This window comes from Sphaerospermopsis reniformis (assembly GCF_005402885.1).
Lineage (GTDB): Bacteria > Cyanobacteriota > Cyanobacteriia > Cyanobacteriales > Nostocaceae > Sphaerospermopsis > Sphaerospermopsis kisseleviana.
Window position 1 is genome coordinate 1 of the sequence record NZ_BJCE01000012.1, and the last position, 46,716, is coordinate 46,716.

A 46,716-nucleotide genomic window follows, 5' to 3' on the forward strand; every position below is an offset into this window, starting at 1 on the left:
TATTGAAGCAGAAATGCCAAATATTATTCTGGAATTTTTACCACCTTATAGTCCAGATTATAATTTAATTGAACTGGTATGGCATTCAGCGAAAGAATATATAGCCCACAGATTATTTGAATCAGTAGAATAGTTAGAAGAATTATTAAATAAATTGCTAAACGAAGGAGGTCTTATTATTAAATGGGAGCGCAAAGTTAAAAATAAAGGTAATGCTGTTTATTCGATTTAGCTGCACAACAGCTTATAAAAATAGCTACCGTTTTAGCTGAATCTAAATTATCTCCGACAGATTACATTAATGATATGGGCGATAACCCCAATAATTTACAACTTTGCCTACTTTGTAAAATTATTATAGAATTACAAAGTAAAAATGAGGCTGTATTAAATCAAATGTTAGTAGAAATTGAAAAATATTATCCAAGTTTAGCTAAAGAAGGATCTCAGGATGGATGGCATTTAACATATAACAATTATGTTCAGAAGATCAAGAACGAAAATATTACAAAATTATCGGAATTATTTGATATTTTCCTAAACGAAGCTGAATCATTTGGAAATTAATTTTTTGTTGATTTTGCTATTTTTTGTATTTTTAATGGTGCGTTATAATATCACTAACGCACCGTAATAATTTATGGGCAGATTATTCCAGGAAAATCTGCAATATTTCCATAAGTATCAAGCGCAGGATGTGGTTCTACTCCCAATTTGTTGTAAAACTTTTTAACAAATTTCACACTTGAATTAGCAGCCCATTGAGCGCAACCATATCCTAAACATCTGTCAGGAAAATAAGGATTGTATTCTTCAAATAGAGGATTTTGAGGAAATTTATTTTCTAATTCTAATTGATGAAAATTCAGACCATTAAACTTTTTTGTTGTTGGTATTGATTCAATGCTTGAGCCTATTACCATCATTTGAGGTTTATAGTGTATTAATACATTACGTATGGTAATCAGTTTTTCGACATCCTGATAATGAGAACTACCTTTATCTAACATTTCCTTTCCTGCTGCACTTAAAAATATTTGAAATTTTTCTAGTGTGCATTTACCCTGAATCAAATTATCTATTTTCCATAAGAGTTCTATTTTTGATTTAGTATCAGAATCGAGTTGCTTCGCATAGTGTCCATCAAGTAATTCTCCTATTTCTGAAAATAGCTCATTAATTGTTGCTTCCAAAAATGCAACAGCAGAAAAAATTGCAGATGTTACACAGGATCTATTCTGATTAACATACTGGTTTTTAATAGTAATTATGTCTTGTTGCTGTTGTGTTACGCAATCTTTTTGATATTTTTCCTCAATATATTTGCTCATTTTAGCAAAATAAAAGGCTGAATAAATGTGAACTGGAGAGTAACTACTCCATTGACTGACCAGAAGATGAGATTCATCAATACTCATATCTGAAATCAATGTTATAACGTGAGAGTTCTCATTATTATTGTCTGAACAGATGTTTTCATTAGTCATTAGTTTCTTGTACTCCAATTTTTTACTCTTAATATAAAGCTAGTAAGGTGCGTTACTAACACACCCTACAAAATATGATATTAATGCACCAACTCAATAGCCCGCTTAGTCAACGCTTCCGCAGTCAACCCATTAAACGCCATCAACTCTCCCGCACTTGCGGTAGTTTCCCCACGCTTCCAAGCGAAAATATCCCGCTTGCTGGTACTGCGTAACATAAAAGAATTAATTGTTATTTAAACTCAGATAGCAACGCAAAATATTTTGACCTTGTTCTAGTAATTCTGCTTCTAATTCTCCTAATTGTTGCGTTAAACGAACTTTATCAAAAGTCATTGGTTCAACACATATCAAAAGACTATCTACAGAAAGTCCGTTTTGTGCTGATGCAGGTACTTCTACTACTGCTGGTGAAATACGGGAGTTATTAAATTTTGCAGAAGTAAAAGGTAAAACTGTGACTTTGGTACGTTGGTTATTAAACAAAGTCCCAGAAATTATCAGTGCTGGCCGAGTTTTTTGAATTTCTGTACCTACGGATGGATCAAATGTTACGATCCAGATGCTTCCCATTCGGTAATCGCTATATTTTGCCATTCACTTTCCCAACCTAATTCTAATTCATCAATTACAGCGCAAGCAGCCGCTAGTGCTTCATCTTGTCTTTGTTTTTGCCATTGTTTCAATAGACTTTCAATTAATGCACTACGGTTATCAACTTTTTGGTCAATGTAATTGAGTAAGTCATCTGGCAATGAAATTGAGATTTTAGCCATATCTTACCTCTAGTCATACCATTGGTAGCATAACAGATTTTAATATTTTTAGTCTAGTAATTCTGTCAAAATTTTTCTATTAGGTAATTAATTGGATAACTTGGGAATTTGATTTATTATACTGTTGAGTTTTATAACAGATAAAAACAGCAAATGTACGCAACAAACGCCAAATCATTTGCGTTCATCTGCGTACATCTGCGTTCTAATTAATGCACCAACTCAATAGCCCGCTTCGTCAACGCTTCCGCAGTCAACCCATTAAACGCCATCAACTCACCAGCACTTGCGGTAGTTTCCCCACGCTTCCAAGCGAAAATATCCCGCTTGCTGGTACTGCGTAACATAATAGGTTCTAACATCGCACCAGCACAACCCACCAGTTAACCCATAACTTAAAAAGCTGTTATTCAGTTTAAAAAAATTCTTACCTTGGGGTCGGGAACTCTAAATTGTAAGCAAGCCTATTTATCGTTATTCACGTTTTGCAGACCGCATCCAATTTTATGCTCCAAGGAGTACCCAAGGCTCACACTATATATATTACACCAAATCAGTTTGTAGGATGGGTAGAGCGACAGCGAAACCCATCACAATTTTTAGTATGTTGGGTTAGTTTACGGCAAGTTGATCCACGTCTACATCCCTTAACCCAACCTTACTTACTACTTAATACTTATTTCTTCAAAATTTAAGATTATTTTAATTACAATATTTTCAAATTCTCTATTAATTTGTTCAAGTTTTGGTAAATCTTTCTCTGGTAAATTTCTAAATTTATGAACAATTAAACTTCTGACAGAGTATAAAGCTAAAGGCAAACTATTTTTGTTATCACTATTAAATGCTGTAAGTAATTGATTACAAAGCAGATGTAAATTTGTTTTACTAACTGCATCAAATTTTTTTTCTAAAGCAGCTATTAATTTAGATATTCTTTCTTTTTCACTAGAAATATTTGTAATTGATTCTTTAAGTTCATATATATTTTTATCTGCATTATTCTGGAAATTATTGATTATATCTGAAAAACTTTTTTCAAAAATTATCTCTATAACTAATTCAATTACTTGGTAAAGAAGGTAAAATCTAACTAAAGGATTTTCTTCAGTTTTCAATAAACTTTTGAAAAGTCTATCAAGATAAGCCTCTCCTTGTAAATACTGTGACTTTCTCTGAATTATCAGTCTAGTATTACCAAAAGATTGTAAATTAGCTCTATTTCTGATTTCTTTTAAATCCTCTGTTGGTTGACAATTATTAATCTGTTTTAAATTCTCTGTTGGTTGACAGTAATAATAACTATATGAATATAAGGAAGTCAAGTAGTTATCAATATGAAAATTATCAATATTTTGAATTTGGGAATTAGATAAAATTAATATGATTATATCATCTCCATAAAAATCTGTCAGCATATAATTGTCGGCATTTTGAAAAGATGGAATAAAATGATCATATTCTTCCTTATTGATTAATAGTTTGTAAAAGGCAACATAAGCATATTTTAAAAAATGCTTATTGTTTGCACATCCATGTTTATTAGATACAATAGCTTGAATAGGAAATACCCAACCAATTCTTAAATTAGCATCTTTATCATACACTTGAAAAATGTCATTTTCTCTATTTAGTTCCAATGATTTCATTACAAATAATGAATAATCTTCAGGAACATAATCAAGATATGGAGTTAAAATATAGTCAACGTCTATTTTAAAATCATTTGAATCAGAGAGTTCAAAGCAAGATTGACTATCATTAAATTTGGGTATAACTTCTGTCAAAGTATATGGTATGCTGGCAAGTTCATTTTTGATTTTGAGAGGCATAGACAAAAATTACTCATTTAATTTATATTTTTTGTAACCAGATTCTATTGACTTATCTATTGATAAAAATGAGTCACTAGCACTACTAAATAATTCTCTAAACAAGTAGTAAAAATACATTCTTTGAGAATTGCCAATTTTTCGAGCCGTTTTACTGATATCATCTAAATTTAAAACTAATTTATCAAGAAAATGCTCATTATTATTGGTAACTTGAATAGTGGCAATATACAGGTTTATATCATCAAATGAATTAATGAGTTCTTTATCTCTCAAAAATCCCACAGCAGCACCGAAACCTGTCATTACTTGCGATTTAGTAAATATTTTATATACGTTAGTTGTACCTACGCTAGAACCAAAAGGATTTCCTGATAAGCTGCTTTCTTCATTATTAAATTCCCAATCACCTGCCAATTCTTGGATTTTTTCAACAAACTTATTATAGGTTGTGATGTAATTTTGAAATAAATCCTTATCTTGATTTTCTAGTGCCAGTTTTTCTAAACTCTTGATACTTTCAAGTAAGTCTCTCCTATCTAAACTAGACTCATCTCTAAGAATATAGGAAGTAAAACCGTCTATTACATCATTAAATCTATACTCACCAATTTGATGAGGTGTTTCTTCATCAACTTCCCTTACAAGTCGTATTCCTTCAGGAATATTTTCATCAAGATAATTTGAATAAAGTATTTCTATTTGATGCCTCACAGACATGGGTGATTGACCCGTATTCAGGGTTAACATTCTGTATAGTATACCTATTTTGTTCAGACCTAAATAGATTTCAAATCTTAACTGGTGATCATAAAAGTTTCTCTTATTTTCATTATTTTTAGCATCTAATTCATTGGCTAAATCAAGTAATGTATATGTTCTTTGTAAACCATCAAGAATGATTAATTTGTCTCTATGGGTATTAATATAATCGATAGATTTATTCTCATCTATATCATTAATAGCTATATTTTCATTACTGAGAGCTAAAACTAAAGGAGGTATGGTACAACCTTGTTTTAAATCTTGTTTGAGCAAGCTATAAATTGATGAAGACAATCTTAATTTTCTCCTTTGAAAAGGATTATTGTCAATAATATTTCTAGCTATTTCTAAGTATTCAGAAATAGGCATTTCTGTTAAAATATTGTGTGCTTTTATTCTATTATCGAAGCTTTTAGAAAGTATTTGCATAATAGTTTATATGAATTTATTATAAGATTATAACATGATTTTCTTTTAATTATTGCTTAACAAAAAATGATCTACAAAAAATACTTTTAACTAAAAACCGCAAATGTACGCAACAAACGCCAAATCATCCGCGTTCATCTGCGTACATCTGCGTTTTAATTAATGCACCAACTCAATAGCCCGCTTCGTCAACGCTTCCGCAGTCAACCCATTAAACGCCATCAACTCACCCGCACTTGCGGTAGTTTCCCCACGCTTCCAAGCGAAAATATCTCGCTTACTGGTACTGCGTAACATAATAGGTTCTAACATCGCACCAGCACCACCTGTCACACCAATTAACGCATCACCAGCAAACAAACTATCAAATTCTGCATCACTCAAAAACCCACCATCAGCTTCAGAACAAGTATCCCAAGCTGTATCATTAGCACGATATAAACGCCGGGGGTTAATAACAGAAATTATCTTCACCCCAATACCTTCAGTCTCTAAAAATGCCGCCGCTTCAAACACGGGAATTAAGGTCATATCGCCAATTACAGCAAAAACAACTTGCTTTCCTCCCGCAACTTCATGTAATAAAATCGCGCCTTTTTCTAACCCTTCTTTTGTTTGTTCTAAAGTTGTTCTAATGGGTAAAGGTGACTTACTTGCAGTAATGACAATTCCCTTATTTTTTGTTCCCAAAGCCCAATCATAACAGACTTGAATACTGTTAGCATCGGGGGGAAAAACAGGAAATACATTGCCATTTCTCATCATCGAAGCAAAATAAGCTTCAATTTCTGGTCTTTGGTGTGTCCAACCGTTGCGACCTTGTTCTAATGCACCGGCAGTAAATAAGGTAATAGTTGACGGTGTTTTTCTTCTTAATTCTGCCATTGCTTGGGTGACAGTTTGCCAAATTGGTAAACCATTGATGGCAAAAGATTCATAGGAACACCACAAACTTCTCGCCCCCATTAAGGATAAACCCACTGCTAAACCTGCACAAGCATCTTCGCTCAAAGGTTCGTAAACTTGACCTCCTGGGGCTTGATGATAGGTTTCATCGGCTGTGGGGTGAATGATTTTTAAGGCTTCATTAATATTACCAATTCCTGAAGCGGCGTTACCATCGGCGTTAGTTACTAGGAAATTTTTATCTTTATTTCCGATTATTCCTACTAACCTTCCCATTGCGGTTGTGGAAACTTTTGGATCTCCGCCAACTGCATATTCTTCTAATGGTAATTCGCCGATGTCTGCTAAAGGTAATTCAAATTCTGTAACTACAGTTTTCGCTGCGGGTCCACCTCCGGCACGTTCGGCGTTTGTGCGGACTGTTTGCCATGCTTCTACAGGTAAAGCGCGTTTTTGTAAGGCTGTGACAATGTGAGGAGCGGTTAAGGTATCTTGAGGATAGAGGTTGTGAGATTTTGCCCCTAAAGCGTGAACACCCGCGCCTTTGAGTTGTTTAATGATAAATACCGTTAATGTGCCACTCAAAGCAGAACGGGCAGCTTTATCAACGCCTACTAATACCGCTTTGGTAAATTCTAACCGTTTTTGGAAGGAGAAAATGGTACTATCTACGTAATCTCCCGGTTGATGTTGGTCGTCAAATTCTTTGGCATCAACGATGATAACTTCGGCAAAACCGTTACCTTTCCAATAAGCGATCATTTCATCGGTAGTTTTTAAAGATACCATGCTATGATGTTCTTGGCTGTAACCGTTCCAAACTAGGATAGGTAGGAAGTTGGTTACATTGGGGTAAGCGGTGTGAAAATGCGCCATTGCACTCATGATGTAGGGTTCACCGAGTCCCCCATCTCCCACGGTGAAGGGGAAGAGTTTGTCACGGTGTAGCAGTGCAGCAGACATCGCAAAATGTTGTCCTTGTCCCAAAGGACCAGCAGGGGCGAGAATACCAGGAATATAACCGGATAAATGTCCTAATAAACCGTGTTTTTCCCGAAAGCGATCGCGCAATTGTTGTACTGTAGAAATGCCCATGTCTTCTAAAGAACGGTCGAGAAACATGGCACTATAAAAACCGGGGGCGTGGTGTCCAACTTCGGTGATAATGTTTTTATGTCCCAGCATGACCAAAGCTGCATAAGCTTCCGCTTGGCTGGCAAAACCGCCGGGATGTCCAGAAGCCTTACTACCAGTAATTTGTAGAGTCAGGTAGCGCAGGGCATCGGCAGCTAGTAGGGTTTGATAAACTGCTGTAGTATCATTGGGATTAGCGATCGCACCTTTGCCCGATTCTATCACCGGCGTTGCACCATAAGTTTCAAAATCTGGCAATGCTTCCCCAAAATATTGAATACCTTCACAAAAACTTGGAACTGCGGAAGATGCCTTTGTTGTAGTTGCTGTCATGCTGAGTACCTTAAATAAATTCGTCGGAAACTTTAAATGCTGGTTTACAGTGGTTTTCATGAATGACTTTTTTATCTCACGCAAAGACGCAAAGGCGCAAAGGGGAAATAAGAGAAGTCTGAAGACTTGAAAACTACTGTAATGTAACCAAAATTTTACATCTTCACGGTTGTAAAGGTTTATTGCAGTTTTAGAATGCAAAACATAAGCAGAGATTATGAAAGCAGCATGACAAACCAATAGCCCGCAAGGAAATGATAGCGAAGCGTGGCGTTAGCCATATTTCTTTGCTAATAGCCAAAGTCATCTAAAGATGACTCAATAACCAGAAAATTCTTCAGTAAACTTTAGTTTACTTGATTTATTAGCCATGAAATTCATTTCATGGCGGGTGTGGAAGCTGACGCAAAATATCTCTAAAACCTTCTTTCCTCCATGTCCTCTGTGCCTTCGTGGTTCGTTTTCTCATTCACTCCTGACTTCTGTACGGGCAAAGTAGGGGCGAAGTAGGGGCGAAGCATTCGGAAAATAGGCTTTTGATAAAATGATAATTTGTCGCCCGAATGCTTCGCCCTTACAGGAAAATAGGCTTTTGATAAAATGATAATTTGTCGCCCGAATGCTTCGCCCTTACAGGAAAATAGGCTTTTGATAAAATGATAATTTGTCGCCCAAATGCTTCGCCCTTACGACTCCTGACTTCTGAATTTTGCTATAAGATATTTAGTAAAAAACTAACATCTACCAAAAAACTTTTATGCCTCTACCCACAGGACCCAAAACTCCAGCTACCCTGCAAATGCTACGCTGGGTATTTAGCCCGATGTCCTACATGGAAGAATGCGCCAAAACCTACGGTGATATTTTTACTCTCAAGCTGGATTACAATTTACCTCCTATGGTCTTTATTCATAGCCCAGAAGCAATGCAGCAGGTTTTGAGCAATGATACCAAAGAATTAGAAGCACCAGGCGATTTAAATCAACTATTTGAAGGGTTACTAGGTAAAAATTCTCTGATTTCTCAAAGTGGTAAAGAACATCAGCGACAACGGCAGTTAATCATGCCTCCCTTACACGGGGAAAGAATGCGAACTTATGCTGATGTAATTAATAATATCACCGAAAAAGTCATCGGCAAACAGCAAATAAATCAACCTTTTAATGTGCGAACAGTTACCCAAGAAATTACTCTGGGGGTGATGATGCAAGCTGTCTTTGGACTTTATGAAGGTGAACGGGCTGAAAAATTACAACACTTACTATGTGAAATTCTGGAAGCAGGTAGTGAAGTTTGGAGAGTGGCTTTATTATATTTTCCAGCGTTACAAAAAGTGATTGGTCTTTCCACACTTTGGGAAATACAGGAACGTCGTCAAAATAAAGCTGACCAACTTCTGTATGCAGAAATTCAGGAACGCAGAGAAAATCCCGACCCATCACGTACAGATATCCTCAGTTTGCTAATGTCTGCAAGGGATGAAGACGGTCAACCAATGACTGATGTAGAATTACGGGATGAATTAATGACTTTGTTAGTAGCAGGTCATGAAACCACAGCTACAGCCATAGCCTGGGCTTTATATTGGGTTCATAAACTACCAGAAGTCCGCCAAAAATTATTAGCAGAACTTGATACTTTAGGCGAAAATCCTGATTCCAATACTATTTTTAAATTACCTTATCTCACCGCCGTTTGTAATGAAACTTTGCGGATTTATCCCGTGGGAATGTTGACTTTTCCCCGTCGGGTAAAAACCCCTATTTCTGTAGATGGTTATCAACTAGAACCAGGTACAGTTGTGATGGGTTCAATTTACCTCACTCACCATCGAGAAGATATTTATCCCAACTCTAAACAATTTAACCCAGAACGCTTTATAGAAAAACAATTTTCACCATATCAATTTATCCCTTTTGGCGCTGGTGCAAGACGTTGTATTGGTCTAGCATTTGCCCAATTTGAAATGAAATTAGCACTAGCTAAAATCCTCCAAGGTTGGGAAATGGAACTAGCAGATACTCGTGAAGTTAAACCAAAACGCCGTGGTTTGGTGACAGGTCAAGATAAACCTATTCAAATGATTTACCACGGTCGTCGTCAGCAACAATCTCGAACTTTAGAGACAATAGCCGTGTAATTTTTCAGGGGTTAAGAGTCGGTACAAACCAATTTTTAACCCCCGCAAATGATTAAACTACCAAATAGATATCTATTTCCGAAAAATCAACCGTAAAAAGCTTGTTGTCGTTAAAAATCGGAGGTATGTAATATTCACTGAATAAACTATTTAACTCATCACAAAACATATTGAGAGAGAAAGCCGCTAAACCACTACTCCATAAAGGAATAACAGTATTACCTCCTGACGTTGACTCCATTTCTTCTAAAGTCAGTTTCTGAAAAAGCCCATTGACTTGAACAGAATGTAATTCAGTATTCATGATTGCAGCCATTGTCTTAATTTACCAATCCAGAAATGAGCAGGTATGAAAATTTATGATTTATGAGGAGTAAAATCTGTAAAAACAAATGCCCTAAAAAAATGTTTTCCCCTGAACCAACTAAAAATTTCTTAATGTCAGTACCAGAATACAAATAATTAATCACCAAGAATTTATGACGACGTATATTGACCTGGAATAGTCTACAGTAGCGACCTTATTATCCCTGATGCCACTATCTACACCTTTAACGTCACCAGTCCCTGTATTCTCCACGTTTCCAGTATTACCCGATATAAAATAATTATTGACGCTCCCACCACTACCACCAGATACAGTCTTTGTTTCAACCACAGATAGCTCACGAAAAAGGCTTCCTGCATTATATTTTAAGTCCGCAATTACTATTTTCTTCATTGTTTTATCCTCTAAATTAGGAGTTAATTCCTTTTAAATGTTTTTGCATAACTAGATTTAAAATAATCCAAAGTCCCGATACATATAAAGCTTTATGCACATGATCATAGGACATAAATCCGATCATTTTGTCTAAAAATGTAATTCGTATATTTTAAAATTACTAAATTTTAAAATTACTAAGTTCCAATAATGGAAAATTCACATATTAAAAATATTTTTAGATATTATGTCAGAACCTAAACCACACAATTTTGTCTGAAATTTTTACCTTGATAGATTGAGATTACCAAATTACATGACAGCGATTTTCAGGTAAATGAACCACAAAACAATCTTTAAAACCCTTGTAGAGAATTTGCACGCAACCTCTCTACTGTGGTATAACTAGGTGAAAACTGCTGTAATACACAATTTCGATATCTTCTGGTTTGAAGCATACTCTTTTCAGACATAAATCCCAGGATTTTGTCTGGAAACTTAATGCTTTGATAATAATTCTGAGGATAGATTCCCTTGCTGACATCTTAATTTACAGCAAAATGTGGCTTACGCTACGCTATCAGGAGTCAGGAGTAATATCAAGTCCGTTTGAATAGTTATGTTATCTGTGAGGACAGGCAAGAGGCAAGAGTGAAAATGAAAATTCCTACACCCCACACCCAAAAATTCAATCCTCGTTTATCATCCCAATACCCAGTTGTCAATGAGTACATTTTTCATAAATTGCTATATAGTAAACATAAAGTTTTGTAAGGCGAGGGCTAGGAATGTACATAGTACAAATTGCCTCAGAATGCGCTCCTGTAATAAAAGCTGGGGGTTTGGGGGATGTTGTTTATGGACTTAGCAGGGAGTTAGAAGGACGGGGAAACACTGTTGAACTTATTCTCCCAATGTATGATTGTATGCGTTACGATCATATATGGGGTCTTCACGATGCCTACCTTAACCTGTGGGTACCCTGGTATGGTGGCGCAGTTCACTGTTCTGTATACTGCGGGTGGGTACATGGTCGGGTTTGTTTCTTCATTCAACCCCACAGTCAAGACAATTTCTTTAATAGAGGTTGTTACTATGGTTGCGATGATGACAACATGAGGTTTGCTTTCTTTAGCAAAGCGGCTTTAGAATTTTTACTGCAAAGTAATAAAAGACCGGATATCATTCATTGTCACGACTGGCAAACTGGGTTAATTCCTGTCATGTTGTATGAAATTTATAAATATCATGGCATGGAATATCAAAGAGTTTGTTACACCATTCACAACTTTAAACATCAAGGTATGGGTGGTGTAGAAACTCTCCAAGCTACCAATTTAAATCGCCCAGAATATTATTTTCAATACGACAAACTGCGGGATAATTTTAATCCTTTTGCGATCAATTTTATGAAAGCAGGAATTAATTATGCTAATGCAGTGACAACAGTATCACCAAATCATGCAATAGAAGCTCAAACCAGTGATGTGGGTTGTGGTTTAGGACATACATTATATTTGCAAAAAGACAAATTTAGTGGAGTTCTCAATGGCATTGATTACGATTTTTGGAATCCCGAAGTTGACCGTTACATCCCTAATAATTACAACTGGGATGAATTTGAACAAAAGGCATATAACAAAAAAGCATTAAGGGAAAGATTGATGTTAGCTCATGATGAGAAAAAACCCATCATTGCTTACATCGGTCGTTTAGATAATCAAAAAGGTGTCCATTTGGTTCACCATGCTATGTACTATGCTTTGAATAGAGGAGCGCAATTTGTATTGTTAGGTTCAGCTACAGAATCAGCAATTAACGCTCATTTTTACCATGAAAAACAATTTTTAAATAATAACCCAGATGTGCATTTAGAACTGGGATTCAATGAAGAATTATCTCACCTCATTTATGCTGGTGCAGATATGATAGTTGTACCCAGTAATTATGAACCCTGTGGTTTAACCCAAATGATCGGTTTAAAATACGGAACTGTACCCATTGTTCGGGGTGTTGGAGGTTTAGTAAATACTGTTTTTGACAGAGATTATGATCAAAATTTACCACCAGAAAAACGCAATGGTTATGTGTTTTATGACATGGATAACCTAGCATTAGAATCAGCAATGGGAAGGGCTATAGATTTATGGTATCAGCAACCCGAAGAGTTTAAAAAACTAGCTATTCAGGGTATGTTGTATGATAATTCTTGGAATATTCCCGGTGCGAAATATTTAGAGATTTACGAATGGATCAGACATAAATGGTAAATCTTTAATTTCCGATACAAAAAAGCTAACTCACCTCTCGTTCCCAGTCTCCAGACTGGGAATGCCATCATCAATTGATAATTGACAATTGATAATTGACAATTAATGTAGAAATAAAATTCAATTACAGATTTGGGCTTTTTTATTTTAATCAAACGCCACAACCCCAAAGCAGAAACCAGAGAAATTTATTGAGGATAATGTCAAGCACAAATAATCTTAATTTGTTATAATTAACAATGTCAATTAATAGAGGCTTAACTTATTATGGAAACAATTACCCTTCAAGTTGACCCAGAAATTGCCAAAGCATACCGAGAAGCAGAACCCGAAAAACAAAAAAATGCCCTGATTGTTTGTAATCTTATCCTTAAAGAACTTTTAAAAAATACAAGTTTTGAAGAAATTGTTCAACAGATTCGCCAAGAAGCAGAAGAAAACGGCTTAACTCCCGAAATTTTAGCAGAATTGTTAAAAGATGAGTAAACTACGAGTTATTTTAGATACTAACATTTTAATTAGTGGATTACTGCTATCTTCATCAACATCTCAACAAGTTTTTGATCAGGTTACGACGACAGAAACTCTATTGATTTCTGAAGATAGCTATCAAGAAATATCTCAAACTCTAATTCGCAAAAAATTTGATAAATACTTATCTTTAGAAACAAGATTACAATTTATATCTAGTCTAAGAAATAAAGCCATTCTCGTTAATATTATAGAAACGATTAATATTTGTCGAGATCCCAAAGATAACAAATTTTTAGAGTTAGCCGTTTCAGGAAATGCTACTCATATTATCACGGGAGATCAAGACTTATTAGAATTACATCCCTTTCGAGGAATTTCTATTATAACGCCAAGACAATTTTTACAATTTAACGATGAACAAATTTAAAAACTTGGGAGAGGTATAAATTACTTGTCCACCGAGAGACTTGACAAACTTAAAATGTCCAGTAGACAACCTGACAAAATTTTTGTCCACCGAATGACTGGACAAACTAAAATTGTCCAGTAGGAGAGTTGACAAACCCAGATGGACAGTCAAGACACAGAACTGATTAAAATATCCACCCTACAAGGAAGATACGGTTTAGAGTCAAGACAAGCCGTATATGACAGAATCAACGGACTGGACATAAAACCAGTAGCACGGGGTAAAATCACCCCACAACAGTTAGAGCTACTGGACAAACTAGACAAACATATTAGGGAAGGGGGAGCGATCGCAGATTTCCCCATCCAGCCAGAAGTAGAAGTTGCCCCACTTGAAAAACTGGACAACTCACTAGACATACTGGACAACCAACTAGACAACGCTGAAAACCTTAGCGCTATTAACGTTATGGCTGGTTTGGTTGAGAAAATGATGAGGTATATCGGGAATCAGCGATCGCATTTAGCAGAATATTATGAACTAGAAAAAGCAGTAGCTCACAAGTGGATACTGAGTAGAGCAAAGGTAAAAGAATTGATTGGTATAACCCCAAGGGTAGGAAAGGATGAAATGACCTTTGTCTGGGGTAGCTTCACTTTCACCAAAGCGTGGAAGCTGGGTAATCAGATGGGGTGGTTGGTTAGTAAGCTGTTACACAGCTAAATTGTATAACCCTAATGTTCTGAACTCTTGTTTAACAGGCAAGACGCCTGTTCCACTTATACAAATTAAATGCACAACAGCTTAAAACTTTAGATTGAATCGTCAGACTGTTTCTATATCATAACGATATTTTTTTTTCACACCAACCTAATTAATAAAATTAGCATTACACATCATCAGGTGTTGGTGCTAATTTGACATCTTCAGATAAAGGTAAAGCTTTTATATTCTGCCAATCATCTCTTTCTAGAATTGGTTTCAAATAAGATTTGACAATAAAACCATTGTGCTTTTCATATTTATGAAACCAAAAAGCAGGTAGATGTCCTTTGGGTGATTTATCAAGCTCAAAAACTAATTTATCATAGTCTTTCCAACTAAACGCACCCAGGACACCAATACCTAAAAATGCTTTTCCACGCCAACCTAATGCTTCTCCAAACTTACCAATTTTTTTATTGATATCAGATTGCTGAAAAATATCTCTTTGGACTTGGAAACCAAACTTACCTTGACTGTAATGATACCATAACTCATCAATTTGATTGATATCTTGTTTAAATATCTTGCTAGTGTCGTCTTTAATATTCCTATTTAATAGTTCGGAGATGATATATTCTGTTTCCATATCAGCTTCTCTCCATTTCTTTTCTGCTAGTAGAGACTCTAAAAGTTCATAGTTAATATCGGGGAAAGCAATGGAAATTTCTACTATTAATTTTTGTTTGACAGTTGCTTCTGATAAATCATCTGGGAAGTAATTATCTCTTTCTTGACGCAATTTCTTGAGTAAATCATGTGGAGGAATGAGACTAAATTCAAATTCAGCTTTATATTCATAATAGAAACAAGCTAAATGACCTAGCCCATAAATCATTAAGGCTTTACTGCCCACTTTTAGAAGTTTATTATTAATGTAACCCAACTTTAACCAATCTATTCCTAAATTGATTATTTTTTCTCCTAAGAAAATAAACCCGAACATATATAAAGCTTCTTCTTCTCTTTCACGATCATCTATATTAAATCCATAAATCTGTCCTATTTGATAAACCATCTCTGCGCCTAACTTGGCTATTTCTGGCAAGTCAATCCCCTCTGCTCCTAATCCATCTAAAATATTATTAACCGTTGCTACCACATCTCCAATTAATTCTAATCCTGCTGCTTGTAAGGATTTATGAATAATTAGTCTGTGTGCTATTTCACGGGGAGTTTTATGTCCGACTCTTGTGATTAATCTTGTAACAGATTTACTAGCTGCGGTAAAATTAATATCACAAATAGATTCAGCAATCCATTCTGTTAAATCTTCCCAAGTATCATCATTTGCTGCATTTTTTAGCTTAGATAATTCAGGAGTTCTATCTACTGTTCTATGCAGATAGTTAATATTTTCTGCCTTAATTCTTTTTCTTTCTTCCGGTGACAAAACTGGTGGTTGTTCATCATTCTCTTCATAAGCATCATCATCGTCGTCATCGACAACTATAATTTGTTGTTCCTCAATTTTCTCTATAACTTTCTTATCTATAACCTTGATGCTTCTTTTCTTTCTGGGTTTAGGTTGTATTATCCAATCATCTTGGTCAGATTTTAATTTAACAATTAAACAGCGAACAAATTCTTGATTAGCTTGTAATCCTTTGATGATTTCAGAAACTTCTTTACTATCAGCTAGATATTGTATTTGAATATATATACCAGCTACTTTACGACTGGATTTGAGAGAATTGGTCGTAATCAGAATTCCCTGACCTTTTTTAACAATAGGATAAGCTAGGAGTTTTTTACCCAATTTATTGGATTTAATTTCTGTTCCACCATGCTCTGCAATGAGATGAGAAGATTCTTGAATAACCCGTTCAACTTCTTGTTCTGAAAGAGCAGAGCTTATAATACAAACCATCCCATAATATCTATTCATATCTTTTCTGATATTAATATCGTTATACTCTTTTTATCACGGGTTAGCCATTGGTGACAAGTTATTGATAAAAAAGTGGACTTAACGTGGGTCTGACCAGTTTTTTTTCAGCGATTTTCTCAAAGCCTCTCGACACAAGACTTACAGGCTTAACTTGTCACCAATGGAAAATCTGGGGATAACAGATAGCTCAAACTATTCCCTATTCCCTATTCCCTATTCCCTGCCTCAACGAAGGGACTTTTTCAGCCAACCCTAATTATTCATTATTGAAACGCCCATAACGTGCTGTTTGCTGATTACACAACCAAGCCCACATTTGATCACCAAAGGAAAAATGCCACCATTCTCTAGGATTACGTTGAAAACCTGCCTTTAACATCACATTTAGTAACAATTCTCGATGGCGATGATATTCTTGATGACAATGGGCATCAGAATGGGCATAATAATCAGGGTGCGATCGCTCAGACATTTCATCAATCGGTGAACCCATATTTACAACTTCCCCATTTTCATCGACTAAAGTAATATCCACCGCAGCACCTGTACTATGGGGAGGAGGAGTATTCATATCTAAACTTGGGACCGCCCAAATTTCATATACTTGCTGCCAAATTTCTTCCCGTTGTTGAGTCGATAAATCACTCTCATTTAATTCCCGGGCTTGCACAGCTTGGGCAAAACTATAATCTACCATAAATTGCTGCACAGCTACCGGGCGATAAGCATCAAATATTTGAATACACCAACCAGGATGTAACAATTGTAAATAATTTTGTGCCTCAATTAAATTTTCGACCACACTGGCACGCAAAAAATAAGCAGAATATCCCCCATAGTCAGCACCTAATTTTTCATAAGGATGGGGAGTCTCCACCGCAAACCGTTCTAAGGGAATTTTCACTAAAGGTTCACCACATTCAATAATGGAAATTTGGTGATATGGACGCATATTATCAACTCAGCTTGTAAAATAGTAAGTTTTGTAGTAGGTTTTGAATGAGTTTTCCACTACCCAATTTTCTCCAACCAGTTCTGTATCTGTTACTCCCGATGTTCGCAACAAGACTTTTCCCCCACTTCTGGTACTGGATCATAACCACCAGGGTGGAACGGATGACAACGTAAAATTCTGCAAATAGACATCCAACCACCACGGAACACCCCAAAACGCTCAATAGCTTGGATAGCATACATTGAACAAGTTGGTTGAAAGCGACAAGTCGGCGGAAACAGAGGAGAGATGAATAAGCGATAACCTTTAATTAGCCCAATCAATATTATTTTCATGCCCAAATCGCCTACAGTAGTATTAGGTTTAAATAACAAGAATCACAGTCTCAAAATTATCAGTTGCGTCATTGTTGATTACATAGTTGATTACATTGTTGATTACATTGTTGATGACATTTCTCGGTTTAGAATCTATTCTCCCATTGTGGCAACAAATTTCCGTTGCTGCGGCTTGGGTATTACTTGTTATCTTCGTCGCCTGGTTAGTTAGTCGCTTTACCGACAGTGAACCCGAAATTATCCGTAAAATAGTCCATATTGGCGCAGGTAATGTAATTTTACTGGCTTGGTGGTTCAATATCCCTGCTATTATTGGCATTACATCTGCAATTTTAGCTGGCATTATTACTTTATTATCCTATTTTTTGCCCCTTTTACCAGGAATTAATAGCGTTGGTCGTCAAAGTTTAGGTACATTTTTTTATGCAGTCAGTATTGGGATTTTAGTTGCTTGTTTTTGGTATTTACACCAACCCCAATATGCAGCTTTAGGTATTTTAATTATGGCTTGGGGAGATGGACTAGCGGCTTTAATCGGGCAAAGATTTGGTAAACATAAATATAAACTTTTTGGTGCAAACAAAAGTTGGGAAGGTTCTTTAACCATGACGTTTGTTAGTTTTTTGATGACTGTGTTGATTTTGCTACCAACACAAGGAAACTCTTGGGAAATATGGCTGATATCAATAATTGTAGCTATTATAGCTACATTTTTAGAAGCTTTTTCGTTTCTGGGTATTGATAATTTAACTGTTCCTATCGGTAGTGCAGCTTTGGCTTATGGTTTAATTCAAATATTAGTTTTTAATGGTATAGATTGGGCGAATTTTTATTAAATGTTTATTAAATGTTTATTAAATGCGATCACCACCGCTAAAGTTATAGGGAATAGGGAATTAAGTAAAGAATGTTTTCCCCATCTCCCCATTTTCTATCAACAGGTTAATTCTGCCATTAATTCGGAAACTGAGATGATGCGATCGCCTGATCCCAAATTAGCACCAGAAAAAATTAAACCATTTTCTATGTCTCCACACGCTGCTTTAGAAAGTGCTTGCAGTAAACAATAGGTTTTTTTAGTATCTCTACATAAACAAGATTCTAAACAATTTGCTATACATCTACGTTCTAACAATGATAAATCAGCGTTAGCGCAGCTTATTGAAGATATCGCCATTTCCGCAAAGGCATTTTTTAAAGCACGACTGGGTTTTCCTACTGGACTCGGTACTGTCACAATGTCCTCTGGAGTTGCTCTTAGATGAAATTCTTTATACCGCAAATCAGCATCACATTCTTCTGTAGTAATAAAGCGAGTACCAATTTGTACACCATCTGCTCCCATCCCTAATATCTGATCAATTTCTGTGCGATCGCTTATTCCCCCAGTAATAATTAATGGTATGCTCTTTTCTTGTTGTGCTAAATACTCGCGTAATTCAGTAATTACCCACTCAATGGAAAAACCAGGAAAATTCGCCTGTTCGCACTGTGAAAAATGTCCTCCCACCTTTTGACAATTTTCCAAAATCAAAGCATCAGGTAAACGATTATACTGGCTTTTCCAAGTTTCACAAATTAACTTTGCAGCTTGTACATTAGCAACACTCGGCACTAATGCCACATCAGGATAGTCTACCGTAAATTCTGGTAAAGTCAAAGGTAATCCCGCACCAGTAATAATTAAATTTGCCCCTGCTGCTGCCGCAGTTTGAGCTAATGTCAAATAATCTCTAGTAGCAACTAAAACATTAACACCAATAATTCCTTCTGGGCTAATAATCCGTGCTTTGCTGATTTCATCTTTCAATGCTAACTGATTAGCTGTAAAAAAACTACCCCGTTGGCGTTTGTGAAAATACAGAGAATTTAACCCTATTCCCATTGAAGCAATGACACCCACTCCACCAGCGTTAGCTACTGCACTAGCCAGTTTAGCACCAGATACACCCACTGACATTGCACCTTGAATAATTGGATAGCGGGCAATGTGTTCACCAATTCGCAAAGGATGAAGGATAGACTTTATACCAGAACTATTCATTAATTAACTAAATAACCGTGCAGTGATTGTATCATTATAAGTGTAAATTATGGTATTAATCATATCAGAAAATCATTACTCGTTCCCATACTCTGTATAGGAATGAATTTAAGCAGAGCCTATATCATTGCAATTGTCAATTATCAATTATCAATTATCAATTGTCAATTATCAATTACTAGTTCCCATACTCTGTATGGGAATGAATTAAGAAGTCTCTGACTTCTATTATAGGCAGAGCCTATATCATTGCATTCCCAGTCTGAGACTGGGAACGAGATTAATTATCAATTATCAATTATCAATTATCAATTATCAATTGCGAGTATATCTATGTTTCACACCCACAGGAAAATATTCAGCATCACCAGTAGGTTTTAATTCTACTTGGGGTGTTTGATATTCCACCGTAACATAATTAGCAAACTCACTATTTAAACGTAACAATTGAGCAAGAATAGAATTAGTAATAGTTGCAGTTTTTTCAATGCTACCTTCTACCCCTGGTGCTAATTCCACAACAACAGATAAAAAGCGATTTTTATCTTGATCTTCTTTTACCTGTAACACAAATTTACCCGTTACCCATTCTCTAATTATCGGTTGTTCTAATCCCACAGTCACATTTTCAGGATAAATATTTGCACCAAAATAGGAAACGGTAAAATTAGATCGTCCGAAAACATAAACAAATGGTAATTGATGTATTCCTCTATTTTCACCTAACTCAGCAACCGGATCAAACCCCCATTCAGCTAGGAATTTCAGCATTTCTGAATAACTAATTAACCCCCCATTATCGAAGATATTATATCTAATTAAAGGAATGCCATTATTACCAGAAAATATTAATCTACCGTCTTCAACTTCAAAAAACCGACTACAAGGATCGTACTGTACCAATGTCGGTAAACGAGATTCACTAAATAATGCTTTTGCTGCTTTTGGGTTTGCTGCTAAAAATCTTCTAATACAAATACTTAAAGGTGTTTCATTTCCTAAAACTCCTGCGTCTGCTGTTCCATACATTGACGCAAAATCATAACAAGGATTTTCTGATCCTATTCTTTCACCTACTAAACTCCGCCATTCTTCACTAAATACTTCTCCTGCCATTACTAATTTAATATGATATTGTTTCCACTGTAAACCATTGGTAATTCCCGTATCAATAACATCTTTTAAAAAGGGTGGATATCCTAATAATACAACTTGTTCAAAATTACCACCTAATTCTTGCACAACTCGTAATATTTCGGTTTTATTATTTCCAGGTGTAATGACTGTAATGGGATAACCTTTAGTTGCTAAATACCGACAACAATTGGTAGTGAACATTCCCCCTACCCATGTTCCCAAGGTAAAACAAATTATTGCTAAGGTGCTTTTATTATCTGCATCAAAACTATCATGAAAAATCTGCTCAAACCGGGTGGCTATTTGTAATTCATCATTGAAGAAACGCGGCCAAAATGTGGATTTTCCCGTTGAGCCAGAGGAAGCAGCGATCATATCACAGCTTCCTAATATTCCATCTTGACATAGCTCTGGTAGAGTGTAAAGAGAAATATAATTTTCTTTACAAATAACTGGTAATTTTTGGAAGTCTGCTAAAGTTTGAATTGTTGCCGGGTTGATGTGATGTGTTGCTAAAAACGCTTTGTAAGCTGGTACGGTAGATGATACGGTTTTAAATAGGTTAATTGCGATTTCTTGGAGTGTAGTTTTTTGATGTTGTTCCAGTGTTTCTGCTAGGGGAGTAGAAACAAATTTTTCTAGTTCTTGAATCGCTTTTTGGGTTTTTGGGTTCATAAGTTAGGAGTCAGGAGTTCAGGAGGTAGAAGAACTAGGGCAAGTTAATAACCCAGTCACCAGTCACCAGTCACCAGTCACCAGTCACCAGTCACCAGTCACCACAATAGTTCGTAAATTACCTTTTTGATATTGTAGAACTGTATCAGTATATTGATCTATGTTCCCTACCATGTCCGTCTATTGCAGCAAACAACACGCAAATAATAATGGTAACAGTTTTTGTACTCAGTGCGGAGAATCTTTACCGCTGACTGTAGGACAGGTAATCAATAATCGTTATGAAATTGGGCGTATACTGGGGCAAGGTGGTTTTGGGCGGAGTTATTTGGCGATTGATAGACAAAAAGCCCGTGAAAAGTGTGTTTTAAAAGAATTTGCGCCCCAAGTCACTAAAAAAGAAGATTTACAAAAAGCTCAAGAGTTATTTGAACGGGAAGCGAACGTACTTAAAAAAATCAAACATCCGCAAATTCCCAGATTTCATGAATCTATACAAGCTAAAATTGGTACTAAAGATTTTTTCTTTTTAGTGCAAGATTATGTGGAAGGTGCTAATTATTATCAGTTATTTGAACAACTGCAAACACAGGGAAAATCTTTGAGTGAGGAGGAGGTAATTAACCTTTTACACAAGATTCTCCCGATTTTGAGTTATATTCACTCTTTAGATATTGTCCACCGTGATATTTCGCCTGATAATTTGATTTTACGCCAAAAAGATGGTTTACCTGTGTTGATTGATTTTGGTGGTGTAAAACAATTACCAGCTTATCAGGGTTTTTGGCAGACAAAGTTGGTCGGAAATGGTACTTTATTGGGTAAAAAAGGTTATGCACCAGAAGAACAGTTACTTCAGGGAAAGGTATTTAAAAGCAGTGATTTATACTCGTTAGCGGTAACGGCTTTGGTGTTAGTGACTGGTAAAGAACCTCATTTACTTTATGATAGTTATAACGGGACTTGGTATTGGGGAAAGGAAATTAAAGTAAGTCCGAAATTAACAGCAGTCTTAAAAAAGATGTTGGCATATAAACCAAGCGATCGCTATCAAACAGCAGATCAAGTTATCAAAGATTTACCACCACCAACATCTGTTTCTGGTTCTGTTTCTACAGCTATCCATAACATAAATACTAATCCAAATACTATGCAACCTTCTGTTAATAACAAAAACACTCACCTGAGCAGGTTACAAACAATGGTAGCTGCACCAGGGAAAAAAGTATATAGAACTACTCACATGGCATTGCAAAATATACCGATGCCTATATGGTTGCGTCCTTTTGCTGTCACTTTTACTATAACTATGGGAGTCGGTTTAATTGGTGGTGGTATGTGGGCCTTAGGAAATTTTATGGTAAGAAGTGTTACATCAATTAGTTTACCTAAAGTGGAAGTTCCCGGTATACCATCTATCAATAATCCTACCAATGTGGGAAATAAAAACCGCAGTGTTGAGGAGGTTTTTAACCGTGTGCAAGAGTTGGAAATTTCCCAAGCGGTGTTTACTAAGACAGTAGATGAAAGATTTTATGCTATCAGGCCAGGGTTGCGGGGAAGGGTATTAACAGATAAACCGGAAGATCGGGTTTTACGGGAACAGTGGAATAGTACAGCAGATGAGTTGTTAAAGAAAATAGAACAAGCTAATTTGAGTCAGATAGCACGGAGGAAAATAGGTAGTTATAGTATAGAAGATTCCCAAAAATGGGATAGACTAGCTAAAGCTGGTAGATTAGGTAAATATCGTTCATTTCAGGAGTTAAGAGAGGAAACATATCAAAAATTTGATCCATTGTTTCCTGGTCAAGTGCGTGGGAAACTAAATCAGCAGACTTTTATGCAGTTTTGGTATGCGATCGCCTCTGATAAGGTAGGGAATAGGTGATTGGTGATTGGTGACTGGTGATTGGGTAAAATTGTTAACCTGTTCCCTATTCCCTATTCCCTATTCCCTATTCCCTATCCCCTATTCCCTATTCCCTATTCCTTTATGACTAATCTTTATTGTTCTCAAGGACATCAAAATCCATCCGGTAGTAAGTTTTGTCTTCAGTGTGGTGAGAAGATAATAGAAACTCCTGTCAATAGTGGTATTCAAGCAGGACAAACTTTAGGCGATCGCTATGTTATTGTCCGTCAACTCGGACAAGGTGGGTTTGGGAAAACTTACTTAGCTGAAGATATTAACCGTTTTCGAGAAGCTTGTGTTTTAAAAGAATTTTCTCCCCAGGTGCAAACTCCTTATATTGTGCAAAAAGCAGAGGAGTTATTTCAACGAGAAGCTAGTGTTCTTTATCAATTACAACATCCTCAAATTCCCCGCTTTCGGGAACTATTACGTATTAATTTACAAGGTAAAGAATCTCTATTTTTAGTGCAAGATCATGTAGCAGGTGAAACTTATAATTCTTTATTAAATTCCCGCAAACAAAAAGGTTTAAAATTTACAGAAATTGAAGTTCGTCAGTTATTAGAACAACTTTTACCAGTTTTAGAATATATCCATCATGTAGGTGTGATTCATCGTGATATTTCTCCTGATAATTTAATATTGAGAATTGTGGATCAATTACCAGTTTTAATTGATTTTGGGGGAGTGAAACAAGTCGCGCAAACTGTCGCTTCTCAATATTATCAATCTGGGGTAATTACTTCTGGAAGTAGTGGAACTTTGTTAGGAAAAATTGGTTTTGCACCTCCAGAACAAATGCAAACCGGTTTAGTATATCCTCACAGTGATTTATATGCTTTAGCTGTGACAGTGTTGGTTTTACTGACAGGGAAACTACCACAAGATTTAATAGATACACAAAATTTACAATGGCTATGGCGGCGAGAAATTAGCCTTAGTCCTTTATTGGGGGACATTTTAGATAAAATGCTATCTCCCAGACCAAGCGATCGCTATCAGTCAGCACGTCAAGTTTTAGACGCACTGAATGGAAAAGCAGTTAATAACTCTCCTCCTGTCGCACCTACAGTATATCCAGCTACTCAACCCCCAAAACCCACAACTTCCCCAACCACCGCAGGAACTATTGCAGTTTCTCCTCCCAAAACTCCCGCACCTCCAGCAGTTGCTACTCCCACACCCCAAAATACAAGTATTTGGACTACAACAAATGTATTTATTGTGACTGTGGCGTTATTTAGTAGTATAGGTTTGTTGTGGTGGGGTATTAGTAACCGTGGGAACAACCAAGATGGAAGTAACCCGGATATTACATTAAGTCCTACACCTACAGAAACCCCCACCACCCCGGAAAATAATTTTTCACCTGAAGAAAGAGAACGTAAACAAAGATTGAGCGATCGCCGTCAACAGTTGGGTATAGATAATAACTTTTATATCAGTTTAATCAACCAACTTTTTTGGGAGAAAAACCCCAATATCCAAGGACGTGATTTAAATGATACACCAGAAGACGAAGATTTACGGGAAGAATGGGATCAAATAGCCGCCCAAACCCTAGATAAACTGTCTCTTTTGAGTAGTAGAGCGCGTAGACAAATGGGAACTTATACCCCAGCAGAACGCGATCGCTGGAAAGTAGAAGTTAACCGCAGAAATGTTAGCAGTCGTGCTTTGTATGACTTAGGTGATGCAACCTTTTTCCGTGTATTCCCTGAATATCAAGGTAAAAATTTTATAGAGCAACCCGTTGGGCAAGTTTGGCACGCATTTGTTAATGATAAACTCAATGCTATCCTTTCTAATAGTGCCTTTGCAAGAATAGTATTTGATCCTGGGACTACAGGTAAAACAGTTAGTGGTAATCTACAACCAGGAGGAGGTAAAGTTTTCATCGCTGGACTAGCAAAAGATCAAACAATGGAAGTTAAACTAGATGCTAGTTCTCAGGTGTTATTATCTATTTATTCTCCCTCTGGTAAAGTCACATTTTTAGAAGATTCTACGGTGCGGACTGTATCCAAAACATTACCAGAAACGGGATTTTATGAATTTGTCGTAGTTTCCACAGCTTCTAAATCTACAGATTATCAGTTAACGGTGACAGCAGAAAATCCCCCAGAACCTGAACCTACACCTACAGAAACACCTACAGAAACACCTACAGAAACACCTACAGAAACACCTACAGAAGAACCCACAGAAACACCAGAACCCACACCCACGGAAACACCGTAACCAGTAAATGGGTAGATACAAGTTTGTAAACCGTAAAAAATTCCTTGATGCTTATGAGTGAAAAAATTCAGACCGAAAAAGACAAGTTACACGCAAGTAACAATATAGAAATAAATCAAGATATCGAAACTGAAAAAGTCCTATGTCCCCATTGTAAACGCACTGCTACTAATGGGATTAAATGTAAAGGAATTTGTGTGGCTGATAGTGATTATTAAGAATTGATAATTGATAATTGATAATTGATAATTGATAATTGTGGAAATTAGTCTAAGTATTCAGCTATCAGTAATCAGTTATTCTCTGAAGAAAAACTGAGTTACAGCTATTTTCAGGTAAATGAACCACATTTGATTTAAGTTTCGCGTCAACAATGTAGAGGCGTTCGCGAAGCGTGCTGGAAGCATCAGCATTCGGACAATTAATTATCGGTTTTTACCTAAGACTATCATCCGAATGCTTCGCCCTGACTGTGGTCTAAAGACATGAAAACTGCTGTAATAACAAGGATGCTCCTGTTCTGTCAAATGACATAAGTATTAATGAGAGAAATTTATAACCTATTATTGATGATTTTCTTCTTTTTTGCTGACTGCTAAATGCTGATAGCTGAATGCTTACAAATTAGTTAAGCGTGTAAATTTACTTGTTCTTGTAACCAAGAGTCCACAGGTTGTCCATCTTTACGTTTCAGTTCTATTTCTATTACCATCACTTCTTGAGAACCAGGAGGTGCAGGTTTTTTATGAAAAAAAATCTCATATTCTAACGGGTTTTGATTATGTTCTTTTAACCAATCTTGCACTTTTGTTAAAGCAAAGAATGATTGTCCTTCCGCAAACATTCTGGTAATTTGCATTTGTAGGGTGTAAGGATTAATGCGCCCCATTGTTTACTCCCATTTTTTTACTTTTTTGGTATCTTCAACTATTATAATAGTTTTGTTGATAAAATCAGGTATATTATGAACAACGATTTACTTGCTTTTTTTGCAGGTTTCGCTTTACTCATTACCTATCTCATCTTTTCTGCGCTAACGGAAATGGGTACTAAATTTCCTGGTAAAAGAGATAATAGGTGACAGGTTACAGGTTACAGGTTACAGGTTACAGTTATTAATGATTTAAAATTAGCTAAACTACCAATTTTAGAGAATGTCAAAAATACCAGATCCACAAAAAAATCACATCAAAATTGATCCAGCAACTTTGGTTTTAATAGGATCAGCTTTGATACTTTTACCTTTGTTGTTTGCTGGTTTTATGGGATGATCAATGAACTCGGTTTGCTTAGTTTATTCCATTGCTTCATTCACCGGGAAACGATCAATTAATTGCATTGCTCTTTGGGCATTTTGTCGTAAACTATCAGTAACAAAGGGAACATGAGGAATTTGTGATAATAAGTCTAGAGTACGACGCAACAACCTAACTACATCACCTTCATCTAAAGTTGTATTAGCACAAAGTTGTAACCAGTCCATTCCTAACGCCCATTGTTCTACAACTGCAATGAGTTCAAATTCTAACCAAATAGGTAAAGCTACGTTATGACGGTGTTGAATTTGAAACAGTTTGCGACGAATACCCCTAAGTTTGGCTAAAGCGTCTGCTGTTTCGTTACTGAGGTTAAAACGTACCCGACTATCGGGGCGTGGTGTTTCTGTGACTAAAGATGCTGCTGCTGCTGCTAAGTGATGGGGATCTAAATTATCTAGTTCTCCACTGGCGATCGCCAATCCTAACCATAACTCATTTTCACCCCGAATTGCTGCGGCCATTTGTCCTAGTTCTGTGGGTGCTAAATTATCCAACCCGCCAAAGTGCTGTAATATCTGAATTAAATTCAGAAATTCTTCCCAGTGTTGCTGTGAGTGTTGTTTTACTTGTTCTTCTAACTCTTCTAGTTCCGCTTCTAATTCTACACACCGCGCTCGTTGTTTAAATATGTTGGCAATATTCCCTGATTTATGCAAGGGATGATTTTCTATTTGTGATTGTACTGCATTCACCCGACTCAGTTGAGCAGCTACTTCCGGTGTCATGTACATATATTCGCTCGGATCGGGTATACTCTGAGCGATCGCCTCTGTTGCTGCATTTCCCCGCACTGACTGACCCCGTTTTAAACCTAGTTCATCAGGTGGTAAAATATCCTCTGGTACTTCTACTCTGGGCATCTCTGCATATAAATCAATTACATCTGCTGTTGTCGCTACATACCAGCGGTTATCCTGTCCTAAACAAACTAAGTAAGAAGTAGGTCTAACTTCAGGAGCTTTACCATATAATATAGCCGTTAACGGTAAAGTCGCTGTCATGTTTTTATCTTTTAAACTCAACAGCGTTCCTGTCACGGCAAAATCTAACATCATGGAAAGTTGCTCTTGTCTGTCTTCCCGTGCTTGTTCCTGTAGAGTTTTAAATATATGCCGTTCTACTTTTAAACGCTGCCGCAATTTTTCATAAAGTGCAATTTCATTTTCATCTACTGCGGCTAATTCTGCTTCAATTTTTGCTAACTCTGCTTTAATGTCCGCAATTTCATCATATTCTGGTTTTAAATACAATGTTGCCATGTACTGGCCAAAACTGCGTTCTATCAGTTCCTTTGCTTGTTCTAAAGTATGGGTTTGCAAGAGGTTTAACACCATCCCATAACTGGGAGTAAACTGACTCACCAAAGGATCTGGGGGAGATGTAGCTAAATAAGCAGCTTCTTTTGCACCTTCAAAGGGAGTTTGTAATGTCACAACGTGACCTTGTAAATCCATGCCCCGACGACCAGCACGCCCGGACATTTGCAAAAATTCCGAAGCTTTTAATAAACGATGTCCATTATCAGTGCGTTTAGAAAGGGTAGAAATAACTGTTGTCCGTGCTGGCATATTAATACCTGCTGCCAGAGTTTCCGTAGCAAAGACAACTTTAATTAAACCTTGTTGAAAAAGTTCTTCAACCAAAACTTTCCAAGCTGGTAAAATTCCCGCATGATGCGCCGCAATACCTCTGTACAGGGGTGCAATTTGTCCAGTACGTCCTGCTTCTGGATTACGGGCTAAAAAATCATCAATCTGCCTACGTAATATTTGGGATTCTTCATTATTGACTAACCATAAATCACCCACCTCAGCCACCGCTTTATCACAACCTCTGCGGCTGAAAATAAAGAAAATGGCAGGTAGCATATCCCGTTGTGCCAATTGACTGAGGGTATAAACTATACTTGGTGGTTCTGGACGATTACCTTTACCTCGTTCTCCTATACCCTTTTTACCACGTCTAATTAAACGTTGATTAATTTTAGTTTTGCTGTCATTGAGGAGGGGAAATAAACCTTTAGGGTTGCAAAAGTGAAATTCTAAAGGAACAGGGCGAAAATCAGAATAAATCAGGTCTGTGGGTCCATGAACACGATTTAACCAGTCTGTAAGTTGTTCACTATTCGCAACTGTAGCCGAAAGGGCGACCAGTTGGACTTCACGGGGACAGTAAATAATAGATTCTTCCCAGACTGTACCCCGTTGGCGATCGTTCATGTAGTGGCACTCATCGAGGACTACAGCCTCAACGTCTGTTAAAGAGATCCCGATTTGACCTATGGGTGTGCCATAAAGCATATTACGGAAAATCTCGGTAGTCATGACTATAATCGGTGCATCCCTGTTAATAGAAGCATCTCCGGTTAATAGACCGACCATATCAAATCCGAATTTTTCCCGAAAGTCGCGTAATTTTTGATTAGATAAGGCTTTCAGTGGTGTGGTGTAAAATACACGCTTACCACGGGATAAAGCGCGATAAATAGCGTATTCCCCAACCAAAGTTTTACCCGATCCTGTGGGCGCACAGACAACCACTGAGCGGACAGCATTGAGAGAGGCGATCGCATCTAGTTGGAATTGATCCAACTCAAAGGGAAAAATCGACCCTAAATTAATTTCTGAAGAGGGTGCGGTGTAGTTCACTCAATCATCTTTTGCATCCAGACTATCTACTATCATAACCTGATTGGGGAAGAGGTGATGGGTAATTGGTAATTGGTAATTGGTAATTGGTAATTGGTAATTGGTGGGTTGCGTAGTAGATTATTTATGCGTAAAATTACGCGATTTAAGTCATTGTAATTGCTCTAACCAAAAAGTATCATGTAAAATTCCCTTTATATCTTCAGCAAAAGGGTACTGATCAGGAAAATCGAAACCTTTATATTCTTGACGAACTCCTTCTAAAGCAACTTGCCAGCAATTTGGTAAAACTTCGTTAGCATAGCGTTTAAGACTGGGTGAATCATCAAAAATATCCTGAAGTTCTACGCGAAAATTACGAATTTCTACTTCCCAGTGATGAAATTCTTGAGGAAGTGGTAAATAACAGCGTTTAAGTAGATGTGCCAATAATTGTCTTAAAAAACTTCTCACTTTTTGGCGATCGCTTCTGCCCAAACTTTCAATCTCCTCAATTAAGTTTTCCCAGTCTACATTTTGATAGTTTTTTTCTTTCAATAGATTAACCGTTTCTTCAATCCAGAGAGCATAATCTGTTTTAGTTAGCATAGCATTTTACCTTTTATTTAATTTTACACTTTTATCAATCATTTTACTGTTTCTGCAATTTTGCGTAAGACTCGACACACAGACTCTAATTCACTTTGGGTAGTTAGAGGTGCAAATACTCTTGATATGGCATATTGCTGATTTTGGACTTTGACAAAGACAATATCATCACCATTAGTTAACATTCCAAAAGTAGGCAAATCAGTATTCGGACTGGCTATTAAATAAGCAAGAGTTTGGGGTAATGCTGACCAAACTGATAACATGGTTTTTTTGGACTCTAAAACAATTATCCAAAGGCGATCTTTCAATACTAAAACATCTATTCGACCCTGTAGAGTTTCTTCGCTATCGGTTACTATAATTTGTACAGATTCTTCAGCTTTGATGCGGAAAGGTGGATCGTATAATCCCGCAACGGTCAGCAATGGAGAGACGAGTAATAGCATTACTGTACTTTCCAATAAATGTCCACCGGAACGATGATAAATATAACGCTGCCAGAGAATTTCTAAGTTAGTGCGGTCATTATGGTTAATTTCAGGTAATTGATCATGCCATTCTGTAAAAAAATCCTGAGATTGACTGCGAGTTAAACCAAATCTTTTTTCTGCTTCAGCTATGGTGGTGATGGTTTCAGTAACGGCTAGTCCTTGCATGGTGGATTTTTTCGGTAGTTGTGATTATATTGTCACTGCAACTTTACCAACTTCTGTAGATGGTTCGGGTATGGGTTGTCCATCTTCTTTCAATACTTCCAGATACAATTCTAAATCAGCTACTCTGTTTCTTGTAGGGTATCATCACAAGCAACACATCCAAGTAAATCTTGAACATAAGCTTTTTTTACCCAAACTATATAGCCATCCAAATTAAAGTATGGGAAAATACGGTGGTTATCAGTATTTATTGATAAGCCTTGCACTATTTTCTTTATCACGAATGATTTAGGATTGCTACAGTGATGACCAACAACAACAAAACACAACTTGGATACTTTATAGATTTTGGACTCTGGCAAGATGCACTGGAACTAATAAATTTCCAAATAAAGCAAAAGAGAACTAATCGCCATTTTAATACTTTTAGCCTATTTTATTATGAAAAAATTGATGTAACTTGCCTAAATCATGCTGCACAAGACTACTTCAATATAAAAATATCTAGTAGTCTTTTTTATGGTTTAAAAAAAGAGTTTTCTATTTTCTCATATGTTGTACCGAAGCCAGGACTTGGATTAAGGGATTATAAGTTTTTTACTTACCCAATGAGAGTAGTATATTATGCAGTTGGGCTATATTTACTTAAACTTTCACAGGAATTTGTAATTGAAACCTATAAACAAATTAAAAGTATTAATGCTTTTTACGGTGGCAACCTTAGTTATAAATCTGGCAAGCTTCAATTAAACTCTAAAAATATTTATTATCGTCATTTTCACGAACAATTTAAATCAATAATTAAAGAAGAAACTAAATCAGGTAATCAGGATAAAGTCATTTTAAAGCTTGATATTGAGAATTATTTTAATGAATTATCGGTTTCCCGACTACTTAATCTTCTAAGTAGTTTTATCAAGCCTAGTATTCAGGCTAATATGGCGTATGATATTTTTACAAAAGAACAAATTATATCTCTATTTCAGTTTATATCTAATGGTAAATCTGGAATTCCTCAATCAGATAATAATATAATTTCCAGTTTCATTGGATATTTGTATTTAGTTTTTGGTGATCTGTTTATAGATGATATATTAAGAAAATATAAAGATATTATTGAATCGCATAGTATTATTAGATATACAGATGATATATACATTTCCATAACATTTAAGCCAAATATTAATCAAGAATATCAAGGTTTGTATATTCATTCAATTGCTTCTCAAATTGCTGAAATTTTATATAGCCAGCTTGGTCTTAAACTTAATCTAAAAACTAGGTTGTATCGCTTGTCGAAAAAGGAGGAAAAAGAAGAACTTCTTAAAAATATACGTAAATCATCTCCAAGTGATGAATATTTTAGCAATATCAAGGATGATGATGAGCAAGAAACAGAGGAAGTTAAAGAGGTTGCTGAAACACCTCAAGATAAGCTAAATAAGATATTTAAAGAGCTAAGAAAGATCAAGAAATCTAGAGTTGAGGATTATTTTATAAGAGGTAATTCAGCACAAGAGGAAATTCTTCAAGAGGTATTTGACAAAAGTGTAGAGCAAATACTTGATAAACCAGCCAACAAAAGGAAGATTAAAAACATCTTCAAAAAATTTAATTTTGATCTGGTTAAAGTCCAACCACTCGAAATACTAATTATATTGTTAAAGGATGAAACTGCAACTAATGAATTCAGGAATTTTTGTTTGGATAAAACTATTATCACTACGGGAGATGCCGACTTAATTATTAAATTTCTATGTCAAACCAATTTTGATGACGAAAATCAAAATCTTCTTCAGAAACTTCGACAGAATGTTCATATGAGTAATATTGTTGATGTTTTCCTTAAAAAAGAACTTAATTGCAATAAACCTGGATACTATAATTTAGCTTGTATGCAGATGAAAAAGCTTTCAGAGATGCCGGATGTATTAGAGCAAACTCGACTGAGAATTTTAAGTGAGAGAAATACATCCTATTCGGTTGCTCTTAATCATTTAGTTAATGAAATCCATGCTGTTTGTATCAAACAGGAAAAAGCAAATAAAAAAGATTACGATGTTAACAATGTAGTCAAATTTTTGCAATCGCAAGGCATTCGACATGAAATATGTATAAAAATAAGAAACTTATTTGATCGCAGAAACTCTAATAGTGTGTCTCATCCTGGTTCTGATGGGAGCCTTGCTTGGGAAGTTACAAAAGAAGAATATCTAGATTATTATGAGTATGTTGGGCAATGTTTAGATGTTATTTTATAACCCACCTTCCGCACCCCCAGATGTCACAATTGGTAATTTCGGATTTTTGAATACTTCAAAGGATGGTTTTTATACAAAAATGCAGAAATTTTAGATAGCGATTGCCTACGGCACTGACGTAGCCAATCGCCAATATCAAATCTCCAAACAAGCAATTTTTAGTTATGTGACAGTTCAGGGTGCGGAATGTGGGTTAAAAAGTTAGTGCGATCGCAAATTTTATAGAGTCCGTTAATGAATCCCTTACAAGTGCTTGCAGATTTTGCTGCTTACTTAGCAAATGCTGAAAGTGAAGCTGCCACTCAAGAACTTTTGGCAATTCCTGGTTTGCTAGAACGAGTGAAGCAAAATCAAACCACCCCTAAAACCCATTACACAAACTGGAAAAAACTTCGATCTGATGTATGAAGCTCTGCTAATAATTGCATGAAAATATTGATTGATATAAACCTTTGCGCCTTTGCTCCTTTGCGTCTTTGCGCGAAACTTCCCTAAAATTGAACTTTAAATTAATTGATCACCCTTTCCCCAACTCCTGAGAACGATGAGCAGCAGCTTTCACTGCTTCAATTAAAGCAGAACGGAAACCAGCCCTTTCCAACTCGCTCACCCCCGCAATAGTCGTTCCTCCAGGACTGGTAACTCTATCTTTCAACTCTGCGGGATGAATTTTACTTTCTTCTATCAGTCTTGCCGTTCCCAAAACCGTGTGTAAAGCCAACTGTTTAGCCACTGCCCTGGGTAAACCCGCAGCCACGCCCCCATCAGATAAAGCTTCAATCATCAACGCTACATAAGCCGGACCACTACCAGATAAACCTGTCACTGCATCCATCAGCGTTTCTGGAACTTCCACCACTTCCCCCACCGCCGTAAAAATTTCCTTAGCTGTTGCTTGATGACTGGCATGAACGTAAGCACCCGTACAAATAGCCGTCATTCCTGCACCCACTGTAGCCGGGGTATTAGGCATAGCGCGAATAACTGGCAGTTGGGGAAAAGCAGCTTCTAGCTGTTTTAAAGGCACACCCGCCAAAATAGAAATAATTAAAGGTGTATTTTGTATAGGTAAGATATCTGCTAATTCTTGAGCGATCGCACTAAATACCTGGGGCTTAACCGCCAACATCACCGCCTCTTGAGCTTGAGATAACACCAAACAATTATCCGTCGTTACAGCTACCCCATATTGCTGCTGTAAAAAACTCCGGCGAGACTCTTGGGGTTCACTCACTATAACTTCTGAACCTTGATAAATGCCCCGTGCAATAAGGCGGGATAATAGAGCTTCTCCCATTACCCCGCCACCAACTAAACCAAATTTAATAGTCATTTAGTTATTTAGTCATTAATCATCAGTGATTAGTCATTTGCCTTGAACCTGACAAACGACTAACTTTAACTTCATTATTGTGCCATGCGGTTAGGTTCGCTACCCCAAGTGGGAGTAGTACCTGTAGGACGAACGGGACGTACTGGTGGTTGGGGTACTTCATGTAAAAATCCGCCTTGAGTGCTGACTTGCACACAACTGGGTGTAAACAAAAAGATACTTTCGCCAATCCGTTCTTGATGTCCATCTAGAGCATAAGTACCACCGGCAACAAAATCAACTGCCCGTTGAGCTTGATCCGGGTCCATAATCGTCAAGTTTAATACTACAGACTTACGTTCACGTAATGCTTGAATTGCCTGAGGCATTTCTTCAAAAGTGCGAGGTTCAAGGACTAAAACTTCAGAAATTCCATTAATTGCGCCTGGCATACCAATCACATTACTCATAGGCTTTGATCCTGCTGCTGCTTCTTCTTCTCCCATTGTAGAGGAGTTTTCACGCCAACGTCGATTAGCAGCTGGGGTTTCTTGTGGAGCAGGTTGAGGATTTTCTTGCTGATACAGATTTTGGTAGCTGTCGGTATCTGGTTCTTCCTCGTAATATTCGTATTCTACCTGCTCGTTCAAGCCCACAAAATCCCTTAGTTTAGAAAATATGTTGTTCATTATCTACGCTCCCAGTGGAAATTACCTTAATTGATCCAGATTTAAATTGTGGTAGCCCTAGTAAGTGCTGCTGCTTTGAGCAATTTTATTGCTATTTGTATTTTCTAGTACAGGTTTTCATGAACAAAAGACTGTTCTAGAAAGAACTTTATATTGACATAACAATGAGTTAAAATTATATCCTAAAGATGGAGTTATGCAAAGTTCTTTACCTATAGTTTTGTCTTAGTATTTACATTTGTCAAGTATATAAATCTAGCTACTTGGTTTTTCCCAATAGGCACTGACGTAATTGTCAGTGCTGAGTTGTTTAAAATACAGTCTTATCTGGTGAGATGTGGGAAATTTGGGAGCGATGCCCAAACAAAATAGTCCCTAATCTGACCATTGTTGCACCTCCTTGGATTGCCAATTGATAATCCCCAGACATACCCATAGATAGATGCTGCATTGTGATATTACTCCATGGTTGTGAGGCAATTTCTTGGGCAAGTTTATGGGTATGTTTAAAGACATTCAAAATTTCCCCCTCATCCAAACCCAGAGGCGGAATTGTCATCAAACCTTGAATTTGCAAATTTTGACATTGATCAAGTGCTGGCAAGTCTGCTAATAGTTCTGGGATGATCCAACCAGACTTGTGAGGATCAGGGAGAATTTTGACTTGTAGGCAAACCAGGGGACTCACTCCTAGCTGTTGCGCCAGGGTATCTAGACGCTGGGCTAGATGTAGATTATCTACAGAGTGAATCCAATTAAATAATTCCAGAGCTTTTTTAGCTTTGTTACTTTGTAAATGTCCAATGAAGTGCCAAGTAATATCTGGCAGATCCTGTAACTCCTTTTGTTTACTGGCAGCTTCTTGGATGCGACTTTCACCAAAATCACGAATGCCCGCGCTGTATGCTTCCCGCATCAGTTCGGTTGGTACTTGCTTACTAACAGCAATTAACCGCACTGAAGGCGGAAGTTCAGCACGAATGGTAGCAATACGTTCACTAATTGAACTTGTCATTGGAATGTGCGTTGGAAAACACTCTGAAGCTGATCGTACTCCTGTGGCTTGCCACTGCGACGCAAAGTACGCAAACGATTTTCCAGCATCATTCTGGCTTCAGTCCGGCCAATAGACTGAAATTTAATACCTTTAACGTCATTTGTTACCAAAAAAAATAAGCGTTGGGCATATAGTGTAGTAAACAGATCCTGGTTATCATCAACCATACAGATCCTATATAGTAAACCCCACGTTGGATGATTGATGTAAGTTTCTGAGTAGTCTGGATTCATTTAATAGTCAAGGTTGGGAGTATATATTCTTTTTTCGCAGTCTCACACAGTCATTCCGACGATAATAAGCAGTCTTCGTCCAGAATTTTTTTTGGCTGACAATGCGAAACTGTGGATCAGTTATCAGTTATCAATTATCAGTTATCGCCATTGACTGTTAACTGTTTGCTGTTAACTGCCTCCTGCCTCCTGCCTCCTATGAAGTTCCTCAGAGTGAAAACCAGCTTTTGGACTTCTCGTTGCATGAGCTTGTTTCCATCCTGCCATAATTCTCGCTTTATGGCGCAAATCTCAGCCGATGATGTTGTTCTGGCTGGGGTGGGGTTAGTAGCTAGTGACTGTTTTCTTAAAAATAGGACTTATGCAAGATTGGACTCAAAACCTGATTCTGACGTAGGGGTAATTCATGAATTACCCCTACTTTCATTCTGTTTTGCGTAAGTCCTAAATCACTTGCGATATAACTTGTGTGTGCAGAAATCCGCAAATTCTTTTCCCCCTGCTCCCTGCTCTCTGCTCCCTGCTCCCTGCCTTCTGCCTTCTGCCTTCTGCCTTCTGCCCCTGATCTTTTTAGGTGGTAATTAATTTGGCAGCAACCATGAGTTCAGGTACATTAATCACACCCCGGAAGAAAAAATCGCTGATAAGTTGCCAGCCTCTGAAAGTGAAAAACTGTTGCCGTAGGGTTGGTCTGGCTGCTGGATAAAGCTGTCGCCACAGTAGAAGATCCCCACGAGTCAGACACCAATCATCACAACGGTATCGGTCTACAGAAAAATTCGCGTTTTCAAGTAGTGTAAATATATCTTCTTGACTAAAAGCATGGAGGTGATAGGGATCTATATGTCGGGTTTCACCAAGTGGTGCTGACAGCAGTAAGTCACCTCCAGGAATTATCAAACTGCAAAGATGATCTAGAAATTTTGCAGGATGGGGTAGGTGTTCTATCGTCTCGAAAGAAACAATCACGTCGAATTGCTGTGGCCACTCAAAGGTAAGAGCATCAGCACAGACAAATTCTACATTGTTTTCTTGATAGTGGTTTCTGGCATATTCTATGGTTTTTGGGCAGATATCTACCCCGACGACAGCGATCGCCCCTGCAAGACGAAGCATCTGACTACCGTATCCTGTACCACAGGAGATATCCAAAACTCGTTTACCTTGTACATAACTTGCCGCAGTTTCGTACCGTCGCAGGTGAATTTCAAAAAGTTTTTGACTTGCTGGATCGCTGGGTATCTGTTTGGGAATTAGACGTTCCCAAGTGAAGGGAAGACTATCTAAAGTTGTTACCGATTGACTGGGAAGATTGTGTTTATATTTCATAATTTTTAACCCATTTTAACCCATCTGATCTAAGGTTTTCAAGTCCAATGTTTGCAGCCATTTCTGTGTGCGTCGCAGTCCTTCGTCTAGGTCAATTTTTGGTTGATAATTTAATACACTTTGTGCTTTAGCAATGGAATAAGCATGGGGACGGGTGATAAAATCTAAAGCTTCCGGTAAAATATCAGGTTTCTTACCAATCAGTTTTAGCCCTTGATGGCGCAGTTGCAGCAGAAGTTTGAGTTCATTTTTAGGGAGAGAAAGGGGTGCAGGTAAATCTGCAATTTCCGCCAACCGTGTAAAATATTCTTTCCAAGAAGTTTCTTGTCCGTCAGTAATGTTAAATATCTCTCCAGATGCTTCTTTTTCTATGGCTAGAAATATAGCATCAATGAGATTGTCTATATATAAATGGTTAATTACTCCCCGCCCATTGTTGGCTAACCTAAATATTTTTTGGCGCATCAATTGTAGTGGTCGCACTACCCAGGGATAGCTTCCTGGTCCGTAAACATCTCCTGGTCTGAGAATGATAATGTTAAAATCTGGGGGGAAATTAAGTTGCAAAAGTGCGTTTTCGCTTTCTATTTTTGTCTGACAATAGGGATGATTTTCGGCAAAAATTGGATCAGCTTCGGTGATGCGATCAGGATAATTAAAACCGTAAACAAGAACACTGGAAAGATGAACAAAGGTTTTCACACCTGCATTGTGAGCAGCTTTGGCCATGTTAACAGTTCCGCCCACATTTACCTCACGAAAATGCTGGAGTGATCCATGTTCTTTGACAATGGCTGCTGTATGCAAAACAATATCAACTCCTTGGCAAGCTTTTTGTACAGTCGCAGGATCAGTTACACTGCCAATCATGACATCAGCGCCTAATTTTTGGGCTTTTTTAGCTTTTATTTGGGAATGTTGCAGCCCACGAACTTTCAAACCTTTTGCTAGGGCTATTTCGGTGGTACGTAAGCCGATAAACCCACCGATTCCAGAAATAAGAAGTGTTTTTCCACAGAGGTTCATAGCAATGATTATAAGTGGGTCGGCGTAAAAAAAAATGAAACAATTATCAATTCTCAATTCTCAATTGATAAGAATGGTGCTATTTGTTCGGGTTTAGAGTAATATTGCATTTTCAGCAAATTCATTTTTGATTCCTCTATACACCTGACTCCATTTATGGGAAAACGTCGCTAATAAATGAGATGCAACTATTTTATAAGGATAAGGATAATCTGCTTTTGGTTTAATACACTCCCAATGAATCTCAATTTCTGGTATATTGAGGTATTTTGTAAAAGATTGAGTTGCACGATTCACATCTCCGTAATGTGAGTAATAAACTATCAGTAAACGTTTCATTAATTTTTAAATCGAGCATTTTTTGTTGAAAGATTGAAAGAAAAGTTACTTTTGCAAAACATAACAAAGGTATTCTTGATCTCCGGTTTTAAATGCTTCATACATGGGAGTTCCTTGGCATCCAGCAAACCAGTTTGCGACTATGTGTAAGTATTTAGGAATATACTGGTTAATTGTTTTTAGTTTTCTGTCATTTTCTAAATCCATAGCTTTGAGAATATTAGGGGTTATTATTTCCGATTTTAATATTTTAAAGCCAGTATTTTTTAATGATATGGTTGTTTTTTTAATGTCTTTTTTTGGGCGAAAATCAGTAAATAAAAAGTAACCATTTGGGCGCAGAATTCTAAAAGATTCAGCGAAAAAACTTTCAGGTGAACCGTAACAATGTGACGATTCAACATTAACGACCACATCAAAGGAACAATCATTAAATGGTAGAGATTCTGCATCTCCGAGTTGAAAATTGAGTTGGGGAACAGAATGTGCTTTTTGACAGAATGCTATATTGCTTTTGGAAAAATCAACCCCGGTCATTGTTTTTGGTTGTAAATAACGCATAATATATGAAGAACCACCACCACGTCCACATCCTACTTCAATAACATCCAATTCTTGCAGTGAGATAGCCTTGGCAACATGATGATAAAGTTGAAGACAATAACGTTCTTCTTCTTCAGATGGGTTCAATTCTAGTTGTTTGGTATTCGGTTCTACATCTGCATAACCATAGTTGATAAAAGTAATTTTTATGTTGCTATAATTAGCCGCGAAAAGGTTATACCATCCTTTCCAAAACAATCTTCTCAAGGGATAGTGATTAGGGCGGGATATAAAGTTATTTAACAAGTTTTCAGGCAGAGAAGTGAAATTACTCAACATCTTGAAATCCCAAGTAATAGGTGATTAAAATGAACAGGTTTCAAGTGAATTTAGCTTGAAATCAAGGCAGCATCCCAAATGTGTAAATTTATTTTTATCTATGGAAATAATATGCACTAATATCCTGATATGATTGAACCGCAAAGGGCGCAAAGAACGCAAAGGTAAGAGAGTTTCAGAGAGTTTTTGGTGTGGCTGTGTTGATTTTTTTCAAAGTTGGGATACTCCCTAAATCAATCTTTGGATATCAGTTTTTTTCAACCATTCATGAGTACGACGCATTCCTTCAGTCAAATCAATTTTTGGTTGATAACCCAACATAGTTTTAGCTTTAGCGATAGAATAGGCATAAGGACGAGTGATAAAATCTAAAGATTCTGGCAGAATATCGGCTTTTTTTCGTAACAGTTTTTGACCTTGGTAACGCACTTGCAACAATAATTTCATTTCATCTTTGGGTAGAGAAATAAAAGCTGGTAAATTTTCTATTGCAGCTAATTTTGTAAAATACTCTTTCCAAGAAGTTTCTTGTCCATCTGTGATATTAAATATTTCTCCAGATATTTCTCCCGATGGTTCTTTTTCAACTGCCAAAAAAATAGCATCAATGAGGTTATCTATATAGAGATGATTACTTACACCTTTACCATCATTGGCATAAGCAAATAAATTTTGACGCATCAATAAAAGTGGACGCACTACCCAGGGAATACAACCCGGACCGTAAACATCACCAGCGCGGATAATAATAATATTAAAATTTGGCGGTGCGTTCAATCGTAAAAGTGCAGATTCTGCTTCTATTTTCGTTTGACAATAGGGGTTATTTTCTCCACAAAGCAATTCTGATTCTGTCACTTGATGAGGATAGTTAAAACCATAAACTAGGACACTGGAAAGATGCACAAAAATTTTCACACCAGCATCTTTGGCGGCTTTTGCGATATTCATTGTACCACCAACATTTATTTCCCGAAATTTCTTGATATCGCCTGTTTCTGCTGCTAATTGTTCGGTATGAAAAACAATATCTACTGCTTGACAAAGTTTTTGGGCAATGGCAAAATCCGTGATGTTACCAAACAATAAATCAATATCCAAATTATTGGTATTTTTTCTGTTCACAGAAGTTTGTAAACCACGAACTTTCATTCCCCGTTCTAAAGCTAATTCAGCAGCACGTAAACCAATAAAGTTATCTATTCCCGTAATCAGTAATGTTTTGGAATTGATGTTCATAATTCTCACAAATTACTCAATTTTTTCACTAGGGAGATTAATAACCCAATTACCTATTCCCTGTTCCCTATTCCCTATGAATGATGAATTGATTTTTACTACTTATATTTGCTTTGAGAGCAGCAAAATGTTGTCCACCTAATTCAATTTGTTCTGCTACACATCCATTTTTTAATCTATCAACTAAATAGTCCATATCACGAGCAATAAAATTTGTGCCATGATCTGGTTCTATTAAACTAAGTAATTTGATATTTTTTGTTTGTTGATTAGCTAAGTTAGAAAAACCTAAAAAATTAAACACTCCTGATTCATAAGTTCCACAGGGTACAGAAGGATTATCAACACCAAAACAATATTCATTTTCTTGAAACCAATCATAAGCAGGATAGCCATGAAAGTGAACAATTGGCGCACCATTTGCAATTAATTCTGGTGTATATAAAGCCGCACCTAGAGTAATTGCCAGCATGACATAGATATCATAGGAAGGTTTGATATCTAGTGTATTTGACTGATTGCCTAGTGGTAATTGCAGATGTAAATTATTTTTTAAACCGATGCGAAGGATATCTTTTTCAAGATTTAAGTCTGTTTTATTAGCACCGGAACGAGAACTAAGTAACCAAATATCGGGGATTTGTTTAAATACATATTCTCCAGCAATGAGGATTTTAATATAACGTCTACCTGCTTCATTTGTACGAATTTCATTACTACTAAATCCACCAACAGGTAATAGGTTTTCCCATTCAGCAGCAGTTATTTCTGGTTTTCCTACATAATAAGGTGGTTCTGCATAAGCGACAAAACCATAAGAAACTCCCGTTCTACCATTGACGATGACATTAACAATATCTCTGTGGGACTTTCTTTTAATAACTTCCGCTAATTTAAAACCTGGTGGAAATAAACCAGTTGATGCTAGTTCTTGACCTAGTTTCACCAATTTATGAGTATAGCTAGATATATAAGGATTATATTCTCCGATTTCAAATCTATTCATTAACAGGGGAGCGATGGGAACAAAAACTTTAGGAATCAGAGATTTGGAAATAAAATTATCTATTTCTGTTCTCTCGAAAATAGAATCTGATAGATTCATATTGAGAATGGAAATTTTATCATTAGATACGCCAATGACAATTTCGGAAAATGTTTTAATGAGTGTATTGATGCCAATGCTAATTTTGTCTTGATACTTGGTTAAAGGATTTACAAACTCCTCATCTAGTTCACCAATAATGATCACTTGAGTATTTGTGGGATCTTCCACATATTTAGCTGCATGATCTTCCGCCCAACTACTTAATTTAGCGATTTGAACAACAGACAGTCTTTGCTGATTTACTAGCCAGGGATAAGATAAACTATAAAAATTTTCGGCTATAAATATTCCTAATTTTCTCAACCATGAGTTAGGTCGTTCTACATCTATCACTGCATCAATTTCTGCTCGTACACCCTTGATTTTTAAAGAATAATTCCAATTAACTAAAGGAATTTTAATATCATAGAAAATTTCCGTGGTTGCTTCTTGCCAAGGGATAACAGTAACACCCAAGTTTTTTAATTTAATTGCTAATTCTTGGCGGAATTTAATAATTATTTGATTATGATAACCATGAGGTAAAGGTCTAAATGTCACACTGAGATTTTGAGCCATCATTTGTGGATTAATAATTGGTGGCTGATATCCTATAGGTGATTCACCTGTAAAACCACCTATTAACCTGCCAATAGTTTGTAAACTAATTCCTTGAATCAGAGGTTCAGAAGCTGATTTTGTAGCGATATTCATTTCTTGTAATAATGCCAAAATATCTCCTTTATATGTGGCTATTTCCGCTTGTATTTCTGGTGTAATTACTCCTTTAGGAGAACGAATATTTAATTTGCTATTTTCAACCCAAAATTCCACGCCTTGTTGAGTGAGTTTCGCTAAAATTTCGGATGCGTTCATGACTAAATCTCCCAGGTTTTAACGAACTAAAAAGCATAAGGAAAAGAAGACACTCCGCTGAATGATGTTTCCTCTATTCGTGCGAAGTGTCAGTCTTAGAGGAGGAAAAACTTGAAAATTTGTAAGTATTCAGCTATTAGCCATCAGCAATCAGCTAACATCAAAGAATTGCCAATTTATTCGTGTCTTTATTTGTGTCGTGTTAATTTGCGAAAAATGCTGGAAATTACAAGCTAAATTCTTACAAAAATGTTTATGTATTGTTTAAATCTGCAAAATTTCTGAGTCTGAATTTTCTAATTCTTCAGCTAATCTCTGTGCCAATTCTTCAATGGTGGGATAATACCACAAATGGATTAGAGATAATTTAAATCCCAGAAATTTCTCAGCTTTACTCGCAAGTATTATGGCTTGAGATGAATCTAAACCGTAGCTATCTAACGGTTCTCTAATATCAATTTCCTCTGGGTTAAGTCCCAATATGTGGGAAATATTATCTATTAGCCAAGCTTGAATATCTGCGGTGTTAAAGGCTGTTTTTACAGGGTGTTGATAAAGATTTTCGCTCATTTATTTATGCACCTCTAATTTTTGCAGTATTGGATGATAAATTAAGGATGTAACAGACAACTTGATTTACCATATCTTCCATTGTCTCCCGACTAATTGAAGGTTGAGAAAAAACAAAGTTTAACAGCATTTTGCCTTGAAAAGTTGCCACATGAATCACAAACATACCTGCATATAAAGAATGAGAACCTGCAAAACTGATCTCTTCTAGTTCTAATTCACCATACGATTTGGGAATGTTTACCTTGCCAATATTAGATACTGAAACTGTAGCTGCTACTTGTTGAGGAAAGATAAAACAAAACTTGGTTAGATACTTAGCCAGTAATACCATATTAAAAATATCACCATGCTTAATTCCCGATTCTAAATTTTGTTTTACTTCCCTTGCTAATTCCCAAAAAGATGTATTTTTGTTTATGGTGTGAAATCCCATCAGAGATGTAGCTAAAACAGCTAAGTTTTCCTTATTAATTGCAGGTTGCAAACGTCTGCGTAAATCAAGATAAGATAGACAATTCATGCAGACACTTTTTTGATTTGGTTTGATAATTTTTCTAGCTACTGTCAACATGAGTAAGGCACATAAAGCACTGTTGACTGTGGTATTTTCTAGCTTACATTGAGCAATAAAGTTTTCAGTTGCATCTGCAAAAATTTGTTTATGGATAATTGCACAATTCCGTTGATAAATAGGTACATACTTTTCAAAAGTTAATGTTTTTGGTTGTTTCCAAAACTTTTGCCATCCAATTTTTAACAATAATAAAAATCTGCTTGTATTCCCTCTCCAACCTTGTGTATATTTGGGTAGTAGTTTTTCAATGGGTGGTAGTTGTTCTAAGGGGGTAACTTCTTGAATGGTATCACCAGATGTAAGTTTTTGGTAATAAGTGAAAATTTCTGAATGCAGTTGAATACTGGATAAACCATCAGAAATTGCATGGTGCAAGGTGGAAATTAGATAATTAATTTTTGGCTCATCCTTGATAGTAACTATGACAACTCTCATTAGACATTTGCTACTATCAATTACCTGATTCATTTCTTGATTAACAACTTCTTGCCATTGTTCCTCATCTAAATTTATAACTGTTTGCAAAGGGATTTTTTCTGTACCTATGGGTTGAAAATAAAAACGATTTTGAGAATGGATAATGCGAGAATTTAGACTAGGATGGCGATATTGAATAATATCTAAAGCTTGTCTGATAACTGCTTCTTGGAGGTTGCCGTTAATGCGACTAATAGTAACTAAATTCCAGGTTTTAGCACGGCTATTGAGGATTTCCATTGTTGCTTCCAGACTGCTTAATTCTCTGTTGTCTGGCATAGTCATAATTTTTCTGGAAAATATTGACTGTATTCATCTGGAATTTGTAGTCCTTGGATTTTTAAGTTTTGGATGCGGTATAAAAATGTTGCTCCTGTCATAATGTGTTCAGCAACTTCTACTACTTGGCGATTTTTTGGTTCAGCTAAGTATGAACCTCTCACCCAATCATTAAAGCTACCCATTGCCGGTCCACACCAAATTTGATAGTCAATTTCTCGACCTTTTTCTCCACTGTTAGACCACCGAGAAGATAGTCCTAAATACCAACGGAAAATTAGAGCCATTTTCAGTTTAGGATTACTTGCTGCTTTGGTTAATTTATCTGGGTTGCGTTGGGATAAATAATTAACTGTTTCTTGCCAAACTTCTTGCACAGGCTTTTTCAAAATTTGCTTTTCTAATTTCTCTTTTTCTGCGAGGGTAATTTCTTCAATTGAATTGTAATTTTTATATAATTCATATAATTTTTGAGCGCGGATAGGAAAGAGTGTACCACGTTTGAGAACTTGTAATTTTACACCCATTTCAAACATATCTGCGGCGGGTGCCATCATCACATCAGCCATTTCGGCTTGAGCTAATAATTCTTTGGTATATTCAGAAGTTCCGGCTTCAATGCAAGATTGATTTATAGAACCGGTAACAACATAAGCAGCACCCATAATAAAGGCAGCTAAGGCTGATTTTGGTGTGGAAATTCCGCCAGCTACGCCAATTCTGACGGGGTTTTCATATCTGTATTTATTTTGAATTTCATCTCGTAATTCTAAGATGGAAGGTAATAAACATATCAGGGGACGATTATCTGTATGACCTCCAGAATCTGCTTCTACTGTAATATCATCAGCCATAGGAATTTTGCTGGCAAGATTGGCTTGTAATTCACTAATTAAACCTTGTTCAACTAATGGTTTAAGGATTTTTGTAGGTGCAGGTTGCAAAAATTTAGTGGCAACTTCGCGGCGAGAAACTTTGGCGATGACTTTATTTTTGATTTGGATTTGATTGGCTGAATTTAAACTTAATCCTGCGGCTCGATAATAAACAATGTTGTCAGTTAAATCTAAAAATGCAGATGCTTCAACAATTCTGACTTGATGTTTGAGATATAAATTAATGCTAAGACGTTCAATTGCTGGTTCACTGGGACTATGGAGTAAGTTAAAAGCGTAAGGTTTTTGATTTAAGGCTTGCTGAATTTTGTTAATAGCAGTCTCGACACGGGAAGGGGATAAACCTCCTGCACCAAAGACACTTAAAATTCTTTGTTTACCTAGTGCAATTACCATTTCTTCTGATGCTATTCCTTGAGCCATTGCCCCAGTCATATAGGCATATTTTACACCATAAAAATCGAGGAAACTTGTATCACCTAGTTGTTGAATTGCTAAGGGTGGAACAGCCATTAACATTTCCATCTGGGCTGTTTTACCATTATTGACATGAGATAAATTACCTTCGTTTGTGATGCCAATTATCCCTTCATTTCTAACTATATAACATGGTTTTTCTAAATTCCTCAGTTTTAATTTAATTTGTTCTGCATCAAAGGAAACATTGTTAAAATTACCTTGCCAATTTTGATGATGGTTGATGAATAAGTTAGAAAACTGGAGATTATTTTCTTGATTCGATCTATTTTCTGTATTG

42 protein-coding genes and 2 pseudogenes are annotated in these 46,716 nt (G+C 36.5%); 13 read left to right on the forward strand and 31 right to left on the reverse strand.

What is annotated here, in order from left to right; genetic code table 11:
• Window positions 1-232: pseudogene (locus tag FFR48_RS03080) on the forward strand (transposase); the annotation flags it as partial.
• A gap of 74 nt (window positions 233-306) precedes the next feature.
• Window positions 307-567: a hypothetical protein gene (locus FFR48_RS03085; protein ID WP_137666337.1), complete on the forward strand. Its 261-nt coding sequence runs from the start codon at window positions 307-309 to the stop codon at window positions 565-567.
• A 71-nt stretch (window positions 568-638) separates the two neighbouring features.
• Here the strand turns inward: FFR48_RS03085 and FFR48_RS03090 are convergent, their stop codons facing one another.
• From FFR48_RS03090 to FFR48_RS03120, 8 genes and pseudogenes are all read right to left on the reverse strand, one after another.
• Window positions 639-1,487, reverse strand: coding sequence for a hypothetical protein (locus FFR48_RS03090; protein ID WP_137666338.1), 849 nt, complete (start codon window positions 1,485-1,487; stop codon window positions 639-641).
• 80 nt (window positions 1,488-1,567) lie between these two features.
• A pseudogene (locus FFR48_RS28875) lies at window positions 1,568-1,705 on the reverse strand (hypothetical protein); the annotation flags it as partial.
• Window positions 1,706-1,712: 7 nt separating this feature from the next.
• Window positions 1,713-2,060 (reverse strand): type II toxin-antitoxin system PemK/MazF family toxin, encoded by a 348-nt coding sequence (locus FFR48_RS03095; protein ID WP_137666339.1) that lies wholly within the window; start codon window positions 2,058-2,060, stop codon window positions 1,713-1,715.
• On the reverse strand, window positions 2,039-2,263 hold the full coding sequence (locus FFR48_RS03100) for a ribbon-helix-helix domain-containing protein (protein WP_137666340.1): 225 nt from the start codon (window positions 2,261-2,263) through the stop codon (window positions 2,039-2,041). Before FFR48_RS03100 ends, FFR48_RS03095 begins: the two co-directional genes overlap by 22 nt.
• 209 nt (window positions 2,264-2,472) lie before the next feature.
• A complete protein-coding gene (locus tag FFR48_RS03105; protein WP_162501835.1) occupies window positions 2,473-2,625 on the reverse strand; it encodes a hypothetical protein in 153 nt (50 codons plus the stop codon).
• Between the two features lie 303 nt (window positions 2,626-2,928).
• Window positions 2,929-4,095 (reverse strand): hypothetical protein, encoded by a 1,167-nt coding sequence (locus FFR48_RS03110; RefSeq protein ID WP_137666341.1) that lies wholly within the window; start codon window positions 4,093-4,095, stop codon window positions 2,929-2,931.
• 9 nt (window positions 4,096-4,104) lie between these two features.
• Window positions 4,105-5,289 (reverse strand): hypothetical protein, encoded by a 1,185-nt coding sequence (locus FFR48_RS03115; protein ID WP_137666342.1) that lies wholly within the window; start codon window positions 5,287-5,289, stop codon window positions 4,105-4,107.
• Window positions 5,290-5,448: 159 nt separating this feature from the next.
• On the reverse strand, window positions 5,449-7,662 hold the full coding sequence (locus FFR48_RS03120; protein ID WP_137666343.1) for a phosphoketolase family protein: 2,214 nt from the start codon (window positions 7,660-7,662) through the stop codon (window positions 5,449-5,451).
• A gap of 757 nt (window positions 7,663-8,419) precedes the next feature.
• Here FFR48_RS03120 and FFR48_RS03125 point away from each other — a divergent pair.
• On the forward strand, window positions 8,420-9,802 hold the full coding sequence (locus FFR48_RS03125) for a cytochrome P450 (RefSeq protein WP_137666344.1): 1,383 nt from the start codon (window positions 8,420-8,422) through the stop codon (window positions 9,800-9,802).
• A 52-nt stretch (window positions 9,803-9,854) separates the two neighbouring features.
• Here the strand turns inward: FFR48_RS03125 and FFR48_RS03130 are convergent, their stop codons facing one another.
• Window positions 9,855-10,118 carry a hypothetical protein gene (locus FFR48_RS03130; protein WP_096565575.1) on the reverse strand — a complete coding sequence of 88 codons (264 nt, stop codon included), beginning with the start codon at window positions 10,116-10,118 and terminating at the stop codon, window positions 9,855-9,857.
• Between the two features lie 1,175 nt (window positions 10,119-11,293).
• Between FFR48_RS03130 and glgA the strand changes: the two genes are divergently transcribed.
• From glgA to FFR48_RS03150, 4 genes are all read left to right on the forward strand, one after another.
• Window positions 11,294-12,775, forward strand: coding sequence for a glycogen synthase GlgA (gene glgA / locus FFR48_RS03135; RefSeq protein WP_137666345.1), 1,482 nt, complete (start codon window positions 11,294-11,296; stop codon window positions 12,773-12,775).
• A gap of 267 nt (window positions 12,776-13,042) precedes the next feature.
• A complete protein-coding gene (locus FFR48_RS03140; RefSeq protein WP_137666346.1) occupies window positions 13,043-13,261 on the forward strand; it encodes a hypothetical protein in 219 nt (72 codons plus the stop codon).
• A complete protein-coding gene (locus FFR48_RS03145) occupies window positions 13,254-13,676 on the forward strand; it encodes a putative toxin-antitoxin system toxin component, PIN family (RefSeq protein WP_137666347.1) in 423 nt (140 codons plus the stop codon). Before FFR48_RS03140 ends, FFR48_RS03145 begins: the two co-directional genes overlap by 8 nt.
• Before the next feature lie 141 nt (window positions 13,677-13,817).
• Window positions 13,818-14,381, forward strand: coding sequence for a hypothetical protein (locus FFR48_RS03150; protein WP_137666348.1), 564 nt, complete (start codon window positions 13,818-13,820; stop codon window positions 14,379-14,381).
• A 166-nt stretch (window positions 14,382-14,547) separates the two neighbouring features.
• On the opposite strand, the gene FFR48_RS03155 is transcribed toward FFR48_RS03150, so the two are convergent.
• The 3 genes from FFR48_RS03155 to yidD form a co-directional block, all read right to left on the reverse strand.
• The gene (locus FFR48_RS03155) at window positions 14,548-16,308 is read right to left on the reverse strand and encodes a 30S ribosomal protein S6 (protein WP_137666349.1); all 1,761 of its coding nucleotides are present in this window, start codon (window positions 16,306-16,308) and stop codon (window positions 14,548-14,550) included.
• A 259-nt stretch (window positions 16,309-16,567) separates the two neighbouring features.
• Window positions 16,568-17,263 (reverse strand): M15 family metallopeptidase, encoded by a 696-nt coding sequence (locus FFR48_RS03160; RefSeq protein ID WP_137666350.1) that lies wholly within the window; start codon window positions 17,261-17,263, stop codon window positions 16,568-16,570.
• Between the two features lie 92 nt (window positions 17,264-17,355).
• Complete coding sequence (yidD, locus tag FFR48_RS03165) at window positions 17,356-17,601, reverse strand: membrane protein insertion efficiency factor YidD (protein WP_096572559.1); 246 nt, start codon at window positions 17,599-17,601, stop codon at window positions 17,356-17,358.
• A gap of 107 nt (window positions 17,602-17,708) precedes the next feature.
• On the opposite strand from yidD, the gene FFR48_RS03170 reads away from it, so the two are divergent.
• On the forward strand, window positions 17,709-18,440 hold the full coding sequence (locus FFR48_RS03170) for a diacylglycerol/polyprenol kinase family protein (protein WP_371851421.1): 732 nt from the start codon (window positions 17,709-17,711) through the stop codon (window positions 18,438-18,440).
• Window positions 18,441-18,538: 98 nt separating this feature from the next.
• On the opposite strand, the gene FFR48_RS03175 is transcribed toward FFR48_RS03170, so the two are convergent.
• Both FFR48_RS03175 and FFR48_RS03180 read right to left on the reverse strand, forming a co-directional pair.
• A complete protein-coding gene (locus tag FFR48_RS03175) occupies window positions 18,539-19,648 on the reverse strand; it encodes an NAD(P)H-dependent flavin oxidoreductase (RefSeq protein ID WP_137666351.1) in 1,110 nt (369 codons plus the stop codon).
• A 315-nt stretch (window positions 19,649-19,963) separates the two neighbouring features.
• Entirely contained in the window at window positions 19,964-21,460 is a 1,497-nt protein-coding gene (locus FFR48_RS03180; RefSeq protein WP_137666352.1) for a phenylacetate--CoA ligase family protein, read from the reverse strand.
• A 172-nt stretch (window positions 21,461-21,632) separates the two neighbouring features.
• On the opposite strand from FFR48_RS03180, the gene FFR48_RS03185 reads away from it, so the two are divergent.
• The 3 genes from FFR48_RS03185 to FFR48_RS28880 all read left to right on the forward strand — a co-directional run bounded on the left by FFR48_RS03185 (window position 21,633) and on the right by FFR48_RS28880 (window position 25,834).
• Window positions 21,633-23,351 carry a serine/threonine-protein kinase gene (locus tag FFR48_RS03185; protein WP_137666367.1) on the forward strand — a complete coding sequence of 573 codons (1,719 nt, stop codon included), beginning with the start codon at window positions 21,633-21,635 and terminating at the stop codon, window positions 23,349-23,351.
• Window positions 23,352-23,456: 105 nt separating this feature from the next.
• Window positions 23,457-25,616, forward strand: coding sequence for a serine/threonine-protein kinase (locus FFR48_RS03190; RefSeq protein ID WP_137666353.1), 2,160 nt, complete (start codon window positions 23,457-23,459; stop codon window positions 25,614-25,616).
• Window positions 25,617-25,669: 53 nt separating this feature from the next.
• Window positions 25,670-25,834: a DUF8639 family protein gene (locus FFR48_RS28880; protein WP_190347062.1), complete on the forward strand. Its 165-nt coding sequence runs from the start codon at window positions 25,670-25,672 to the stop codon at window positions 25,832-25,834.
• A gap of 410 nt (window positions 25,835-26,244) precedes the next feature.
• Here the strand turns inward: FFR48_RS28880 and FFR48_RS03195 are convergent, their stop codons facing one another.
• The 4 genes from FFR48_RS03195 to FFR48_RS03210 all read right to left on the reverse strand — a co-directional run bounded on the left by FFR48_RS03195 (window position 26,245) and on the right by FFR48_RS03210 (window position 30,830).
• Window positions 26,245-26,505 carry a hypothetical protein gene (locus FFR48_RS03195; RefSeq protein WP_096565554.1) on the reverse strand — a complete coding sequence of 87 codons (261 nt, stop codon included), beginning with the start codon at window positions 26,503-26,505 and terminating at the stop codon, window positions 26,245-26,247.
• 405 nt (window positions 26,506-26,910) lie between these two features.
• A complete protein-coding gene (locus FFR48_RS03200) occupies window positions 26,911-29,583 on the reverse strand; it encodes a DEAD/DEAH box helicase (protein WP_137666354.1) in 2,673 nt (890 codons plus the stop codon).
• A 150-nt stretch (window positions 29,584-29,733) separates the two neighbouring features.
• Window positions 29,734-30,171: a DUF29 domain-containing protein gene (locus FFR48_RS03205; RefSeq protein ID WP_096572558.1), complete on the reverse strand. Its 438-nt coding sequence runs from the start codon at window positions 30,169-30,171 to the stop codon at window positions 29,734-29,736.
• Window positions 30,172-30,209: 38 nt separating this feature from the next.
• Window positions 30,210-30,830 carry a type I restriction endonuclease gene (locus FFR48_RS03210; RefSeq protein WP_137666355.1) on the reverse strand — a complete coding sequence of 207 codons (621 nt, stop codon included), beginning with the start codon at window positions 30,828-30,830 and terminating at the stop codon, window positions 30,210-30,212.
• Window positions 30,831-31,135: 305 nt separating this feature from the next.
• Here FFR48_RS03210 and FFR48_RS03215 point away from each other — a divergent pair, with 305 nt between their 5' ends.
• Both FFR48_RS03215 and FFR48_RS03220 read left to right on the forward strand, forming a co-directional pair.
• Window positions 31,136-33,091 (forward strand): AbiA family abortive infection protein, encoded by a 1,956-nt coding sequence (locus FFR48_RS03215; RefSeq protein ID WP_137666356.1) that lies wholly within the window; start codon window positions 31,136-31,138, stop codon window positions 33,089-33,091.
• A 234-nt stretch (window positions 33,092-33,325) separates the two neighbouring features.
• The gene (locus FFR48_RS03220) at window positions 33,326-33,499 is read left to right on the forward strand and encodes a hypothetical protein (protein ID WP_162501836.1); all 174 of its coding nucleotides are present in this window, start codon (window positions 33,326-33,328) and stop codon (window positions 33,497-33,499) included.
• A 109-nt stretch (window positions 33,500-33,608) separates the two neighbouring features.
• Here FFR48_RS03220 and proC read toward each other — a convergent pair whose 3' ends face one another.
• The 13 genes from proC to FFR48_RS03285 form a co-directional block, all read right to left on the reverse strand.
• Window positions 33,609-34,424: a pyrroline-5-carboxylate reductase gene (proC, locus tag FFR48_RS03225; protein ID WP_137666357.1), complete on the reverse strand. Its 816-nt coding sequence runs from the start codon at window positions 34,422-34,424 to the stop codon at window positions 33,609-33,611.
• A gap of 74 nt (window positions 34,425-34,498) precedes the next feature.
• Window positions 34,499-35,092, reverse strand: coding sequence for a cell division protein SepF (locus FFR48_RS03230; RefSeq protein ID WP_137666358.1), 594 nt, complete (start codon window positions 35,090-35,092; stop codon window positions 34,499-34,501).
• A 310-nt stretch (window positions 35,093-35,402) separates the two neighbouring features.
• Entirely contained in the window at window positions 35,403-36,107 is a 705-nt protein-coding gene (locus tag FFR48_RS03235; RefSeq protein ID WP_137666359.1) for a YggS family pyridoxal phosphate-dependent enzyme, read from the reverse strand.
• The gene (gene pipX, locus FFR48_RS03240; RefSeq protein ID WP_096565540.1) at window positions 36,104-36,382 is read right to left on the reverse strand and encodes a transcriptional coactivator PipX; all 279 of its coding nucleotides are present in this window, start codon (window positions 36,380-36,382) and stop codon (window positions 36,104-36,106) included. The genes FFR48_RS03235 and pipX overlap by 4 nt, the downstream gene beginning before the upstream one ends.
• A gap of 570 nt (window positions 36,383-36,952) precedes the next feature.
• Window positions 36,953-37,711, reverse strand: a complete 759-nt coding sequence (locus FFR48_RS03245) for a class I SAM-dependent methyltransferase (RefSeq protein WP_137666360.1) — start codon at window positions 37,709-37,711, stop codon at window positions 36,953-36,955.
• Window positions 37,712-37,726: 15 nt separating this feature from the next.
• Window positions 37,727-38,737 (reverse strand): NAD-dependent epimerase/dehydratase family protein, encoded by a 1,011-nt coding sequence (locus FFR48_RS03250; RefSeq protein ID WP_137666361.1) that lies wholly within the window; start codon window positions 38,735-38,737, stop codon window positions 37,727-37,729.
• 93 nt (window positions 38,738-38,830) lie between these two features.
• Window positions 38,831-39,076, reverse strand: coding sequence for a hypothetical protein (locus tag FFR48_RS03255; protein WP_137666362.1), 246 nt, complete (start codon window positions 39,074-39,076; stop codon window positions 38,831-38,833).
• 45 nt (window positions 39,077-39,121) lie between these two features.
• Entirely contained in the window at window positions 39,122-39,958 is an 837-nt protein-coding gene (locus FFR48_RS03260) for a class I SAM-dependent methyltransferase (protein ID WP_137666363.1), read from the reverse strand.
• 228 nt (window positions 39,959-40,186) lie between these two features.
• Window positions 40,187-41,197, reverse strand: coding sequence for an NAD-dependent epimerase/dehydratase family protein (locus FFR48_RS03265; protein WP_137666364.1), 1,011 nt, complete (start codon window positions 41,195-41,197; stop codon window positions 40,187-40,189).
• A 67-nt stretch (window positions 41,198-41,264) separates the two neighbouring features.
• Complete coding sequence (locus FFR48_RS03270; protein ID WP_137666365.1) at window positions 41,265-43,160, reverse strand: TubC N-terminal docking domain-related protein; 1,896 nt, start codon at window positions 43,158-43,160, stop codon at window positions 41,265-41,267.
• Window positions 43,161-43,424: 264 nt separating this feature from the next.
• Complete coding sequence (locus tag FFR48_RS03275) at window positions 43,425-43,730, reverse strand: phosphopantetheine-binding protein (RefSeq protein ID WP_096565527.1); 306 nt, start codon at window positions 43,728-43,730, stop codon at window positions 43,425-43,427.
• A gap of 4 nt (window positions 43,731-43,734) precedes the next feature.
• Window positions 43,735-45,063, reverse strand: a complete 1,329-nt coding sequence (locus FFR48_RS03280) for a phthiocerol/phthiodiolone dimycocerosyl transferase family protein (protein WP_137666369.1) — start codon at window positions 45,061-45,063, stop codon at window positions 43,735-43,737.
• Between the two features lie 2 nt (window positions 45,064-45,065).
• Window positions 45,066-46,661: a PfaD family polyunsaturated fatty acid/polyketide biosynthesis protein gene (locus FFR48_RS03285; RefSeq protein WP_137666368.1), complete on the reverse strand. Its 1,596-nt coding sequence runs from the start codon at window positions 46,659-46,661 to the stop codon at window positions 45,066-45,068.
• Window positions 46,662-46,716: the final 55 nt, after the last annotated feature.

What these genes read in the sequence shown, in the direction of transcription:
- FFR48_RS03160 (WP_137666350.1), bottom strand. Translation starts at nt 17,263, where the DNA reads ATGCGTCCATATCACCAAATTTCCATTATTGAATGTGGTGAACCTTTA.
- pipX (WP_096565540.1), bottom strand. Translation starts at nt 36,382, where the DNA reads ATGAATCCAGACTACTCAGAAACTTACATCAATCATCCAACGTGGGGT.
- FFR48_RS03210 (WP_137666355.1), bottom strand. Translation starts at nt 30,830, where the DNA reads ATGCAAGGACTAGCCGTTACTGAAACCATCACCACCATAGCTGAAGCA.
- yidD (WP_096572559.1), bottom strand. Translation starts at nt 17,601, where the DNA reads ATGAAAATAATATTGATTGGGCTAATTAAAGGTTATCGCTTATTCATC.
- FFR48_RS03130 (WP_096565575.1), bottom strand. Translation starts at nt 10,118, where the DNA reads ATGGCTGCAATCATGAATACTGAATTACATTCTGTTCAAGTCAATGGG.
- FFR48_RS03125 (WP_137666344.1), top strand. Translation starts at nt 8,420, where the DNA reads ATGCCTCTACCCACAGGACCCAAAACTCCAGCTACCCTGCAAATGCTA.
- FFR48_RS03145 (WP_137666347.1), top strand. Translation starts at nt 13,254, where the DNA reads ATGAGTAAACTACGAGTTATTTTAGATACTAACATTTTAATTAGTGGA.
- FFR48_RS03175 (WP_137666351.1), bottom strand. Translation starts at nt 19,648, where the DNA reads ATGAATAGTTCTGGTATAAAGTCTATCCTTCATCCTTTGCGAATTGGT.
- FFR48_RS03275 (WP_096565527.1), bottom strand. Translation starts at nt 43,730, where the DNA reads ATGAGCGAAAATCTTTATCAACACCCTGTAAAAACAGCCTTTAACACC.
- FFR48_RS03260 (WP_137666363.1), bottom strand. Translation starts at nt 39,958, where the DNA reads ATGTTGAGTAATTTCACTTCTCTGCCTGAAAACTTGTTAAATAACTTT.
- glgA (WP_137666345.1), top strand. Translation starts at nt 11,294, where the DNA reads ATGTACATAGTACAAATTGCCTCAGAATGCGCTCCTGTAATAAAAGCT.
- FFR48_RS03245 (WP_137666360.1), bottom strand. Translation starts at nt 37,711, where the DNA reads ATGAAATATAAACACAATCTTCCCAGTCAATCGGTAACAACTTTAGAT.
- FFR48_RS03195 (WP_096565554.1), bottom strand. Translation starts at nt 26,505, where the DNA reads ATGGGGCGCATTAATCCTTACACCCTACAAATGCAAATTACCAGAATG.
- FFR48_RS03110 (WP_137666341.1), bottom strand. Translation starts at nt 4,095, where the DNA reads ATGCCTCTCAAAATCAAAAATGAACTTGCCAGCATACCATATACTTTG.
- FFR48_RS03270 (WP_137666365.1), bottom strand. Translation starts at nt 43,160, where the DNA reads ATGAACGCATCCGAAATTTTAGCGAAACTCACTCAACAAGGCGTGGAA.
- FFR48_RS03115 (WP_137666342.1), bottom strand. Translation starts at nt 5,289, where the DNA reads ATGCAAATACTTTCTAAAAGCTTCGATAATAGAATAAAAGCACACAAT.
- proC (WP_137666357.1), bottom strand. Translation starts at nt 34,424, where the DNA reads ATGACTATTAAATTTGGTTTAGTTGGTGGCGGGGTAATGGGAGAAGCT.
- FFR48_RS03095 (WP_137666339.1), bottom strand. Translation starts at nt 2,060, where the DNA reads ATGGGAAGCATCTGGATCGTAACATTTGATCCATCCGTAGGTACAGAA.
- FFR48_RS03120 (WP_137666343.1), bottom strand. Translation starts at nt 7,662, where the DNA reads ATGACAGCAACTACAACAAAGGCATCTTCCGCAGTTCCAAGTTTTTGT.
- FFR48_RS03140 (WP_137666346.1), top strand. Translation starts at nt 13,043, where the DNA reads ATGGAAACAATTACCCTTCAAGTTGACCCAGAAATTGCCAAAGCATAC.
- FFR48_RS03235 (WP_137666359.1), bottom strand. Translation starts at nt 36,107, where the DNA reads ATGACAAGTTCAATTAGTGAACGTATTGCTACCATTCGTGCTGAACTT.
- FFR48_RS03100 (WP_137666340.1), bottom strand. Translation starts at nt 2,263, where the DNA reads ATGGCTAAAATCTCAATTTCATTGCCAGATGACTTACTCAATTACATT.
- FFR48_RS03155 (WP_137666349.1), bottom strand. Translation starts at nt 16,308, where the DNA reads ATGAATAGATATTATGGGATGGTTTGTATTATAAGCTCTGCTCTTTCA.
- FFR48_RS03090 (WP_137666338.1), bottom strand. Translation starts at nt 1,487, where the DNA reads ATGACTAATGAAAACATCTGTTCAGACAATAATAATGAGAACTCTCAC.
- FFR48_RS03230 (WP_137666358.1), bottom strand. Translation starts at nt 35,092, where the DNA reads ATGAACAACATATTTTCTAAACTAAGGGATTTTGTGGGCTTGAACGAG.
- FFR48_RS03085 (WP_137666337.1), top strand. Translation starts at nt 307, where the DNA reads ATGGGCGATAACCCCAATAATTTACAACTTTGCCTACTTTGTAAAATT.
- FFR48_RS03280 (WP_137666369.1), bottom strand. Translation starts at nt 45,063, where the DNA reads ATGCCAGACAACAGAGAATTAAGCAGTCTGGAAGCAACAATGGAAATC.
- FFR48_RS03190 (WP_137666353.1), top strand. Translation starts at nt 23,457, where the DNA reads ATGACTAATCTTTATTGTTCTCAAGGACATCAAAATCCATCCGGTAGT.
- FFR48_RS28880 (WP_190347062.1), top strand. Translation starts at nt 25,670, where the DNA reads ATGAGTGAAAAAATTCAGACCGAAAAAGACAAGTTACACGCAAGTAAC.
- FFR48_RS03255 (WP_137666362.1), bottom strand. Translation starts at nt 39,076, where the DNA reads ATGAAACGTTTACTGATAGTTTATTACTCACATTACGGAGATGTGAAT.
- FFR48_RS03180 (WP_137666352.1), bottom strand. Translation starts at nt 21,460, where the DNA reads ATGAACCCAAAAACCCAAAAAGCGATTCAAGAACTAGAAAAATTTGTT.
- FFR48_RS03215 (WP_137666356.1), top strand. Translation starts at nt 31,136, where the DNA reads ATGACCAACAACAACAAAACACAACTTGGATACTTTATAGATTTTGGA.
- FFR48_RS03250 (WP_137666361.1), bottom strand. Translation starts at nt 38,737, where the DNA reads ATGAACCTCTGTGGAAAAACACTTCTTATTTCTGGAATCGGTGGGTTT.
- FFR48_RS03265 (WP_137666364.1), bottom strand. Translation starts at nt 41,197, where the DNA reads ATGAACATCAATTCCAAAACATTACTGATTACGGGAATAGATAACTTT.
- FFR48_RS03105 (WP_162501835.1), bottom strand. Translation starts at nt 2,625, where the DNA reads ATGTTAGAACCTATTATGTTACGCAGTACCAGCAAGCGGGATATTTTC.
- FFR48_RS03185 (WP_137666367.1), top strand. Translation starts at nt 21,633, where the DNA reads ATGTCCGTCTATTGCAGCAAACAACACGCAAATAATAATGGTAACAGT.
- FFR48_RS03150 (WP_137666348.1), top strand. Translation starts at nt 13,818, where the DNA reads ATGGACAGTCAAGACACAGAACTGATTAAAATATCCACCCTACAAGGA.
- FFR48_RS03220 (WP_162501836.1), top strand. Translation starts at nt 33,326, where the DNA reads ATGAATCCCTTACAAGTGCTTGCAGATTTTGCTGCTTACTTAGCAAAT.
- FFR48_RS03205 (WP_096572558.1), bottom strand. Translation starts at nt 30,171, where the DNA reads ATGCTAACTAAAACAGATTATGCTCTCTGGATTGAAGAAACGGTTAAT.